The organism is Micrococcus sp. TA1 (assembly GCF_014199555.1).
Lineage (GTDB): Bacteria > Actinomycetota > Actinomycetes > Actinomycetales > Micrococcaceae > Citricoccus.
Genome location: NZ_JACHNW010000001.1, coordinates 1897462 through 1954162, shown reverse-complemented (window position 1 = coordinate 1954162; position 56701 = coordinate 1897462). Strand labels below are relative to the sequence as shown.

General features: G+C 71.9%; 52 protein-coding genes (2 of these 52 running past the window's edge). 29 read left to right on the top strand and 23 right to left on the bottom strand.

What is annotated here, in order from left to right; genetic code table 11:
- The 9 genes from GGQ69_RS08465 to GGQ69_RS08425 form a co-directional block, all read left to right on the top strand.
- Positions 1-1715: the 3' portion of an ABC transporter family substrate-binding protein gene (locus tag GGQ69_RS08465; protein WP_183527102.1), read on the top strand. 124 nt of this gene lie to the left of the window's left edge; only the last 1715 of its 1839 coding nucleotides appear in the window; its start codon lies off the left edge, out of view; the stop codon is at positions 1713-1715.
- Positions 1716-1901: 186 nt separating this feature from the next.
- Positions 1902-3419, top strand: coding sequence for an ABC transporter permease (locus GGQ69_RS08460; RefSeq protein WP_183527099.1), 1518 nt, complete (start codon positions 1902-1904; stop codon positions 3417-3419).
- 5 nt (positions 3420-3424) lie between these two features.
- Complete coding sequence (locus GGQ69_RS08455) at positions 3425-4813, top strand: ABC transporter permease (protein ID WP_221243370.1); 1389 nt, start codon at positions 3425-3427, stop codon at positions 4811-4813.
- A 14-nt stretch (positions 4814-4827) separates the two neighbouring features.
- Entirely contained in the window at positions 4828-6648 is a 1821-nt protein-coding gene (locus GGQ69_RS08450) for an ABC transporter ATP-binding protein (RefSeq protein WP_183527093.1), read from the top strand.
- 110 nt (positions 6649-6758) lie between these two features.
- Entirely contained in the window at positions 6759-8666 is a 1908-nt protein-coding gene (gene typA / locus GGQ69_RS08445) for a translational GTPase TypA (protein ID WP_183527090.1), read from the top strand.
- A complete protein-coding gene (locus GGQ69_RS08440; RefSeq protein ID WP_183527072.1) occupies positions 8653-9141 on the top strand; it encodes a hypothetical protein in 489 nt (162 codons plus the stop codon). Before typA ends, GGQ69_RS08440 begins: the two co-directional genes overlap by 14 nt.
- A gap of 84 nt (positions 9142-9225) precedes the next feature.
- Complete coding sequence (gene fdxA, locus GGQ69_RS08435; RefSeq protein ID WP_010144448.1) at positions 9226-9558, top strand: ferredoxin; 333 nt, start codon at positions 9226-9228, stop codon at positions 9556-9558.
- A complete protein-coding gene (gene dapC, locus GGQ69_RS08430; RefSeq protein WP_183527069.1) occupies positions 9558-10700 on the top strand; it encodes a succinyldiaminopimelate transaminase in 1143 nt (380 codons plus the stop codon). Before fdxA ends, dapC begins: the two co-directional genes overlap by 1 nt.
- 121 nt (positions 10701-10821) lie before the next feature.
- Entirely contained in the window at positions 10822-12105 is a 1284-nt protein-coding gene (locus tag GGQ69_RS08425) for a citrate synthase (protein WP_183527066.1), read from the top strand.
- 102 nt (positions 12106-12207) lie between these two features.
- On the opposite strand, the gene GGQ69_RS08420 is transcribed toward GGQ69_RS08425, so the two are convergent.
- Together GGQ69_RS08420 and dapD are read right to left on the bottom strand one after the other, a co-directional pair.
- Complete coding sequence (locus GGQ69_RS08420; RefSeq protein WP_183527054.1) at positions 12208-13062, bottom strand: hypothetical protein; 855 nt, start codon at positions 13060-13062, stop codon at positions 12208-12210.
- A 15-nt stretch (positions 13063-13077) separates the two neighbouring features.
- The gene (gene dapD, locus GGQ69_RS08415; RefSeq protein WP_183527051.1) at positions 13078-14055 is read right to left on the bottom strand and encodes a 2,3,4,5-tetrahydropyridine-2,6-dicarboxylate N-succinyltransferase; all 978 of its coding nucleotides are present in this window, start codon (positions 14053-14055) and stop codon (positions 13078-13080) included.
- Positions 14056-14072: 17 nt separating this feature from the next.
- Between dapD and dapE the strand changes: the two genes are divergently transcribed.
- Positions 14073-15269, top strand: coding sequence for a succinyl-diaminopimelate desuccinylase (gene dapE, locus GGQ69_RS08410; protein ID WP_183527047.1), 1197 nt, complete (start codon positions 14073-14075; stop codon positions 15267-15269).
- Between the two features lie 25 nt (positions 15270-15294).
- Here the strand turns inward: dapE and GGQ69_RS08405 are convergent, their stop codons facing one another.
- From GGQ69_RS08405 to GGQ69_RS08390, 4 genes are all read right to left on the bottom strand, one after another.
- Positions 15295-16182 (bottom strand): amino acid ABC transporter permease, encoded by an 888-nt coding sequence (locus GGQ69_RS08405; protein WP_183527045.1) that lies wholly within the window; start codon positions 16180-16182, stop codon positions 15295-15297.
- Positions 16179-16853 carry an amino acid ABC transporter permease gene (locus GGQ69_RS08400; RefSeq protein WP_183527042.1) on the bottom strand — a complete coding sequence of 225 codons (675 nt, stop codon included), beginning with the start codon at positions 16851-16853 and terminating at the stop codon, positions 16179-16181. The genes GGQ69_RS08405 and GGQ69_RS08400 overlap by 4 nt, the downstream gene beginning before the upstream one ends.
- A gap of 115 nt (positions 16854-16968) precedes the next feature.
- Positions 16969-17844: a glutamate ABC transporter substrate-binding protein gene (locus GGQ69_RS08395; RefSeq protein WP_183527039.1), complete on the bottom strand. Its 876-nt coding sequence runs from the start codon at positions 17842-17844 to the stop codon at positions 16969-16971.
- Between the two features lie 73 nt (positions 17845-17917).
- Positions 17918-18712, bottom strand: a complete 795-nt coding sequence (locus tag GGQ69_RS08390) for an amino acid ABC transporter ATP-binding protein (protein ID WP_324590023.1) — start codon at positions 18710-18712, stop codon at positions 17918-17920.
- 149 nt (positions 18713-18861) lie between these two features.
- On the opposite strand from GGQ69_RS08390, the gene GGQ69_RS08385 reads away from it, so the two are divergent.
- The 3 genes from GGQ69_RS08385 (at position 18862) to GGQ69_RS08375 (ending at position 20353) form a co-directional block, all read left to right on the top strand.
- Positions 18862-19725 carry a TIGR00730 family Rossman fold protein gene (locus GGQ69_RS08385; protein ID WP_183527036.1) on the top strand — a complete coding sequence of 288 codons (864 nt, stop codon included), beginning with the start codon at positions 18862-18864 and terminating at the stop codon, positions 19723-19725.
- On the top strand, positions 19722-20075 hold the full coding sequence (locus tag GGQ69_RS08380; RefSeq protein ID WP_183527017.1) for a DivIVA domain-containing protein: 354 nt from the start codon (positions 19722-19724) through the stop codon (positions 20073-20075). The genes GGQ69_RS08385 and GGQ69_RS08380 overlap by 4 nt, the downstream gene beginning before the upstream one ends.
- A 107-nt stretch (positions 20076-20182) precedes the next feature.
- Complete coding sequence (locus GGQ69_RS08375; RefSeq protein ID WP_083843390.1) at positions 20183-20353, top strand: DUF3117 domain-containing protein; 171 nt, start codon at positions 20183-20185, stop codon at positions 20351-20353.
- 128 nt (positions 20354-20481) lie between these two features.
- Here GGQ69_RS08375 and GGQ69_RS08370 read toward each other — a convergent pair whose 3' ends face one another.
- Positions 20482-21132, bottom strand: a complete 651-nt coding sequence (locus tag GGQ69_RS08370) for an O-methyltransferase (RefSeq protein ID WP_183527014.1) — start codon at positions 21130-21132, stop codon at positions 20482-20484.
- Positions 21133-21398: 266 nt separating this feature from the next.
- On the opposite strand from GGQ69_RS08370, the gene GGQ69_RS08365 reads away from it, so the two are divergent.
- The gene (locus GGQ69_RS08365; RefSeq protein ID WP_183527011.1) at positions 21399-22517 is read left to right on the top strand and encodes a zf-HC2 domain-containing protein; all 1119 of its coding nucleotides are present in this window, start codon (positions 21399-21401) and stop codon (positions 22515-22517) included.
- A 55-nt stretch (positions 22518-22572) separates the two neighbouring features.
- A complete protein-coding gene (locus GGQ69_RS08360) occupies positions 22573-23277 on the top strand; it encodes a twin-arginine translocase TatA/TatE family subunit (protein WP_183527007.1) in 705 nt (234 codons plus the stop codon).
- A 54-nt stretch (positions 23278-23331) separates the two neighbouring features.
- Here the strand turns inward: GGQ69_RS08360 and GGQ69_RS08355 are convergent, their stop codons facing one another.
- From GGQ69_RS08355 to GGQ69_RS08345, 3 genes are read right to left on the bottom strand one after another with little or no spacing between them, the layout of a single operon-like run.
- Positions 23332-24519 (bottom strand): Mrp/NBP35 family ATP-binding protein, encoded by a 1188-nt coding sequence (locus GGQ69_RS08355; protein WP_183527005.1) that lies wholly within the window; start codon positions 24517-24519, stop codon positions 23332-23334.
- Positions 24516-25274, bottom strand: a complete 759-nt coding sequence (locus GGQ69_RS08350; protein ID WP_183527001.1) for a DUF1003 domain-containing protein — start codon at positions 25272-25274, stop codon at positions 24516-24518. Before GGQ69_RS08350 ends, GGQ69_RS08355 begins: the two co-directional genes overlap by 4 nt.
- Positions 25274-26554, bottom strand: coding sequence for a magnesium transporter MgtE N-terminal domain-containing protein (locus GGQ69_RS08345; RefSeq protein ID WP_370577134.1), 1281 nt, complete (start codon positions 26552-26554; stop codon positions 25274-25276). The genes GGQ69_RS08350 and GGQ69_RS08345 overlap by 1 nt, the downstream gene beginning before the upstream one ends.
- Before the next feature lie 146 nt (positions 26555-26700).
- Here GGQ69_RS08345 and GGQ69_RS08340 point away from each other — a divergent pair, with 146 nt between their 5' ends.
- From GGQ69_RS08340 to GGQ69_RS08325, 4 genes are all read left to right on the top strand, one after another.
- Entirely contained in the window at positions 26701-27849 is a 1149-nt protein-coding gene (locus GGQ69_RS08340; RefSeq protein WP_183526998.1) for a hypothetical protein, read from the top strand.
- On the top strand, positions 27846-28799 hold the full coding sequence (locus GGQ69_RS08335) for an ABC transporter ATP-binding protein (protein WP_183526996.1): 954 nt from the start codon (positions 27846-27848) through the stop codon (positions 28797-28799). Before GGQ69_RS08340 ends, GGQ69_RS08335 begins: the two co-directional genes overlap by 4 nt.
- 22 nt (positions 28800-28821) lie before the next feature.
- Entirely contained in the window at positions 28822-29622 is an 801-nt protein-coding gene (locus GGQ69_RS08330) for an ABC transporter permease (RefSeq protein WP_183528465.1), read from the top strand.
- Between the two features lie 96 nt (positions 29623-29718).
- Positions 29719-30852 carry a general stress protein gene (locus tag GGQ69_RS08325; RefSeq protein ID WP_183526992.1) on the top strand — a complete coding sequence of 378 codons (1134 nt, stop codon included), beginning with the start codon at positions 29719-29721 and terminating at the stop codon, positions 30850-30852.
- A gap of 27 nt (positions 30853-30879) precedes the next feature.
- Here the strand turns inward: GGQ69_RS08325 and GGQ69_RS08320 are convergent, their stop codons facing one another.
- Positions 30880-32451, bottom strand: a complete 1572-nt coding sequence (locus tag GGQ69_RS08320; RefSeq protein WP_370577166.1) for an aminopeptidase P family protein — start codon at positions 32449-32451, stop codon at positions 30880-30882.
- A 34-nt stretch (positions 32452-32485) separates the two neighbouring features.
- Between GGQ69_RS08320 and GGQ69_RS08315 the strand changes: the two genes are divergently transcribed.
- The gene (locus GGQ69_RS08315; protein ID WP_183526989.1) at positions 32486-33334 is read left to right on the top strand and encodes a PHP domain-containing protein; all 849 of its coding nucleotides are present in this window, start codon (positions 32486-32488) and stop codon (positions 33332-33334) included.
- A 56-nt stretch (positions 33335-33390) separates the two neighbouring features.
- Here GGQ69_RS08315 and GGQ69_RS08310 read toward each other — a convergent pair whose 3' ends face one another.
- The 4 genes from GGQ69_RS08310 to GGQ69_RS08295 all read right to left on the bottom strand — a co-directional run bounded on the left by GGQ69_RS08310 (position 33391) and on the right by GGQ69_RS08295 (position 39854).
- Complete coding sequence (locus GGQ69_RS08310; RefSeq protein ID WP_183526986.1) at positions 33391-35076, bottom strand: ABC transporter ATP-binding protein; 1686 nt, start codon at positions 35074-35076, stop codon at positions 33391-33393.
- A 301-nt stretch (positions 35077-35377) separates the two neighbouring features.
- Positions 35378-36247, bottom strand: a complete 870-nt coding sequence (locus GGQ69_RS08305) for a site-specific DNA-methyltransferase (RefSeq protein WP_183526983.1) — start codon at positions 36245-36247, stop codon at positions 35378-35380.
- Positions 36248-36274: 27 nt separating this feature from the next.
- On the bottom strand, positions 36275-38011 hold the full coding sequence (locus GGQ69_RS08300; protein ID WP_183526980.1) for a DEAD/DEAH box helicase: 1737 nt from the start codon (positions 38009-38011) through the stop codon (positions 36275-36277).
- Between the two features lie 292 nt (positions 38012-38303).
- Positions 38304-39854, bottom strand: a complete 1551-nt coding sequence (locus GGQ69_RS08295) for an RNB domain-containing ribonuclease (protein WP_183526977.1) — start codon at positions 39852-39854, stop codon at positions 38304-38306.
- Positions 39855-39950: 96 nt separating this feature from the next.
- Between GGQ69_RS08295 and GGQ69_RS08290 the strand changes: the two genes are divergently transcribed.
- Positions 39951-40631, top strand: coding sequence for a 4a-hydroxytetrahydrobiopterin dehydratase (locus tag GGQ69_RS08290; protein WP_183526974.1), 681 nt, complete (start codon positions 39951-39953; stop codon positions 40629-40631).
- Between the two features lies 1 nt (position 40632).
- Here GGQ69_RS08290 and GGQ69_RS08285 read toward each other — a convergent pair whose 3' ends face one another.
- The 3 genes from GGQ69_RS08285 to GGQ69_RS08275 form a co-directional block, all read right to left on the bottom strand.
- Complete coding sequence (locus GGQ69_RS08285) at positions 40633-40866, bottom strand: DUF3107 domain-containing protein (RefSeq protein WP_183526972.1); 234 nt, start codon at positions 40864-40866, stop codon at positions 40633-40635.
- A 140-nt stretch (positions 40867-41006) separates the two neighbouring features.
- Complete coding sequence (locus GGQ69_RS08280) at positions 41007-41627, bottom strand: TetR/AcrR family transcriptional regulator (RefSeq protein WP_370577133.1); 621 nt, start codon at positions 41625-41627, stop codon at positions 41007-41009.
- A gap of 96 nt (positions 41628-41723) precedes the next feature.
- Positions 41724-43082: a glutamyl-tRNA reductase gene (locus tag GGQ69_RS08275; protein ID WP_370577132.1), complete on the bottom strand. Its 1359-nt coding sequence runs from the start codon at positions 43080-43082 to the stop codon at positions 41724-41726.
- Positions 43083-43167: 85 nt separating this feature from the next.
- Between GGQ69_RS08275 and hemE the strand changes: the two genes are divergently transcribed.
- The 6 genes from hemE (at position 43168) to GGQ69_RS08245 (ending at position 49806) form a co-directional block, all read left to right on the top strand.
- The gene (gene hemE / locus GGQ69_RS08270; protein WP_010145472.1) at positions 43168-44298 is read left to right on the top strand and encodes a uroporphyrinogen decarboxylase; all 1131 of its coding nucleotides are present in this window, start codon (positions 43168-43170) and stop codon (positions 44296-44298) included.
- On the top strand, positions 44295-45791 hold the full coding sequence (locus GGQ69_RS08265) for an FAD-dependent oxidoreductase (protein WP_183526969.1): 1497 nt from the start codon (positions 44295-44297) through the stop codon (positions 45789-45791). The genes hemE and GGQ69_RS08265 overlap by 4 nt, the downstream gene beginning before the upstream one ends.
- A gap of 119 nt (positions 45792-45910) precedes the next feature.
- A complete protein-coding gene (hemQ, locus tag GGQ69_RS08260; protein ID WP_183526966.1) occupies positions 45911-46636 on the top strand; it encodes a hydrogen peroxide-dependent heme synthase in 726 nt (241 codons plus the stop codon).
- Positions 46636-47904: a ferrochelatase gene (locus GGQ69_RS08255; protein ID WP_183526964.1), complete on the top strand. Its 1269-nt coding sequence runs from the start codon at positions 46636-46638 to the stop codon at positions 47902-47904. Before hemQ ends, GGQ69_RS08255 begins: the two co-directional genes overlap by 1 nt.
- Positions 47901-48938, top strand: coding sequence for a hydroxymethylbilane synthase (hemC, locus tag GGQ69_RS08250; RefSeq protein WP_183526961.1), 1038 nt, complete (start codon positions 47901-47903; stop codon positions 48936-48938). The genes GGQ69_RS08255 and hemC overlap by 4 nt, the downstream gene beginning before the upstream one ends.
- 40 nt (positions 48939-48978) lie before the next feature.
- Entirely contained in the window at positions 48979-49806 is an 828-nt protein-coding gene (locus GGQ69_RS08245) for a uroporphyrinogen-III synthase (protein WP_183526958.1), read from the top strand.
- An 85-nt stretch (positions 49807-49891) separates the two neighbouring features.
- Here the strand turns inward: GGQ69_RS08245 and GGQ69_RS08240 are convergent, their stop codons facing one another.
- Positions 49892-50809 carry an NYN domain-containing protein gene (locus tag GGQ69_RS08240; RefSeq protein ID WP_183526955.1) on the bottom strand — a complete coding sequence of 306 codons (918 nt, stop codon included), beginning with the start codon at positions 50807-50809 and terminating at the stop codon, positions 49892-49894.
- Positions 50810-50966: 157 nt separating this feature from the next.
- Between GGQ69_RS08240 and hemB the strand changes: the two genes are divergently transcribed.
- Together hemB and hemL are read left to right on the top strand one after the other, a co-directional pair.
- Positions 50967-51953, top strand: coding sequence for a porphobilinogen synthase (gene hemB / locus GGQ69_RS08235; RefSeq protein WP_183526952.1), 987 nt, complete (start codon positions 50967-50969; stop codon positions 51951-51953).
- Complete coding sequence (gene hemL, locus GGQ69_RS08230; protein ID WP_221243368.1) at positions 51953-53356, top strand: glutamate-1-semialdehyde 2,1-aminomutase; 1404 nt, start codon at positions 51953-51955, stop codon at positions 53354-53356. Before hemB ends, hemL begins: the two co-directional genes overlap by 1 nt.
- Before the next feature lie 107 nt (positions 53357-53463).
- Here the strand turns inward: hemL and GGQ69_RS08225 are convergent, their stop codons facing one another.
- The 4 genes from GGQ69_RS08225 to GGQ69_RS08210 all read right to left on the bottom strand — a co-directional run.
- Positions 53464-54333, bottom strand: coding sequence for a MetQ/NlpA family ABC transporter substrate-binding protein (locus GGQ69_RS08225; RefSeq protein WP_183526949.1), 870 nt, complete (start codon positions 54331-54333; stop codon positions 53464-53466).
- 40 nt (positions 54334-54373) lie between these two features.
- Positions 54374-55051: a methionine ABC transporter permease gene (locus tag GGQ69_RS08220; protein WP_183526946.1), complete on the bottom strand. Its 678-nt coding sequence runs from the start codon at positions 55049-55051 to the stop codon at positions 54374-54376.
- Positions 55048-56097: a methionine ABC transporter ATP-binding protein gene (locus GGQ69_RS08215; RefSeq protein WP_183526942.1), complete on the bottom strand. Its 1050-nt coding sequence runs from the start codon at positions 56095-56097 to the stop codon at positions 55048-55050. Before GGQ69_RS08215 ends, GGQ69_RS08220 begins: the two co-directional genes overlap by 4 nt.
- A gap of 242 nt (positions 56098-56339) precedes the next feature.
- On the bottom strand, positions 56340-56701 hold the 3' portion of the coding sequence (locus GGQ69_RS08210) for a 3'-5' exonuclease (protein WP_370577131.1). The gene runs 361 nt beyond the window's last position; the window shows 362 of its 723 coding nt (coding positions 362-723); the start codon falls outside the window, past its right edge; it ends in the stop codon at positions 56340-56342.

Below are 56701 nucleotides of genomic sequence, written 5' to 3'. Positions count from 1 at the left end.
ACGGCGAGGTCGCGACCGGCGACTTCGGGGAGAAGTACACCGTCGAACCCGCCGACACCGGACTGGCGGACCTCGGGGAGATCGAGACCCAGGACGGCTCCATCGCCTACTCGGTGGGCGAGGACGAGTTCATCTCCTACAACTCCATGACGCCGGAGACCTACTCGACCTACAACTCGGCGGTCACCGAGCGGCTCATCTCCACCTTCGCCTACTTCGGCACCGACGGGCAGATCTACCAGAACGAGGAGTACGGCACCTACGAGAAGGTCTCCGATGACCCGCTGACGGTGAAGTACACCATCAACGAGGAGGCCGTGTGGTCGGACGGGACCCCCGTCACCGCCGCCGACTACATCCTCAAGTGGGGCGTCGAGAACCCGCGCATCACCACCGGTTCGGGCGAGGAGGCGGCGCCGCTGTTCAACGCCATCTCGCAGTCCTTCGGCGAGTACGTCAGCGAGGCGCCGGAGGGTGATCCCGCCGGCAAGGAATTCACCATCACCTTCAAGGAGCCCTACGCCGACTGGCCGATCCTCGTGGACACCGCCCTGCCGGCCCACGTGGTCGCCGAGGAGTCCGGCATGGGCATGGACGCCATGCTCGAGGCCGTCCGGAACGAGGACGCGAAGGCCCTGGCCCCCGCCGCCGAGTTCTGGAACACCGGCTGGAACACCTCCCCGGGCACCCTTCCGGACGAGTCGATCGCCCCCTCCAACGGCCCCTACACGTTCAAGAGCTGGGAGCCGGGCCAGTCCATCACCCTGACGGCCAACGAGAACTACTGGGGCACCCCGCCGGCCACCAAGGAACTGGTCATCCGCTTCGCGGCCGCCGACACCCACGTCCAGGCCCTCGCCAACGGCGACCTGAACGTCATCGAGCCGCAGGCCACCGTGGACACCCTGTCCCAGCTGGAGGACCTGGGCGACCAGATCGTCATCCAGACCGGTGCCTCCCTGACCTGGGAGCACCTGGACTTCAACTTCATGGACGGCTCGCCGTTCGCGGACAACCTCGAACTGCGCAAGGCCTTCGCCATGTGCGTGCCGCGCCAGCAGATCGTGGACAACCTGATCAAGCCGGTCGACCCCGAGGCCGTGGTCATGAACGCCCGCGAGGTGTTCCCGTTCCAGGACACCTACCAGGAGGTCGTGGACGCCGCCTATGACGGCAGCTATGACGAGGTCGACGTCGAGGGCGCCAAGAAGATCGTCGAGGCCGAGGGCGCCGAGGGCACCACGGTGCGCATCGGCTACTCGGCCCCGAACCCGCGCCGCTCCGATACCGTGGCCGCCATCAAGTCCTCCTGCGACGAGGCCGGCTTCGTGATCGAGGACGTGGGCTCCGCCGACTTCTTCGACAAGACCATGCCGCAGGGTGACTACGAGGTCGCGCTGTTCGCCTGGGCCGGCTCCGGCCAGATCGCCTCGGGCCGCAACATCTACCACTCCACCGGTCAGCAGAACTACGGCAAGTTCTCCAACAAGGAGGTCGACGCCGCCTGGGACACCCTGGCCGGATCCGTCGACCCCGCCGTGCACGCCGAGCAGGTGAAGGTCATCGAGAAGGGCCTGTGGGACAACCTGTTCGGCATCCCGCTGTACGCCCACCCGGGCGTCGTGGCGCACTCGGCGGACGTGGCCAACGTCCGCGACACCCCCACCCAGTCCGGGGCCGTATGGAACGCCCAGCAGTGGGTCCGCGCCGAGTGACCCTCGGCTGACCCCCACGGGGATGATCCATGACCACCGCTGAGGCCCGGCCATCATCCGGCCGGGCCTCAGCCGTGCTCCCCACGACCGGCCGGACCCGGCGGGTCCGGCCGGTCGTGGGAGCGACCCGTGGTGTGATCATGACCACGTCCACGACACCCTTGGTACGGAAGGCAACGTTCAGTTGTGCTGAAATTCATCCTCAGGCGCTTCGGCAGCTCGTTCCTGGTGCTCCTCGGAGCCTCGGTGCTGCTCTACGTGCTCACCATCAACTCCGGCGATCCCCTGGCCGACCTGCGCGAGTCCAACGCGGAGAACCGCGACTACCTCATGCAGCAGCGCACCCAGTTCATGAACCTGGACATGCCCTGGTACCAGCGGTACTGGACCTGGCTCACCGGCGTGGGCCAGTGCTTCATCGGCCAGTGTGAGCTCGGCACCAACCGCCAGGGCCAGGAGGTCGTCGACCTGCTCGGGCTGGCCGCCGCCTCGACCCTGCGCCTGGTCGTGCTGGCCACGGTGATCGCCATGGTCTTCGGCATCGTCATCGGCATCCTGACCGCCATCCGCCAGTACTCCGGCATGGACTACGCGGTCACCTTCCTGACGTTCCTGTTCTTCTCGCTGCCGGTCTTCTGGGCGGCCGTGCTGCTCAAGGAGTACCTGGCCATCGGGTTCAACGACTGGATGGCGGACCCGGGCTTCACCTGGCCCGCGGCGATCGTCGCCGGACTGCTGCTCGGGGTGGTCCTGCAGGCCGTACTGGCCGGTCCGGCCAGGCGCCGCCTCTTCACCTTCCTGGGCGCCTTCCTCTTCACCGTCCTGGCCATCCCGTACCTGGACTGGCTGAACTTCGCCCAGTACCCGCAGCTGGGCCCGGTCGTCATCGCGCTCGTCGGGGCCGCGGCCGCCGTCGGGGCCACCGCGCTGGGCGCCGGCCTGCAGAACCGCCGCGTGCTGTACGCGGGGCTGGTGACCGCCGCCCTGGGCGTCGTGTCCTATTACGCCACCTACACCCTGCTGTGGGACCCGACCTGGACGACCCTGCTCGTCCTGGCGGTCGTGCTGGTCATCGTGGCGGTCGCCGTGGGTCGCCTGATGGGCGGGTTCTCCAAGGGCGCGGCCACCATCGTGTCCCTCTTCACGGCCGGGGTCATGGGCCTGCTGATCATCGTGGAGCACCTCTTCCGCGCCTGGCCGGGATACCTCGAGATCGTGGGGCGGCCGATCTCCACCATCGGCTCGCAGACCCCGAACTTCTCCGGCACCTTCTGGGAGGACTTCCTGGACAAGGGCACCCAGCTGTTGCTGCCCACCATCCTGCTGGCCCTGGTCTCCCTGGCGACCTACTCGCGCTACACCCGCGCGTCCATGCTCGAGGTCAGCCAGCAGGACTACATCCGCACCGCCCGTGCCAAGGGGCTCGGCGAGCGGCAGGTCATCCTCAAGCACGCCTTCCGCAACTCGCTGATCCCGATCACCACGATCATGGCCTTCGACTTCGCGGCCCTGATCGGCGGTGCCGTCATCACGGAACGGGTCTTCGGCTGGAAGGGCATGGGCGAGATGTTCGCCACCGGACTGGACCAGGTGGACCCCGCGCCGGTGATGGCCTTCTTCCTGGTCACCGGCACGGCCGCGGTGCTGTTCAACCTGCTGGCCGACATCCTGTACGCGGTCCTCGATCCCCGGATCCGGGTGTGAGCGGCATGCGCAACGACACCGACCCCCGCAACGAGCAGGACCCGAAGACCATGGACGATAACCCGTCACGAACCGCCACGACCCTGCGGGACGGCACCGGCCCCTCCCAGCAGGCCGTCGACATGGCCAACCTCGCCGAGGTCGAGGACGCGAAGCTGCGGCAGAAGACCGGCAAGTCCTACAGCCAGGGCCAGATGGTCCTGCGTAAGTTCCGGAACCACAGGGCCGCCATGCCCTCGGCCGTGTTCCTGGTCCTGATCTTCATCCTCGCGTTCAGCTCGATCGGCTGGGCCGGGATCCCCGGCTGGTGGGACAAGAGCTACCTGACCTCGTCCACGGTGGTCGACGGCGGCGCCCCCACCCTGTCCCTGGTCCCGCAGTGGCTGGGCGGGGAGGGCATCCGCTGGGGCGAGCACCCGTTCGGCCAGGACAACACAGGCAAGGACTACTTCGCCCTGGTCATGCGCGGCACCCAGCAGTCCCTGATCATCGCGCTGGTGGTCGGGCTGGTCTCCACCGTGATCGGTGCGACCATCGGTGCCATCGCCGGGTACTTCCGCGGGTGGATCGACTCCCTGCTGATGCGCCTGACCGACCTGATCATCGTGATCCCGCTGCTGGTGCTGGCCGCCGTGCTGGGCCGGATGACCTCCAGCCTCGATGCGGGCATCATCCCCCTGGCGGTCGTGCTGGGACTGGTCACCTGGACCTCCCTGGCCCGGCTGGTGCGCGGTGAGGTCCTGTCCCTGCGCGAGAAGGAGTTCGTGGCGGCCTCGGTGGCCATGGGAGCCCACCCGGCCCGCGTGATCGGCCGGCACCTGCTCCCGAACACCATCGGCGTGATCGTCGTCAACGCCACCTTCGCGATCGCCTCGGCCATCCTGCTGGAGACCTCGCTGTCCTTCCTGGGCTTCGGCGTCCAGGCCCCCGAGTCCTCGCTGGGCCTGCTGATCAGCCAGTACCAGAACGCCTTCACCACCCGTCCGTGGCTGTTCTGGTGGCCCGGCATGCTCATCCTGGCCATCGCCCTGTCCGTGAACTTCCTGGGCGACGGCCTGCGCGACGCGTTCGACCCCCGCCAGGGCGCGCGCACGGCGCGGAGGAACCGCCGCCTGGGCACCTTCGGCATCTCCGGTCGGGACAAGGCCCTCGACCGGGCCGCCACGGAGACCAGCGCCGGAGCCGGCGGCCGGGACGTGCCCGCCACCGGGGCGCTGAGGCCGACGACGACCTCCGCGGAACTGCGCGACGAGATCCACTCGGACGATGAGCCGCACGGGGGGCCCCGCCGGCACGGGGACCGCCGGAAGGGCAGGAACCGCTCGGACGGAGACCACCCGGACGGAGACCGCGCGGACGAGCACCGTCGTGACGACCAGGAACCGAGAGACTGAGGAGGGGAGAGGCCATGGGCATCTTCGGACGCAAGAACCGTGGAGGGACCGCCGACGTGGTGGACGAGGCTCCCGGGCCGGGCTCGCACGCGGCCCGGCCGACGTCGGGCTCATCCCCGGCCACCGGCTCGCTGGGGGTGGTCCAGCGCCACCCGGACCGCGACGGCAGGCCGATCCTGTCCTTCCAGGACGTCTCGGTGACCTTCGACACGGAGTTCGGCCAGGTCGAGGCGGTCAAGGGGGTCAGCTTCGACATCAAGCCGGGTGAGGTCGTCGCCCTGGTCGGTGAGTCGGGCTCGGGCAAGTCGGTCACCTCGGCCACCGCCATGGGCCTGCTGCCGAACAACGCGAACGTCTCCGGCACGGTGATGCTGGGCGACCGCGACGTCACCGCACTGGACGCCTCCGGACTGCGCCGGATCCGTGGCCGCCATGCCGCCATGGTCTTCCAGGAGCCGATGACCGCGCTGAACCCCGTGCTGACCGTGGGCGACCAGCTCACCGAGGCGCTGAACCTGCACGGGATCGCCTTCGGCACCGAGGCGGACCGCCGGGCCGCGGAGCTGCTGGAGATGGTCGGGATCCAGGACGCGAAGAACCGGCTGCGGCAGTACCCGCACCAGTTCTCCGGAGGCCAGCGCCAGCGCATCGTCATCGCCATGGCGATCAGCTGCTCACCCGAGGTGATCATCGCCGACGAGCCGACCACCGCACTCGACGTCACGGTCCAGGCCGAGATCCTCGAGCTGTTGCGCTCGCTCAAGGACCAGCTGAACACCGGCATCCTGCTCATCACGCACAACATGGGCGTGGTGGCGGACATGGCCGACCGCGTCTGCGTGATGCTGCGCGGCGAGCTGGTGGAGTCCGGCGAGGTCCACCAGGTCATGCAGAACCCCCAGCACCCGTACACGCAACGGCTGCTGGCGTCCGTGCCGCGGCTCGGTGCCGAGCTGGAGGTCGCCGAACCGGAGCCGGTCACCGAGACCCAGTCGAGGGTCAGCTATGCCATCGAGGCCGAGGGGATGTGCATCGAGTACGACCACCGCGGCAAGAAGAACCGCGTGGTGCACGACATCGACTTCACGGTGTCCCCGGGGGAGATCCTCGGACTGGTGGGGGAGTCCGGTTCGGGCAAGTCCACGATCGCCAAGGCCGTCCTGGGCCTGCTGCCCGTGGCCCAGGGCTCGTTGAGGATCCGCGGGGAGGACCTGACCCGGATGGCCGGTGGCGAGGCCCGCCGGATGCGCCAGCGCATCGGAGTCGTCTTCCAGGACCCCGCGGCCTCCCTGGACCCGCGCTTCCCGATCGGTGACGTCATCACCGAACCGATGGTCATCCACAAGGTGGGCAACCGGGCGTCGCAGATGCAGCGGGCCTACGAGCTGCTGGACGCCGTCAAGCTCCCGCGCTCGGTGGTCAACCGGTACCCGCACGAGCTCTCCGGTGGTCAGCGCCAGCGCATCTCCATCGCCCGGGCGCTCACCCTGGACCCCGAGGTGCTGATCGCGGACGAGCCGACCTCGGCCCTGGACGTGTCCGTACAGGCCGCCGTGCTCGACATGTTCGCCGAGCTGCAGTCCCGGTACGAGTTCGCCTGCCTGTTCGTCTCGCACGACCTGGCCGTGGTGGACATGCTCGCCCACCGGGTGCTGGTCCTCAAGGACGGCCGCCAGGTGGAACAGGGCCCCACCGCCGAGGTGCTGCACCACCCGGCCGAGGACTACACGAAGCGCCTGCTGGCGGCCGCCCCGGCCCCGGACCCGGACGAGCAGCTGGCCAAGCGGACCGAACGGCGCCAGCTGCTGCAGTCCCTGGGCGAGACCCCCTACTGAGGACGGCGGACGGGAGCGCTTGCCGGCGTCCCGTACAATCGGACGGGGCCTGTAGACGGCTTTGCCGGCAGCCCCGTACCTTCCGCCGTCCTCGATGAACAGGCACCTCTATGACTGAAACCCTCACCCAGCGCACCGATCTCCGCAACGTCGCCATCGTGGCCCACGTCGACCACGGCAAGACCACCCTGGTGGATGCGATGCTGCGCCAGGCCGGCGCCTTCTCCAGCCACGGTGAGGTGGAGGACCGGGTGATGGACTCCGGTGAGCTCGAACGCGAGAAGGGCATCACCATCCTGGCCAAGAACACCACCGTGTTCTACTCCGGTCCCGCGGCCAAGGGCGAGATGGTGACCTTCAACGTCATCGACACCCCCGGCCACGCCGACTTCGGCGGTGAGGTCGAGCGCGGGCTGTCCATGGTGGACGGCGTCGTGCTCCTGGTGGACTCCTCCGAGGGACCGCTGCCCCAGACCCGCTTCGTGCTCCGCAAGGCCCTGGCCGCCAAGCTGCCCGTCATCCTCGTGGTCAACAAGACCGACCGCCCGGACGCGCGCATCGACGGCGTCGTCTCCGACTCCATGGACCTGCTGCTGGGCCTGGCCTCGGACCTGGCCGATGAGGTCGAGGACCTGGACCTGGACTCCGTGCTGAACCTGCCGATCGTCTACGCCTCCGGCAAGGCCGGCAGGGCCTCCCTCGAGCAGCCGGCGGACGGCCAGCTGCCGGAGAGCGAGGACCTGGAGTCGCTGTTCGCGACCATCCTGGAGCACATCCCGGCCCCGACCTACACGCCCGGTGAGGTGCTGCAGGCCCACGTCACGAACCTGGACGCCTCTCCCTTCCTGGGCCGCCTGGCCCTGCTGCGCATCTTCAACGGCACCCTGAAGAAGGGCCAGCAGGTGGCCTGGGCGCGTCAGGACGGGCAGCTGAAGACCGTGAAGATCACCGAGCTGCTCGGCACCAAGGGGTTGTCCCGCGAGCCGATCGAGTCGGCGGGCCCGGGGGAGATCGTGGCCGTCGCCGGCATCGAGGACATCATGATCGGCGAGACCCTCACCGATCCGGAGAACCCGAAGCCGTTGCCGCTGATCACGGTGGACGACCCGGCGATCTCGATGACCGTCGGCATCAACACCTCCCCGCTGGCGGGCAGGGTGAAGAACGCCAAGGTCACCGCCCGCCAGGTCAAGGATCGCCTCGACGCCGAGCTGGTCGGCAACGTCTCGCTGAAGGTCCTGCCCACTGAGCGTCCCGACGCCTGGGAGGTCCAGGGCCGCGGTGAGCTGGCGCTGGCCATCCTGGTGGAGCAGATGCGCCGCGAGGGCTTCGAGCTGACCGTCGGCAAGCCCCAGGTGGTCACCAAGACCATCGACGGCAAGGTCCACGAGCCGATGGAACTGATGACCATCGACACCCCGGAGGAGTTCATGGGCGCCATCACCCAGCTGATGGCCGCCCGCAAGGGCCGGATGACCGAGATGTCCAACCACGGCACCGGCTGGATCCGGATGGAGTTCAACGTCCCCGCCCGCGGCCTGATCGGCTTCCGCACCCAGTTCCTCACGGACACCCGCGGTGCCGGCATCGCCTCCTCCATCGCCAACGGCTACGAGCCCTGGGCCGGCCCGATCGAGTACCGCACCAACGGCTCGCTGGTGGCCGACCGCTCGGGCACCGCCACCCCGTTCGCGATGATCAACCTGCAGGAGCGCGGCACCTTCTTCATCCAGCCCGGTTCCGAGGTGTACGAGGGCATGATCGTCGGCGAGAACTCGCGCGCCGATGACATGGACGTGAACATCACCAAGGAGAAGAAGCTCACGAACATGCGTGCGGCCTCCTCGGACTCCTTCGAGGGGCTGACCCCGCCGCGCAGGCTGACCCTCGAGGAGTCGCTCGAGTTCGCCCGCGAGGACGAGTGCGTGGAGATCACCCCCGAGGACATCCGCATCCGCAAGGTGATCCTGGACGCCAACGAGCGGAACAAGGCCAACCGCGCCCGTGCCCGCGCCTGAGGCGCCCCGGCGCAACACCCCGACACCGGACGGTCCCGGCCGGCACAACGACGCCCCGTCCGCGGTCATGGCCCCCTGGCGCGCCGCGCTGGGTGCGGTCCTGGTCGGGGCGGGCGTCGGGGTCCTGGGCACCGTGCTGCACACGCACTTCGCCTGGCTGGGTGAGACCGTCCTGCCGTGGGGAGCCGTCCTCGCGCTGGTGCTGGCCGCGTCCGCGCAGTTGTGGTGGACGCTGCGCTGCTCGGTCGCGTGGGCCGGGGGCGTGAGCGCCATCGTGGCCTTCACCACCGCGCTGGGGCTGTCCGCCTGGCCGGGACTGGACACCTTCGCGGTGGCCCTGACCGAATACACGCTGCGCGTGGTCCCGGGCCCGGCGATCTCCGGCGCGGTCTGGCTGTGGGGCCTGCCCGTGGTGGCCGTGCTCACGATGCTCGTGGCCCAGCCGCTCCTGCGGGTGCCCGCGTCACGGGACTAGACTGTCCGCAGAAACCTCTCGTCCGGCACGCCGCGTGGTGCCCGGACCCGAACCGACGAACCGCTGGAAGGTGGACGGTCTGAAGTGACGTACGTCATCGCCCTGCCGTGTGTGGACCTGAAGGACAAGGCCTGCATCGATGAATGCCCGGTGGACTGCATCTACGAGGGGGAGCGGATGCTGTACATCCACCCCGACGAGTGCGTGGACTGTGGTGCCTGCGAACCGGTGTGCCCCGTCGAGGCGATCTACTACGAGGACGACACGCCCGAGGAGTGGGCCGATTACTACAAGGCCAACGTGGAGTTCTTCGACGATCTCGGCTCCCCGGGCGGTGCGGCCAAGATGGGCCTGATCAACAAGGACCACCCGCTCGTCGCCGCGCTGCCCCCGCAGCCACAGCCGGCCGACCTGTAGTGCTCACACTGCCCGAGTACCCCTGGGAGTCCCTGGCGCCCTACCGGCGCACCGCAGCGGGCCATCCCGGGGGGATCAGCGACCTGTCCATCGGCACGCCCGTGGACGACACCCCGGAACTGATCCAGCGTGCGCTGGCCGCGGCGGCCAACGCCCACGGGTACCCGACCACGCACGGCACGGCCGAACTGCGCGAGGCCATCGCCGCCTGGTACGCCCGACGTCGCGGCGTGCCCGGGCTGGACCCGCAGGCCGTGATCCCCACCGTGGGCTCCAAGGAGTTCATCGCCTGGCTGCCGCTGCTGCTCGGCATCGGCCCCGGGGACGTGGTGGTCCGCCCGACCGTCGCCTATCCCACCTACGACATCGGCGCGCTGCTGGTGGGTGCCGAGGCCGTCGCCGCGGACTCCCTGGACGACCTCGACGCCGGGACCCGCGCCCGCGTGAGACTGGTCTGGACCAACTCCCCGGCCAACCCCACCGGGCAGGTGGCCTCCGCCGACCGGCTGCGCTCCGTCGTCGACCAGGCCCGGCGGCTCGGCGCGGTGGTGGCCGGGGACGAGTGCTATGCCGAGCTCGGCTGGGACCGGTGGGACGACTCCGCGGCCGGCACGCCCTGCATCCTCTCCGAGGAGGTCTCCGGCGGGGACCACACGGGCCTGCTCAGCGTGTACTCGCTCTCCAAGCAGTCCAACCTGGCCGGTTACCGGGCCGCGTTCGCGGCGGGGGACCCGGGCCTGGTGAACAACCTCGTCAACAGCCGCAAGCACGCCGGGATGATCGTCCCGGCGCCGGTGCAGGCCGCCATGACGGTCGCGCTGGGCGACGACGCCCACGTGGCCGCACAGAAGGACCGGTACCGCGCCCGGCGGTCGCTGCTGAAGGACGCCCTGACCTCGGCCGGCCTGGTCGTGGACCACTCCGAGGCGGGGCTCTACCTCTGGACCCGGGACGGCACCCGGGACGGTGCGCCCAGCGAGGCGGACAGCTGGGCGCTGGTCGGACAGCTCGCGGAACGGGGCATCCTGGTGGGCCCGGGCACGTTCTACGGCACGGCCGGCAACGGCTACGTCCGGGTCGCGATCACGGCCACCGACGACGCCGTCGCCCGGGCCGCGGAACGGCTTCGCGCCTGGCGTTAGGTCGTCACCGATTCCGTGCATCAGCCCGGTGCTTGGTAGCGTTGACGAGGATTGAATCATCGCGACCCCCACCCCTCGGTGCCGTGGTCCGCGTCACCGACGAACTCATGAGGGAGTACCCATGACCGAGAACACTTCGGCAGCGCTGTCCGTCGACGGCACGAGCGTCGACCTACCCCGCGAGCAGGCGACCGCCGGCAACGACGGTCTGAACATCGGGCCCCTGCTGAAGAACACCGGTCTGGTCACCTACGACCCGGGGTTCATGAACACGGCCAACACCAAGTCGGCCATCACCTTCATCGACGGCGACGAGGGCGTGCTGCGCTACCGCGGTTATCCCATCGAGCAGCTGGCCGAGAACTCCTCCTTCCTGGAGGTCGCCTACCTGCTGATCTACGGCGACCTGCCCACCGGTGACCAGCTGGGAGCCTGGGACGAGAACATCCGCCGCCACACCATGCTCCACGAGGACCTCAAGGGCTTCTTCGGCGGCTTCCCGCGGGACGCCCACCCGATGCCGGTCCTGTCCTCCGCGGTGTCCGCGCTGTCCACGTTCTACCCGGACTCCCTGGACCCGTTCGACGAGGAACAGGTCCACATCTCCACCATCCGGCTGATGGCCAAGCTGCCGGTCATCGCCTCCTACGCGTTCAAGAAGTCGCTGGGCCAGCCGATGCTGTACCCGGACAACTCGCTGAACCTGGTGGAGAACTTCCTGCGCCAGTGCTTCGGCGTCCCGGCCGAGCCCTACGAGCTGGACCCGGACATGGTCAAGGCCCTGGACATGCTGCTGATGCTGCACGCCGACCACGAGCAGAACTGCTCCACCTCCACCGTGCGCCTCGTGGGCTCCTCGCAGGCCAACATGTTCGCCTCCGTCTCGGCCGGCATCAACGCCCTCTACGGCCCGCTGCACGGTGGGGCCAACGAGGCGGTGCTGAACATGCTGCACCGCATCAAGGACGAGGGTGTCAGCCCCGAGGACTTCATGGAGAAGGTGAAGAACAAGGAGGCCGGCATCAAGCTGATGGGCTTCGGCCACCGGGTCTACAAGAACTACGACCCGCGCGCCAAGATCATCAAGAAGACCGCCGAGGACATCCTGGGCAAGCTCGGCGGCCACGACGAACTGCTCGAGATCGCCCAGCGCCTCGAGGAGAAGGCCCTGGCCGACGACTACTTCGTGGAGCGCCGCCTCTACCCGAACGTCGACTTCTACACCGGCGTGATCTACAAGGCCATGGGCTTCCCGGAGAAGATGTTCACCGTGCTGTTCGCCCTGGGCCGCCTGCCCGGCTGGATCGCCCAGTGGCGCGAGCTGATGCAGGATCCGTCCACCAAGATCGGCCGGCCGCGCCAGGTCTACACCGGCTACGACCTGCGGGACTACCCGGACCGCTGAGCCCGAGCACCCGTCCGCCTCTCCCGGTCATCCCGACGACACCCCGCCCGTCCCGGCGGGGGCGTGGTCGGGATGACCGGGATTCGTGCGTCTGGGGACCGCTCAACCCGCCAGGGTGATGGTGACCGCGCCCTCGGTCCCGGTGGCCGGCGACCAGCCATGGTCCGCGCGGACCCAGCCCTGGCCGCCGAAGGACACCGCCGTGACGCCGTACTGCCGGGCGTTGGCCACGGCCCACTGCACCAGGGCCCAGCCGCGCGCGCCCGTGGCCGGGATGGTCACGGTGTGCCCGTCCCCGGAGACCGCGGGATCCACGTCCGAGAGCTGGTCCGTCAGGGCGGCCACCAGGGCTCGGGCGTCCCCGGGGCCCTCGGGTGAGCGCAGCACGCAGTTCAGCCCGGCGGGGGAGTGCCCGGTCAGGGCGGAGGCGTAGGCCCGGCCCTCCGGTTCGTGGTCGGCATAGGCATCGGGGTACGCCGAGCGCTGGACGGTCTGGGCGGCCACGGTGATGTCCAGGTCCTCGAAGTCCGGGACCAGCAGCTCGAGCTCCTGGTAGAACCGGTTCGTGGCGTACACCGGGTCCATGACCTGCTCCTCGGACCCCCAGCCCTGCGAGGGCCGCTGCTGGAACAGCCCGCGGGAGTCGGGCCCGGCCTCGTCCCCGTAGTCGATGTTGCGCAGCTTGGACTCCTGCACGGCGGTGGCGATGCCGATTGAGGCCGCCCGGGCGGGCAGCCCGCGGTCCATGGCCACGGCCGCGATCAGGGCGGCGTTGGCCGCCTGGTCCGGGGCGAGACCGAAGGACTCCGTGCCGACCACGGCGGTGCACCGCTCCCGCACCAGGATCTCGGAGGAGTCGATGAACCGGGAGGCGGCCCAGAACCCGCCCGCCACGAGCACCGCGCAGACCACGAGCACCCCGAGTGCGCGCCGGCGCCGCGTCCGGCGGGGGCTCATCGGTACGCCCGGGCGTCAGTTGGCGTGCAGCGCGTCATTGAGCACGACGGTCTGCCCGGCCCGGGGCAGGGCCTGGACCTGGCCGGTGGAGGAGTCGCGGCGGAACAGCAGGTTCGGGACCCCGGACAGGTCCAGCGCCTTGACCACGGACTCGGTCCCCGAGTCCTGCTTCACGGTCACCCGGGTCCCGGCGGTCACGTACAGTCCGGCCTCCACCACGCAGTCGTCGCCCACGGAGATGCCCACGCCGGCGTTGGCGCCCAGCAGTACGCGCTCACCGATGACGATGCGCTGCGTGCCACCGCCGGAGAGGGTGCCCATGATGGAGGCCCCGCCGCCGACGTCGGAACCGTCACCGACCACCACACCGGCCGAGATCCGGCCCTCCACCATGGAGGCGCCGAGCGTGCCGGCGTTGAAGTTCACGAAGCCCTCGTGCATCACGGTCGTGCCCGCGGCCAGGTGGGCTCCGAGCCGCACCCGGTCGGCGTCGGCGATCCGGACCCCGGAGGGGAGCACGTAGTCCGTCATCCGCGGGAACTTGTCCACGCCGTACACCGCCACGGGGCCGCGGGCGCGCAGCTTCAGCCGGGTCGCCTCGAAGCCGTCGGTCGAGCAGGGACCGGCGCTGGTCCAGACCACGTTGGCCAGGGTGCCGAAGATCCCGTCCAGGTTGAGGGTGTTGGGGGCCGCCAGGCGGTGGGACAGCAGGTGCAGCCGCAGCCAGGAGTCCAGGGTGTCGACGGGCGCGGAGTCCAGGTCCGACTCCACGGTCACGACCCGCTGGGTGGTGCCCCGGTCTGCGTCGGCGCGGGCGACGGACTCCAGGGCCCCGGTCATCGAGCTGTCCACGTCGGCCGCCGGGCCCAGCGCCGGTGCCGGGAACCAGGCGTCCAGGACGGTGCCGTCCGCGGCGAAGGTCGCCAGTCCGAGGCCGGAGGCCGTCCGTGGGGTGGTCAGGGTGGCGCCGGGCTGGGAGGGGTTGGAGTCCATGGGAATATCCTACTGGCATGGATTCTTCCCTCCCGGTCACCACCGCGCCCGTCCTGCCCCCTCTCGACCTCGACGTGGCCCTGCTGACCGCCGAGCTGCTGGACATCCATTCCGTGTCCGACCACGAGACCCTGCTGGCGGACGCCGTCGAGGAGGCGCTGCGGGCCCTGCCGGCCCTGAGCGTGCAGCGCATCGGTGACGCGGTGGTGGCCCGCACCGAGTTCGGGCTGGACTCCCGGGTGGTGCTGGCCGGTCACCTGGACACCGTCCCGCTGCCCACCGTCCCCGGTGCCCGGGGCACGGTGCCCTCGCGCTGGGAGCCGGCGACCGGCGTCGGGACCGTGGCGGCCGTGCCGGCCGACGGGGACGTGCTCTACGGACGCGGCGCCACGGACATGAAGGGCGGAGTGGCCGTCCAGCTGGCACTGGCCGGGCTCCTGGGGCGCGACGCCGGCCCCCGTCCCGCGCGGGACGTCACCTGGGTGTTCTACGACCACGAGGAGGTCGAGGCGGCGCGGTCCGGCCTGGGCCGCATCGCCCGGCAGGCGCCCGCGTTGCTGGAGGCCGACTTCGCGGTGCTGCTGGAACCCACCGACGGCGTGGTGGAGGGAGGGTGCAACGGCACCAGCCGGTACCTCGTGACGGTGCCGGGCGTCGCCGCCCACACGGGCCGGTCCTGGCGCGGGGTCAACGCGATCCACGCTTCCGCCCCCCTGCTGACGGTGCTGGCCGCCTACGAGCCGGCCACGGTCATGGTCGAGGGCCTGGACTACCGGGAGGGGCTGAACGCGGTGCGGATCCACGGCGGGACCGCGGGCAACGTCGTGCCCGACTCCTGCGCCGTGGAGGTCAACTACCGGTTCGCCCCGGACAAGACCGTCGAGCAGGCGCACGAGCACGTGTACGCGGTCCTGGCCCGCGCCGGCATCTCCCCGGAGGCCGTCGAGGTCACGGACGCCTCGCCCGCGGCCCGCCCCGGCCTGGACCACCCCGCGGCGGCGGCCTTCGTCGCCGCCGTCGGCGGGGTACCGATGCCCAAGTACGGCTGGACGGACGTGGCCCGCTTCTCCGAGCTGGGGGTGCCGGCCGTGAACTTCGGGCCGGGGGACGCCCTGCTGGCCCACGCGGACGACGAGCACGTCACCGCCGGCGCGGTGCGGGCGTGCCTGGGGGCGCTGCGTCGCTGGCTCGTGCCGGAGTCCGACGGCCGCTGACACCCAGGACCGCCACCCGCCCGGACTACCTGACCGAGAGTGCTGGGCCCATGGTGGTGGAGGTGACCGGTGCGGTGTCCCCGCCGGTGCGGGAGGAGAGCCGTCCGGCGAGCTTGGAGGCCAGCCAGGTGAGGATGAAGTTGATGACGATGAAGATCAGTGCGGCCACCACGAGGGTCTGCAGGATGTTGGAGTAGCCCGAGCCGAGCTGGCGGGAGTACTGCAGCAGTTCGTAGAAGCCGATCAGGTAGCCCAGGGCGGAGTCCTTGATGATGACCACGAACTGGCTCAGCAGTGAGGGCAGCATCGCGGTCAGGGCCTGGGGGACCTCGACCAGGCGCAGGGACTGGTTGTTGGTCATCCCCACGGCGGCGGCGGCCTCGCGCTGTCCCTTGGGCAGGGACTTCACCCCGGAGCGGACCAGTTCGGCGATCACGGCCCCGTTGTAGACGGTGAGCCCGACGATCACCCCGTAGTACGCGGCGTCCGCGGAGGCGATCAGTCCCGAGGGGGCGACGATGCGGGAGAAGAAGAAGTACAGGAAGAACATCATCACCAGCACCGGCACGGCGCGGAAGAACTCGACCACCACGCCGGCGATCCAGCGGATCGGGCCGAACGGGGCCAGGCGCATGAAGCCGAAGATCAGCCCGAAGACCATGGCGGTGACCACGGCGATCCCGGAGGCCTGCAGGGTGAACTTCAGCCCGGGCAGGTAGTAGTTGGCCCAGGCGTTGGCGTTCAGGGCGTTGGCCCACTTCTCCGGGGCCAGCTGGTCCTGTTCGTTGAGCTGGATCAGCACGAGCACCACGATGACCAGCACGAGCACCAGGGCCGCGGCGTTGGAGAGCAGGATGTTGCGCCGGGCCCTGGGGCCCGGGGCGTCGAAGAGGACGGTGGCCTGGGTTCTCATCGGGCCACCGCCAGCTTGTCGGAGAGCCAGGTGGTCAGCAGGCCCATCGGGATCACGATGATGCAGAAACCGATCGCGATGGTCAGGAAGATGGAGACCATCAGGTTGGGGTTGAACTCGATCATGGTCTTCATCAGTCCGGAGGCCTCCGCCACGGAGGCGGCCGCGGCCACCGTGGTGTTCTTGGTCAGGGCGATCAGGGTGTTGCCCAGGGGGGTGATGGCCCCGCGCAGGGCCTGGGGGAGCACGACCACCCGGGCGGCGGGCAGGAAGCTCAGGCCGATGGCGCGGGCGGCCTCGGCCTGGCCCTGGGGGACCGTGTTGACCCCCGAGCGGATGGCCTCGCACACGAAGGCCGCGTGGTAGATCGACAGCGCGATGACGGCGTAGATGAAGAAGTTGAGCTCGAAGTCCGAGGAGAACGTGATCTTCAGCTGGCCCCACACGGCCAGCACGCCGAGCACCATGATGATCGTCAGCGGGGTGTTGCGCACCACGTTCACGTAGGAGGTGCCGATGGCCCGCAGCGAGCCCACGGGGGAGATCCGGAACACGGCCAGCACGGTGCCCAGCGCGAACGAGCCGATGGCCGCGAGGATGGTCAGCCGGATGTTCATCCAGAAGGCGCCGATGATGTCGTACTCGGCGAAGAGTTCAAGAAAGCCGTTCATGGGGTTCCTGTCCCTGGAGCGGACGGAGGGGTGGGGCCGACGACGGCGGCGGAGCGGCCCGAGGGCCGTGCCGCCGCCGTCTCAGTGCCGCGGTTCAGTCGCGCGGCGCGGCGGCTCAGGCCTCGCAGGACACCAGCTCGGCGTCGGGGCCGTTGTTCAGCGTCTCGTCGGGGGTGTAGCCCGTCCCCTCGGTGTTCGTGGTCAGGGCCTCCTCCCAGGCGCCCTCGTCCTTCATCTTGGTGATGGCGTCGTTGATGGCCTGGCACTGGTCCGAGCCCTTGGGGATGCCCACGCCGTAGCGTTCGGTGGTGAAGGCGTTGCCGACCACCTTGAACTTGCCGGAGTTCTCGGGGGTGGCGGCCAGGCCGGCGAGGATGATGTCGTCCGTGGTGACGGCGTCCACCTGGCCGGACTCCAGGTAGGTCACGCACTCGGCGTACCCGCCCTGCTCGACCAGGTTCACGCCCTCGGCGTACTCGTCCTTGATCCGCTGGGCCGAGGTGGACCCGGTGACGGAGCACAGGTTCTTGCCGTTCAGCGCCTCCGGACCGGTAATCTCGGTGTCGTCCTGGCGCACCAGCAGGTCCTGGCCGGCCACGAAGTACGGGCCAGCGAAGTCCACGCGTTCGGCGCGCTCGTCGGTGATGGAGTAGGTGGCGAAGATCATGTCGACCTCGCCGCCCTCCAGGGCGTTCTCCCGGTTGGCCGAGGGGGTCTGGATCCACTCGATGTCCCCCTCGGCGTAGCCCAGCTCCCCGGCCACGTACTTGGCGACGTCCACGTCGAAGCCGGTCGGGTCGCCGGAGCCTTCGCGGAAGCCGAGGCCGGGCTGGTCGAACTTGATGCCGATGCGGACCGTCTCGCCACCGCCCTGGGTCTCACCGCCGCCGGTCTCACCGCCGCCGTTGTCCGTGGAGGAGGGCGAGCAGGCGGACAGGGCGAGGGCGGCCGACGCGGCCAGGGCGGCGACGGAGATGTACTTCTTGCGCATGGTTCCTCCAGGGACGGTGATGATGTCGGTGCGACGGGTGGTCTGGGTGGGCGAGCGGTGCGTTCGCCCGGGTTCAGTGGGTGAGGATCTTGCCGAGGAAGTCCTTGGCGCGGGGGTGCTGGGGGCGGGTGAAGAAGGACTCGGGATCGGTGTCCTCCAGGACCTTGCCCTCGTCCATGAACAGCACCCGGTCCCCGGCCTTGCGCGCGAAGCCCATCTCGTGGGTCACCACCACCATGGTCATGCCCTCGCGGGCCAGCTGGACCATGACGTCGAGCACCTCCTGGACCATCTCCGGGTCCAGGGCCGAGGTCGGCTCGTCGAAGAGCAGGACCTTGGGCTTCATGGCCAGGGCGCGGGCGATGGCCACGCGCTGCTGCTGGCCGCCGGAGAGCTGGGCCGGCATCTTCCGGGCCTGCTGGGCCACCCCGACGCGTTCGAGCAGCCCCATGGCGTCCTTCTCCGCCTGGGCCTTCTTCACGCCCTTGACCTTGATCGGGCCCAGGGTGACGTTCTCCAGGATCGACTTGTGGGCGAAGAGGTTGAAGGACTGGAACACCATCCCGACGTCGGCGCGCAGCCGCGCCAGCGCCTTGCCCTCCTCGGGCAGGGGCTTGCCGTCGATGCGGATCGTCCCGCCCGGGTCGATGGTCTCCAGGCGGTTGATGGTGCGGCACAGGGTGGACTTGCCCGACCCGGACGGGCCCAGCACGATCGCCACCTGCCGTTCCGGGATGGTCAGGTTGATGTCCGTGAGCGCCTGGAACGACCCGAAGTGCTTGTTGACGTTCTCCAGTTCGACCAGGATCCGGGTGCCGGTGCTGTCCGCCGCGGGGGGATCCGCTGGGGGCGGTGTGGTCTGCGTCATGGCGACGAGACTAGCGGAGAACGACGCCGCCCGTCAGGTGACGTGGGTGGTTCATGGTGGTTTAACACCATCGTTGCGGAACTGAAACAACACTTTCCCGTCCGGGGGGGGCTACCGGGTCCGGAGGCCCCGCCGACTAGTGTGGTCCCATGTCACAGAACTCCGACGACCGGCGGCCGCGACCGGAGGTCCGGCGCGGTCCCCAGACGCTGCGCGGCGCCGACGCCTCGGCGCCGACGTTCGACCAGATGCTGCTGGACTCCCGCCAGCGTCAGGCGGGTTCCTCCGGACGGCGGAGCACCGAGTCGATCGCCCGGGACACCTGGCGGGTGATGCGCATGCAGGGCGAGCTCGTGGAGGGTTTCGGCTCGCTGGCGACCCTGGGCCCGGCCATCTCCGTGTTCGGCTCGGCCAGGGCCCGGCCCGGCGAGGCGGACTACGAGCAGTCCCGGGAGGTCGGCCGACGGCTGGCCGAGGCCGGCTTCACGGTCATCACCGGTGGCGGGCCCGGGGTGATGGAGGCCGCCAACCGGGGGGCCAAGGAGGGCGGCGGGCATTCCGTGGGGCTGGGCATCGAGCTGCCCCACGAGCAGGGGTTGAACGACTGGGTGGACCTGGGCATCGACTTCCGCTACTTCTTCGTCCGCAAGGTCATGTTCGTGAAGTTCTCCCAGGGTTTCGTGGTGGCCCCCGGTGGCATGGGCACCCTGGACGAGCTCTTCGAGGCGCTGACCCTGGTCCAGACCGGCAAGGTCACCGCCTTCCCCGTGGTCCTGCTGGACCGGGAGTACTGGACGCCGCTCGTGGCGTGGATCCGGGACACCCTGGTCGCCCGCGGGATGATCGCGGAGGACGACGTGGACCTGCTGCGCGTGGCGGACACCCCTGAGGAGGCCGTGGAGCTGGTGCTGACCACGGTGCCCGTGTCCCGCTGGCCGGACCGCCTGGCCGGGCGCGACGTGACCGACGACGGCCTGGGCGAGGGCGGCCCGGCCGACGGTGACCCGCAGTGACCGTGCCCGTGGTGCTGGTCCTGGTGGCGGCCGTCGTCGTGGTGGGCCTGATCGCCCTCGCCCTCGCCGGGCGCACCGGTTTCGCCCGGCCGCTGGCCGAGCCGGTCCGGACCCTGCCCCCGGTGCTGCTGCCGGCGGACCCGGAGGCGGCCGACGTCGACCGCCTGCGCTTCTCACCGGCGCTGCGGGGCTACCGGATGGACCAGGTGGACGAGACCCTGCAGCGGCTCGCGTCAGCGCTGGCGGATCGGGACGCCGAGATCACCGCGCTGCGGCGGCAGGCGCAGGACGGGCCTGACATCGGCGGTCCTGCCGGTGTGATTAGCGGCACCGCGCCGAATCCGGAATAATAGGGGATGTCAAGCGCTCTGCGACCGGCTCCCCTCGGGTGCCGGTCGCACGAACTATCGTGCGGCCCCAGCGCGACACGGGACCCGCAGTTGAGAAGGGAACACAGATGGCAGCCATGAAGCCTCGTACCGGGGATGGTCCCATGGAAGTGACCAAGGAGGGACGAAGCCTGATCATGCGCGTGCCGATCGACGGCGGCGGACGACTGGTCCTCGAGCTCAACAACGAGGAGGCCAATTCGCTCAAGGAGTGCCTCGTCGGGGTCACCGAGGGCTGACGTCCCGCCTCGTGACACCGGTATCGCACGAGACCCCCGGATCCCCGCCGCACGGCGGGTCCGGGGGTCTCGTGCATGATGGCGAGCGCCGGGAGCGCCGGTGTACCGGGGCAGTGCCGCTCCGGCGGTCAGCGCCGGACGGCCGCCAGCACGCCGGTACCGGTCGGGACGAGGGCGGAGAACCACTGCTCCTCGTCGCGCAGGAGCTTGCCGGCCTCCCGGGCGGCCACGGTGGAGGCCTCCCGCACCGCGGGCTTGGGGACCCGGTCCTGGTCCAGCGCGTCGTTGACCACCAGCAGCCCGCCCGGACGCAGCAGCCGCGCGGACTGCTCCACGTGGAAGACGAGGGACGCCTTGTCCGCGTCGAGGAACACCATGTCGTAGGACCGGCTGGTCAGCCGCGGCACCACGGTGCGCGCCCGGCCGGTGATCATCCGGGTCCGGTTGGCCGGGAACCCGCCGTCGGCGAAGGCCTCGCGGGCGGCCCGCAGCGCCTCGGCATCCGGGTCGATCGTGGTCAGCATGGAGGTGCGGACGAGCCCGCGCATCAGGGCGAGACCGGACACCCCGGCCCCGGTGCCGATCTCCACCAGGGTGGCGGGGGACCGGGTGGCCGCCAGCACGGTCAACAGGGCGGCGGTGCCCTCGCTCACCGGGACGATGCCCAGGTCTGCCGAGCGCTCGCGGGCCCGCAGCATGACCTCGTCCTCGTCCGGACGCGACTCGGCGAAGGCCCAGCTGGCATGCTTGTCCGTCTGATGGGGGCTCAGGGCCTTCATGGGGCGGGCTCGATTCTGTCGTCGGTTCCGGCGTCCTGTCGTCAGTCGCGGCACCCCAGTCTACGGCGACCTGGGCCTGTGCTCAGGCTCCTCCCAGAAAGACGGGGCACACTGGTCGGGTACGGAAAGGAGTCGTCGGCCGTGATCCCCACCGACTGCACCACCCCTCCCACCACACATGACAGCCGTTCCGGCCCCCGCGTTTCCGGCCCCAGTGCCTCCATCTCCTCCCCGGGAATGCCCGCCGGAGGGACGGACGAGGGCTGATGGCCGTCCTGCATCCCCGGAGCCGTCTGGACTCCTTCATCGAGGGCGCCCTGACCCCGTATTCCCGCGCGCGCGTCTCCGCCCATCTGGCGGACTGCTCGGACTGCCGCCGCGAGGTCGGTCAGCGCGAACGCATCCTGCGCGCCGCGTCATCCCTCGGACCGGTTCGCGGGCCGTCGTCTGACCCGTCCGGCCCGGAGGGTGCCGGGCAGCGGTGCGTCCCCGTGCTGGAGCGCCGCGACGGAGTGGCCGGCTGGAAGGTCGTGCTCGGTCTCGGAGCGGTGGGGCTGCTCACCTCCGGTGTCCTGATGTCGGCGTGGGTCGCCGGTGACCCGGAGGCCCGGGACCCGCAGGCCGGCCAGTTCCAGTTCCTGTCCTTCGCCGGGGACTCCTCCCCGGTCCCCGAGGCCGACGTGGGCCGCTCGGCCGCCGCGTCGATGTCCGGTGCGTCCTCGGGTGCCGCGTCCGTGTCACCGGTGCCGGACCGCGCACCTGCCGGTTCGATCCTGTCCTCGGCGGCCGGCATCACCCCGGACACGGCGGGTACGCTGACGCCCTCGATGGTGACCGACCTGCGCCAGGCGGGCTGGAACGTACCGACGTTCCACGGGCTCGGGATGCCCGCCACGTCGACCGGCTGGCAGCGCGGGGAGGGCTTCACCGAGGTGGTGATGACCCTGACCGGTGCCGGACACACCCTCGAGTTCCACGAGTGCCGCACCCTGCCGGACGCAGAACCGGTACCGTCCTGCCCGGTCGGCTGGGACCTGCGCAGCGGTCCCGCGGCGGAACGGGCGGCGGCGCCGGTCACCGGGCCGCTGTCCTGGACGGGCGCAGACGTCGTCCGGCTGCCGGTCGGCCTGGACATGCAATTGCGCGAGCACGCCGACGGTTCCTGGACCGCCGCACTGGCCACCTCCCAGGCGGGGTACACCGTGAACTCGGACCTGCCGGTCGAGAGTGCCCCGCGGGTGATGTCCATGGTGGTCATCTCGGAGCGCTCGCGCGTGCAGGGCGGCGCCGCACCGGAATCCCCGGGCGACCGGCTGGCGCGGGGCTTCGAGCGAATCCTCCCGTGGACGGACGGGACGGACGGGACGGAGCCGCAACGCCGGTGACGCCGGGCCGAGGCAGTCGCGGGCGGCCCCCGGTGCTCGGGTAGTCTGGGGTCCCGTGACCTTCGGAATCAACGGTGCAGAACTGATCATCCTGATCATCCTGGCCGTCCTGGTGCTCGGCCCGGAGAAACTGCCCGAGTACACGCGCAAGCTCACCGAGTGGATCCGCACCCTGCGGCGCATGGCCGAAGGGGCCAAGGTCCAGTTCAAGGACGAGACCGGGACCGACTTCGACGAGATCGACTGGCGGCGCTACGACCCCCGCCAGTACGACCCGCGGCGCATCATCCGCGAGGCCCTCGCCGACCCGGTCGACGATCCCGGGACGGACCGCCGGGCCTCCGGGACGGGCACCGGATCGACCGCGGCGAGGACCCCGCCGGACACCCGCGAGACCCTGCGGAACGACCTGGACGCCGTCCGTTCCGAACGCGATGCCCTCCGCGAGGACCTGAAGGAGATGGATCCCCGGGCACTGTTCTTCGGCTCCTCCGCCGCACGTCGCACCACCTCGTCGCCGAGCGGCGCCGGGTCATCGGCCCCGGACGACCGGGACGCCGCGGCGATCGAGGCCCCCACTCCGGCCGGCACCCCCGCGGTGCCGGCTGCCCCCGGCGCCGCGGCGAGGGAGGGGGCTGCTCCGGCCCCGGCTGCGGACGGCGCCGTGGCGGTCGAGGCCGGGGCGGACGCGGTCGGCGCCGAGCCGGCCGGCCCGCCCGCGGCGGCCCGCCCGGCACCCTTCGACGCCGAGGCGACCTGATCGGGCGCCCGGGCACCGGGACCGCGCGCCGGGGCCTCCGGGTGCGGTCCCGGATCAGTCCCGCGGGCTGACCGGCAGCCGCACCCCCGAGAGTCCACGCGGGCGGACGGCCAGTGCGTCGGCGATGCGCCGCAGCTCGGTGCCGGCCGCCGAGCCGGGATGGGCCAGGACCACGGGGGTGCCGCCGTCGCCGTCCCGGCGCAGGACGGGGTCCAGCGGGACCGAGCCCAGCAACGGGACCGGCTGGCCCAGCGCGGCCGAGAGCCGGTCGGCCACGAGCCGGCCGCCGCCGCTGCCGAAGAGGTCGAGCACCGTGCCGTCCGGCAGGGTCATCGCGGCCATGTTCTCCACCACTCCGGCCACCTGCTGGCCGGTCTGCTCGGACAGCTCCCCCGAGCGCGCCGCCACCTGGGCCGCCGCCTGCTGCGGGGTGGTCACCACGAGCAGCTCGGAGGTGGGCATCAGCTGAGCGGCGGAGATGGCGATGTCACCGGTGCCCGGGGGCAGGTCCACGAGCAGGATGTCGAGGTCCCCCCAGTACACGTCCGTCACGAACTGCTCCAGGGCCCGGTGCAGCATGGGTCCGCGCCAGGCGACCGGGCGGTCGGTGTCCAGGAACATCCCGATGGAGATGACCTTCACGCCGTGCGCGACGGGGGGCAGGATCATCTCGTCCACGCGCGTGGGGCGCTCCGCGGTCCCCAGCAACCCGGGGATGGAGAAGCCGTGGATGTCCGCGTCCACGAGTCCCACCGCCAGGCCGCGGGCGGCCAGCGCGGTGGCCAGGTTGGCGGTGACGGTGGACTTGCCCACCCCGCCCTTGCCGGAGGCCACCGCGTAGACGCGGGTCAGGGTGGACTGGCCGAAGGGGTTGGCCGGTCGCCCGGCGGTGAGCCGGTCCTTGAGGGCGGCTCGCTGCTCGGGCGTCATCACCGTCATGACGACCTCGGAGCCCGAGCATCCCGGCAGCCCGTCCAGGGCCCGCTCGACGTCCCCGGTGATGGTGTCCCGCAACGGACAGCCCGCGATGGTCAGGCGGATGCCGATCGTCAGGTGCCCGGGGGAGTCGGCCTGCGGGCTGGTGGCGAGTGCCTCGACCGGACGCCCGGTACCGCCCTCGGTGACGGAGGCGACCATGCCCAGTTCGGTGACGGGGCGCCGCAGCTCGGGATCCAGGACGGAGCCCAGTCGCTCCCAGGCGGCCCGTTCCAGTGGCGTGGTGAGTTCGGGGGTGTCTGTCATGCGGTGGTGTCGTCCTTGCTGGTCTCGGTGTCCACGGCGGCCTCCTCCGCGGCGATGATCGCCAGCGTCGTGGTCTGTGCGCCGTCCTCGTCGCCCTCGATCCGCTCACGGGCCTCCCGGCTCGGCCGGTTCTTCTTCTTTTTCTTCTTCCGCGCCACGGTGCCGGACCCCCGGTACGGGGCGCCGTCGTCGGGACCCTGCCGCAACTCCTCGAGCAGCTCGGCGCGCACCTGCTCGCGCATCTGGTCCTTGAGCTCCTCGGTGATCTCGGCGACCGCATCGCGCATCTCGGAGCGCACGAAGTCCCGGGTGGCCACGTCCTGCAGGGCGATCCGCAAGCCGGCGAGCTCACGGGTGAGGTACTCGGTGTCCGCGAGGTTGCGCTCGGCCCGCGCACGGTCCTCGCGCAGGGACACCTTGTCCCGGTCGTCCTGCCGGTTCTGGGCCAGCAGCAGCAGCGGGGCGGCATAGGAGGCCTGCAGGGACAGCACCAGCGTCAGCGCGGTGAAGCCCAGGGCGGCGGAGTCGAACCGCCACGCCTCCGGGGAGAACGTGTTCCAGACCAGCCAGATGGCACAGAAGATCGTCATGGCCAGCAGGAACTGCGGGGTGCCCATGAACCGGGCGAACCCCTCGGTGGCCTCGCCGAACGCGTCCGGGTTCGGGCTCAGCCGCGGCCAACGCCGCTCCCGGGCACCCATCGGGGTCTCCAGGCCGGTCCGGCGCTGGACCTGGTCGGTCGACTTCTCTGCCATCAGCTGGCCTCCTCTCTCGCCGCCGGTGCGTCCTCGGTCTCGGAGTCGTCCATGCTGCGCCAGTCCTCGGGCAGGATGTGGTCCAGCACGTCGTCCACGGTGACGGCCCCCACCACGCGGTGGTGCTCGTTGACCACCGGGATGCAGGTCAGGTTGTAGGTGGCCAGCTCGCGCGTCACGGCCGGCAGCGGCAGCAGGTCGGACACCGGTTCCAGGTCCTTGTCCAGCAGGTTGCCCAGGGGCTCCGGCGGCGGGTAGCGCAGCAGGCGCTGGAAGTGCACCACGCCGAGGTAGCGGCCGGTGGGGGTCTCCAGCGGGGGACGGGCCACGATCACCAGGGAGGCCATCGCGGGGGTGAACTCCTGCTGGCGGATGTTGGCCAGCGCATCGGCGACGGTCGCCTCCGGGGGCATGATCACCGGCACCGGCGTCATCACCGAACCGGCCGTGTTCTCCTCGTACTCCATGAGGCGGCGGACGTCGTCGGCCTCCTCGGGTTCCATCAGCTCCAGCAGCAGCTCCTGCTGGGAGTCGGAGAGCTCGTGCAGCAGGTCGGCGGCATCGTCCGGGTCCATCTCCTCCAGCACGTCGGCCGCGCGCTCGATGTCCAGGTGGGAGATGATCTCGACCTGGTCGTCGTCCGGCAGCTCCTGGAGCACGTCCGCCAGCCGGTCGTCCTGCAGCTCGGTGGCAACCTCCACGCGGCGCTTGGCCGTCATCTCGTGCAGGACGTCCGCCAGGTCGGCGGCCTTGAGGTCCTCGTGGGCGGCCACGAAGCTGGTGGCACCCTGGGGCTCGGCCTGATCGGCCCACCGGGCCTGTCCCCATTCCACGAGCAGGTGCTCGCCGCGGGCCCGGCCGAAGGCCGTGCGGCCGGCGTCGCGGCGGACGTAGAGGTCGCTGACCACCCAGTCGCCGTTGCGCTGCCGCTCCAGGCCCAGGTCCTCCAGGATGGCGTTCCCGGACCCGTCCGCCAGGGTGACCTTGCGGTCGAAGAGGTCCCCGGCGACCATCAGCTCGGCCCCGCGGCGTTCGAAGCGGCGCAGGTTGATCAGCCCCGTGGTGATGATCTGACCGGAGCCCATGGAGGTCACCCGGGTCATCGGCACGAAGACCCGTTTCTTGCCCGGCACCTCGATGACCAGGCCGACCGCGACCGGCGGCAGGCCGGGCCCGCGATCGGTCACGACGGCGTCGCGCATCCGTCCCAGCCGGTCGCCCAGCGGGTCGAACACGTCCAGGCCCAGCATCCGGGCGACGAAGATCTTGGGGGCACTCACCCCTCCAGCCTAGTCGGCCCGGGCCGGCCTGCCCGGGGGCGGCCGGGCCCGGCGAGGGCGGGGACACGCCCACCCGGGCCATGGTCAGGGCGGCCGGGGCGGCGTACCGTAGGAGCACGGATATCCGCCCCAGGGAACGAGTGGCTATGGACCGTGGCCCATGGAAGAAGTGGACTCCCGCCGTGGCGGTGAGCGCGACGATCGCGGCGCTCGCGGCGGGTGGCTCCATCGCGGCAGGCGCGCGGACGGACCTGCCGGACAGGACACCCCAGGACGTGCTCGAGATGGTCGCCTCGCACGAGGTCGAGGGTTTCTCCGGCCGCCTGGCGGCCAGCGTCGAGCTGGGCCTGCCGCAGTTGCCCGTGGAGGCCGTCCGGGACGCCGAGGCCCAGGACACCGGCGCCGTGGACGCACGACTGGCCGAACTGCTCGCGCTGGTGCCGGGCACGCACGAGGCCCGGGTCTTCGCCGACGGGCACGACCGGTCGCGCCTGCAGATCCTGGACGGGGCCGAGGAGAAGAACCTCATCCGCAACGACGACGAGCTCTGGTACTACGACTCCGTCGAGGACCGGGCCGTCCACGCCACCGTGCCCCGGGACGGTGCGGGGCACGGTGGGGCCATGGACCCGTGGCGGCGTGACGGGGCCCTGCCCACCCCGGAGCGGGTCGCCGAGCGCGTGCTGGACCGGGCCGAGGTGCACAGCACGGTCACGGTCGAGGAGGGCACCGCCGACTCCGGGCGGGACGCCTACACCCTGCGCCTGGACCCGCGCACCGATCAGACCCTCGTGGACAGTGTCCTGGTCGACGTCGATGCCCAGACCGGCATGCCGCTCGGCGTCGAGGTGCGCGCGGTGGGCCAGGACGAGCCGGCCGTCAGCATCGTCTTCACGGAGTTCACCCCCGGTGCGCCCGACGCCGGCCTGTTCGACTTCGAGCCGCCCGCCGGGGCCACGGTGGAGGAGCAGGCCCTGCCGGACTGCGAGCCGCGGTCCGGTGCCGCCGGTGCCCGGGAGGACGGGAACCGGGGGCCGGTCTCCGGGGACCGGGCGCGGGGCGAGGTCGTCGGCGACGGCTGGGAGGCCGTCGTGGTGATGCCCGCCGGGTCCGGCCCCGGTGAACCGGCCGGCTCGGTGCTGCTGGACGACCTGGCCGTGGAGGTCGAGGGCGGACGCGTGCTGGGCACGCCGTTGCTGAACGTCCTGCTGACGGACGACGGGCGGGTGCTCGCGGGGCCGGTGCCGCAGCACCGGCTGCTGGAGGTCGCCGCCGCCGGAACCGGCGAGGAGTGAACGGCCCCCTCCCGGACGCGGACCCGGTCATCCGCACGCGCCGGTTGAGCAAGCGGTTCGGGAGGCGTCATGCCGTCCGCGAGGTGGACCTGACCGTCCCGCGCGGCGCGGTGTTCGGGTTCCTGGGGCCCAACGGCTCCGGCAAGACCACGACGATCCGGATGCTGCTGGGCCTGGCCGCGCCGACCTCCGGCACCATCAGCCTGCTCGGGGAGCCGATGCCGCAGGCAGCCCTGCGGGTCCTGCCGCGCGTCGGGGCGCTCGTGGAGGGACCGGCGTTCTACCCCTACCTCTCCGGGTGGGCCAACCTGGTCCGCCTCGACGCCGCGGACCGCACCTCCGATCCCCGCACGCGGGCGCGGCGGGTGGAGGAGGCGCTGGAGCGCGTGGGGCTCTCGCGCGCCGCCCGGCTGGCCGTGCACGCCTACTCCCTGGGCATGAAGCAGCGCCTCGGCATCGCCGGCGCCCTGGTCGCCGAGCGCGAACTGCTGGTGCTGGACGAGCCCACCAACGGACTGGACCCGCAGGGGACACGGGAGGTGCGGCACCTGGTGGCCTCACTGGCCGGGGCCGGGCTGACGGTGTTCGTCTCCAGCCACCTGCTCAGCGAGGTCGAGCAGGTCTGCACGCACGCGGCGGTCATGAGCAACGGGAGGCTCGTGGCGCAGGGGACGCTGGACGAACTGCGCGGGACCGCCGCCGGACGGGTGGTGGTGCACACCCGGGACACCGAGGCCGCCGGGCGGGTGCTCGCCCGCCTGGGGCTGTCCCCGCTGCCCGACGGGGCCGGGACCGTGCGCGCCACCACGGGCCCGCACACGCCGCCTCCCGAGGACATCGTCTCCGCACTGGTCACCTCCGGGGTGGGCGTGCGCGGGTTCAGCGTGGAGGGAACGAGCCTGGAGGAGCGGTTCGTGCAGCTGACGGGAGAGGGGTTCGACATTGCCTGAGCGCACCGCGCGGGCCGGTGGGATGCTCGCCTCGGAGCTGCACCTGCTGTTCCGGCGCCGGCGTACCTGGGCCCTGTTCGCCGCGCTGGCCGCGGTGCCGGTCCTCATCGGGCTGGCCGTGCGGGTCTCCGCCGGCCCGCCGCGGGGCCGCGGGCCGGCGTTCCTGGACCAGGTCGCCGGCAACGGGCTCTTCCTGGCCGTGGTCGGGCTGCTCGTCAGCGTGCCGCTGTTCCTGCCGCTGACCGTCGCGGTGGTCGCCGGGGACTCGATCGCCGGCGAGGCCTCCCAGGGCACCCTGCGCTACCTCCTGACGGCCCCCGTGTCGCGGGCCGGCCTGCTACTCGTCAAGTACGCGGTCATCGTGGTGTTCTGCGCCGCTGCGGTGCTGGTGCTCGCGGGGGCCGGGGTGCTGGTCGGCCTGGTCCTGTTCGGGGTGCAGCCGGCCGTGCTGCTCTCCGGGGACACCCTCGGCCTGGGGGCGTCGTACGCGCGGATCGCCCTCATCGCCGCCTACGTGGCCGTGTCCCTGCTGGGGCTGGGGGCGATCGGGCTGTTCCTCTCGACGCTCTCGGACGTACCGGTGGGCGTGATGGCGGCCATCGCCGTGCTCGCGGTGGCGGCCCAGATCGCCGGTTCCCTGCCGCAGCTGGACTGGCTGCACCCCTGGCTGTTCACCGAGCACTGGACCGGTTTCGTGGACCTGCTGCGCCAACCGGTGCTCTGGGACTCCTTCGTCGACAACTCGGTGCTGCAGGCCGGTTACGTGCTGGTGTTCGGCGCGCTGGCCTACGGCAGGTTCGCCACGAAGGACGTGCTGAGCTGACCGGGGGCCGGGGGCCGGCATCGCGTTGCTTACGCCGGTGGCTGAGAACCGGCGCCCCGTGGTGACCGCCCAGGTCGTCAGCGGCAGAATGGACCCATGTCGATGCTCTTCGGTCCCGCGTCCTCCGACCCGGCAGCCAGCGGCCTGCCCCGTGGCGAGGTGCTGGGCACCTACGACTCCTACGCGGACGCCCGGAAAGTCGTGGACCGGCTGGCCGAGCAGGACTTCGACGTCCGGACCGTCTCGATCGTCGGTGTCGACCTGCGCACGGTCGAGCGGATCCGCCACCGGCAGACCTATGCCTCCGTGGCCCTGCGCTCGGCCCTGCAGGGCGCGTTCTTCGGTCTGATGCTCGGCATCCTGATGAGCCTGATCGACCCCGCCGGCACGGGTCCGCAGATGCTCTACACCGTGGGCCTCGGCGTCGGGATCTGGGTGCTGTTCGGGGTCATCGGCCACGCGATCCGCAAGGGCAAGGGCTTCGACTCCGTCCAGCAGCTCGTGCCCGCCCGCTTCGACGTGGTCTGCGAGTTCGCCTCGGCGGCCACGGCCCGCCAGATCCTCGGGGGCGCCCCGGTGCCGTCACCGGCGCCCACCCCCGCACCGGCGCCCGCGCAGCAGCCGCCGGGCCCCGCTCCGTCCGGCCCGACGGCGCCGGTCGGCCCGGCGACCCCGCCCACCGGGACGGGCGGCACCGGCCGGGAACCGGCCTCCGCACCGCCGGCCCCGACGGCGGACTCCGCGCCGGCCCCGGCTCCGGCCTCCGCGGCGACGCCCGCCTCCGCTCCGGCCCGCACCCATCACTTCCCCGACCTGCCCGACGGCCGGCCCCAGTACGGCGTCCGGCTGCCGGAGGACCAGGCCCAGGCGCTGCGGGAGCAGATGCTGAAGGACCATTCCGGCGCTGGCCGGTCCGGCAGCACCCCCGGGGCCTTCGCCGCCCCCGACTACGGCCGGCGCGGCAGCGGCCGGCGGCGGGACCCGGACCGCCCGCTCGACGGCGGCCCCGCCCCCGATGCCGGGTCCGGCACCGCGTCCGCGCCGCCCTCCGTTCCTGCAGCGGGGGAGGACACCGCGGCGGGCACCGGGCCGGCGTCGGGCACCACGGAGGGACGCTTCGCCCGGCCGCGCTACGGCCGCCACGCCGAGCGCCCTGCCGGCGAGACCGGCACGGAACCCGGCGCCGGACCGGACACCGAGCCTCCGTCGCGCGACGACGACCCGGCCTGACACCGGCCGGGCCGTCACGGGCGGGGCTCAGCGCTGGAGGTCGGCCATCCAGGACTCGATCGCCTCGGGGGTGCGCGGCAGGGCGGCGGAGAGGTTCTCGGCGCCCTCGTCGGTGACACGGATGTCGTCCTCGATGCGGATGCCGATGCCGCGGTACTCCTCGGGCACGGCCAGGTCCTCGGCCTTGAAGTACAGGCCCGGCTCGATGGTGAAGACCATGCCCGGCTGCAGCTCGCCGTCGAGGTAGAGCTCCCGCTTGGCCTGGGCACAGTCGTGGACGTCGAGGCCGAGGTGGTGGCTGGTGCCGTGCGGCATCCACCGACGGTGCTGCTGGCCCTCCGGGGACAGCGCCTCCTCCACCGTGACCGGCAGCAGGCCCCACTCGTGCAGGCGCTCGGCGAGCACCCGCATGGCGGTCTCGTGGATCTGGCGGAACCGGATGCCCGGCCTGACGACCTCGAAGGCGGCGTCGGCGGCGTCCAGCACCGCCTGGTAGACCTTCCGCTGCACGTCCGTGAACGTCCCGTTGACCGGCAGCGTGCGGGTGATGTCCGCCGTGTAGAGGGAGTCGGCCTCCACGCCGGCGTCCACGAGGATCAGGTCCCCGTCCCGCACCGCGCCGTTGTTGCGGATCCAGTGCAGCACGGTGGCGTTGTTCCCGGAGGCCGCGATCGTGTCGTACCCCAGGTCGTTGCCCTCCAGGCGGGCCCGGGAGAAGAACGCGCCCTCGACGATGCGCTCACCGCGCTCGTGGCCGGCCGCCGCGGGAAGCACCTTCACGATGTCCTCGAACCCGAAGATGGTGGCCGCGACCGAGCCGCGCAGTTCCTCGATCTCCCAGCCGTCCTTGACCAGGCGCAGCTCGGAGAGGAACTCGGCCAGCTCGGCGTCGAGGCCGTCCGAGACCTCCAGGTCCACGCCGGTGTTGATCCGCGAGGTGTCGACCAGGGCCTCGACGTCCAGGTCCGAGCCGCGCAGCAGGCGGATCCGGATCCCGCCGATCTCCACCGCACCGGCGTTCTTGGTGACCGCGACCTCCAGCCCGGACAGGTCGGAGGTGCGGATGCCGGTGCGGGACTGCATCTGGCCGAGGGTGGGGCGGGCACCGATCCAGAACTCGCCGGTGCGGGCGTTGGAGTAGAACTCCTCGGAGTCACGGCCGGCCAGCGGCCGGAAGTACAGGGTGGCCTCGTGGTCCGAACCGTGGTCGCCGGTCCCCGGGTCCACCGGTTCCAGCACGAGCACGGCGTCCGGTTCGTGGTCCACCCCGAGCCCGGTCAGGTGGGCGAACGCGGAGTGGGCGCGGAACCGGTAGTCGGTGTCGTTGGAGCGGACCTTCAGCGGACCGGCCGGGACGACGATGCGCTCGCCCCGGTACTTCTCCGACAGGGCCGCCCGGCGCTTGGCAGCGAAGGGCGCAGAGGTGTCCGGCATGACCAGGGGGGTCTCGGCCGGGGCCCAGTTCGAGCCCATGAACTCCTTGAAGGCCTCGGAGGTCGGCTTCTGGGACCGGTTGTTCACGCGGTCCTCGATGGGCTGGGTGTCGTGGGCCGGGGTCTCCGGGGTCTGGGACTGTGCATCACTCATGGCGTCCATCATCGCACTGCGCCCGGCGTTGGCTAGGCTGGTGGTCATGCCGTTCGACCTGCACACGCACTCCAACATCTCGGATGGCACCGAACCGCCCGCCACCGTGGTGCGCGCCGCGGCCAGGGCCGGGCTGAGCGGCCTGGCGCTGACCGACCACGACTCCACGGCCGGCTGGGCCGAGGCCGCGGACCAGGCGGTGGCCTCGGGGATCGTGCTCATCCCGGGCATGGAGGTCTCCTGCGTCTCGGACACCGGCATCAGCGTGCACCTGCTGTCCTACCTGCACGACCCCCACGATCCGGACCTGTCCGCGGAGATCGAGCGGTCCCGCAGTTCCCGCCTCACCCGGGCCCAGCGGATGGTGGGCCGGCTGGCCGAGGACTTCCCGATCACGTGGGACCACGTGCTGCGCCACTCCACGCCGGACGCCACGATCGGCCGGCCGCACATCGCCGACGCGCTCGTCTCCCTCGGCGTGGTGGATGACCGCTCGGCGGCGTTCACCTCGATCCTGACGCCGCGCTCCAAGTACTACGTGGGCCACTACGCCCCGGACCCGGTGGACGCGGTCCGGCTGGTCCTGGCGGCCGGGGGAGTGCCCGTGTTCGCCCACCCCATGGCCTCCATGCGGGGGCGCGTGGTCGGTACGGAGCTGTTCCGCGAGATGATCGACGCCGGGCTGGCCGGGGTGGAGGCCGACCACCGGGACAACCCGGACGACGCCCGCCGCTGGCTGCGCGTGCTCGCCCGCCAGCACGGGATGTTCGTCACCGGTTCCTCCGACTACCACGGGGCCGGCAAGCCCAACCGGATCGGGGAGCACACCACCGACGCGGCCGTGGTGCAGCAGATCATCGAGCGCGGCACGGGCACCGAGGTCATCTACCCCTGACCCCTGCGGTGGGCGGCGGAGGACGCCGGGGGCTCACGGGCAGATCGGCGCCTGTCTCAGCGCCAGGGGTTCCGGGTCACGGACACGTGCACCGTCCAGGCCGCCAGGCCGAGGAAGGCCAGGGCCTGGACCCCGAGCAGGCCCAGGTCCATGAGCCATTGTCCGGCCGTGGGGTCGAATAGCGGGTCGATTCCGGGCGCGGGGGGTTGCTGCAGGCCCACCGTCGCGGCCGTCGCCGCATAGCCGAAGCGAGCGGGCAGCAACCAGGACACCTGCTCGAGGCCATCGCGTCCCGCCAGTGGGAACAGCCCGCCGCACAGGATCAGCTGGGACATCACCATGGCGACGAGTGCGGGCATGGTCTGTTCCGTTGACGTCACGGCTCCGGACACGGCCAGTGCGGCCACGGCCATGGCCACGCCGACCGCCGCTATCGCCACGGCGACCTCCACGCGTCCGTCGCCCAGGAGCAGGGCGTCGTCCGGTCCCGGCAGGCCGAGGAGGGCGAGCACGGTGAACACCACGCACTGGCAGGCCACCAGCACGCCGAGCACCACGGCCTTGCTGAGCAGGTATGCCGCCGGAGAGAGTCCGACGGCGCGCTCTCGTCGGTAGATCGGCCGCTCTCCGACGAGCTCGCGGATGGACAGCGCCGTTCCCATCAGGGCGGCGCCCACGACGAGGACCACCAGGCGCTGCTGGACCTGATTGACGTCACCCTGTGCCTCACTCAGGGACAGCCCGGCCCTGCCGGGGAAGGCCTGTGCCATCAGCGCGAGCAGCATGGGCATGCCGATCAGGAGCATGACGAAGAGCCGGTCCGCGGCGACCACCGCGATGTTCCGCCGGATGAGCGTCCACAGCTGGCGAGCCGGCGCCGCCCGCTGGGGTGGCGGGGCAGCCGCCGCCGGGACCGGCACCTGGACCGAGGTGGTCCTGCCCGCGTAGGCGTCATGGGCGGATGCCCGTGCGTTGCGGTCCACCCAGGTCTCGTCCTCCAGGGCCGCGAATGCCGACGGGTAGTCGTCCACGCCGAAGAAGGGCAGCACCTCTGCCGGCGGCCCGAAGAACGCGACGCGTCCGCCCCGGGCCAGGACGAGCACGCGATCACACTCGTCCAGGGCCAGGACGCTGTGGGTGACCACCAGCACCACTCGGTCGCAGTCGGCCAGCGACCGCAGGCTCTCCATGACCTGCCTGTCCAGGCCGGGATCGAGTCCGGACGTGGGCTCGTCCAGGAACAGCAGTCGCGGTGCCGTGAGCAGCTCCAGGGCGATCGAGGTCCGTTTGCGCTGGCCCCCCGAGAGGGAATCGATCCTCTGGTCTGCCTGGCTCGTCAGGTCGACCTCGGCGAGGACCTCATCGACCCGCTGGTCCCGCTCCGCCGAGCGCATGTCGGGAGGCAGGCGCAACCGGGCGGCGAACTGGAGCGCCCTGCGGACGGTGAGCTGGCGGTGGAGGATATCCTCCTGCGGCACCAGTCCCACCAGGAACCGGAGCTGGGCGTACTCGGTGTAGAGGTCCCGCCCGTTCCAGGTGACCTGTCCACGCGTCGCCGGCTGCAGCCCGGTGAGCGCGCCCAGCAGCGTCGACTTTCCCGCACCCGACGGGCCGATGACGCCCACGAGTGTGCCGGACGGGACGGTGATCGAGACATCGTCCAGCAGCTGGACGCCGGCCTTCGTGGTGACCTTCAGGTTCCTGGCGCTGAAGACGGGAGGTCCAGACGGCGGTGTGACCACATCCTCGTCATTCCATATCACCATGGTCGAACCAACTCCGATTGAGGCACCCTTGCTCGGCTGGCCCTCGCCGTGGACACGTCCGGCCTTGAGGGAGGTGCCGCTGAAGCTATCAGCGTCGCGCTGGACGGCGCCATGGCCGTCCGTCCCGATGGGCGCGGGATGGCGCAAAGCAAGTGGAAGACGAGTGGAGGACCATCAGACCGTCGCGCACCACGGCGGACGGGTGCGGTGCCCGTGCCGCACACGGCCCGGACACGAGGCAGGGCCCTCCGGTCGAGGGCGGAGGGCCCTGGCCGTCTCACGGTTCGGTGCGGACCTCCAGATGGGCGGTGGCCGGCGCCAGCCGACGGCGCATCACCTCGATCGCCTCGGGGTTCTGGTCCACCAGGACGAACCGGCGCCCGAGTTCCGCCGCCGCGGCCCCCAGCGTCCCGGAGCCGGCGAAGAAGTCCAGCACCCAGTCACCGCGCCGGGACGAGGCGGCGACCATCCGGCGCAGCAGGCCCAGGGGCTTCTGCGTCGGATAACCGGTCTTCTCCCTGCCGGTGGGGGAGACGATGGTGTGCCACCACACGTCGGTGGGCAGCTTGCCCCGCGCGGCCTTCTCCGCGGTGACCAGACCCGGTGCCATGTACGGTTCCCGGTCCACCTCGGCGGAGTCGAACCAGTACCCGTCCGGGTCCTTGACGTAGACCAGGATCGTGTCGTGCTTGGACGGCCAGCGCCGCTTGGACCGGCCGCCGTAGTCGTAGGCCCAGATGATCTCGTTCAGGAAGCACTCCCGGCCGAAGATCGCGTCCAGCATGACCTTGGCGTAGTGCACCTCCCGGTAGTCCAGGTGCAGGTACAGCGTCCCGTCCTCGGCCAGCAGCCGCCAGGCCTCGCGCAACCGCGGCTCCAGGAACTCCCAGTAGTCGGCAAAGGCGTCGTCATAGGAGGCCAGCGCCCCCTTGATGGTCCGGTACCCGCGGCCGCCGAAGCCGATCCGGTCCGCCTCCTCCTCGGGGGCGCGCACGGTGGTCAGCTGCTGCCGTCGCTGGGTCCGTCCGGTGTTGAACGGCGGGTCGAGGTACACCACCGTGAAGGCCCCGCCCGGCAGCGACGGCAGGAACTCGAGGTTCTCCGCCGCCACCACGAGGTCGGGGCCCTCGGGGTCGAAATGCGTCACGTCAGGGCATCATCCGCAACCGGCACCTCAGCGGTCCTCGGGCTGCGCACCGGACTGGCCGGCCTCGCCCCCGGCGACCACGTTGCCGTTGCGCCGGCGCGTGCGGGTCCGGCTGCGGCCGCGGCTGCGGGTCGCGCGCTGCTCGCCTCCCTCGGCACCGGCCCCAGCCGCCGCGCCGTCACGACGCCGGCCCCCGGTCTCCGTGCCCTGCTCGCCCTCGCGCGGCGCGCGCTCGGTGCGCTCACCCCGTCCGCCGCGGTCGGTGTCGCGGCCACCGGAGCGTCCACGCCCACGGCCCCGGCCGTCGTCGGACCCGTCCCGTCCGCCGCGTCCGCGGCCGCCCTCACGGCCGCCACGGGGTGCGCCCGGGCCGCCGAGGTCCTCGAGCTGTTCCGCGTCCAGGCCTGCCTTGGTGCGCTGCGACCGGGGCAGCCGGCCCTTGGTGCCCTTCGGGATGCCGAGGTCCGCGAAGAGGTGCTTCGAGGAGGAGTAGGTCTCCGGCGGTTCGGGGACGTCGAGCCCCAGGGCCTTGTTGATCAGGGTCCACCGGGGCATGTCCTCCCAGTCCACCAGGGTCACGGCGATGCCCTTGTTGCCGGCACGGCCGGTGCGGCCGACCCGGTGCAGGTAGGTCTTCTCGTCCTCGGGGCACTGGAAGTTGATCACGTGGGTGACGTCGTCCACGTCGATGCCGCGGGCGGCGACGTCCGTGGCGACGAGCACGTCGATCTTGTCCCCGCGGAAGGCGCGCAGGGCCTGCTCGCGCGCGCCCTGGCCGAGGTCGCCGTGGATGGACCCGGCGGCGAAGCCACGCTTCTCCAGTTCATCGGAGAGCCTGGCCGCCGTGCGCTTGGTGCGGGTGAAGATGATGGTCTTGCCGCGGCCCTCCGCCTGCAGGGTGCGGGCCACCAGCTCGTCCTTGTCCATGTGGTGAGCGCGGTAGACCAGCTGGCGGATGTCCTTCTTGGTGATGCCCTCGTCCTCGGGGTCCGCGGCGCGGATATGGGTCGGCTGGGTCATGTACCGGCGGGCCATGGCGACCACGGGCCCGGGCATGGTCGCGGAGAACAGCATGGTCTGGCGGACCTCGGGCACCGCGGACAGCAGGGTCTCGACGTCCGGCAGGAAGCCCAGGTCCAGCATCTCGTCGGCCTCGTCGAGGACGACGATCTTCACCAGCTTCAGGTTCAGGTGCCGCTGGCGCATCAGGTCGATCAGACGGCCGGGGGTGCCGACCACGACCTCCACGCCGCGCTGCAGCTCCTCGATCTGCGGCTCGTAGGCCCGGCCGCCGTAGATGGTGGCGATGCGCACGGACCGCTTCGAGGCGGCGGCGGTGATGTCCGCTGCCACCTGGTTGGCGAGCTCGCGGGTGGGGGCGACCACGAGGGCCTGCGGGGCACCGGGGGCCGCCAGCCTGTCGAAGCCCTCCTCGTCCGGGCCGATGACACGCTGCAGCAGCGGCAGGCCGAAACCGAGGGTCTTGCCGGTACCGGTCTTGGCCTGGCCGATGATGTCATGCCCGCCCAGGGCGACCGGCAGCGTCATGGCCTGGATGGGGAAGGGGTGGGTGATGCCCTTCTCGGCGAGGGCCTCGACCATGTCGGCGCGCACGTTGAAGTCGGCGAAGGACTTCTCGGGCTGCGGCGCGTTGGGCTCGGTGATGTCGATGGAGTCCTCGACGTCGATGGTCTCCAGGGAGGACGTGGCCAGGTCCTCGGTGTCGATGTCGTTGTCGGCGGCGATCTTGTGTTCAGGGGTCATGGGGGAGTTCGGTCCCGTCGTTCAGGCACGTCGGCCCGGTGCGATGGCACTGTCTGCGAGTGCACTCCGGCGGCTCGCCCACACGTGGGGGCGGCGCGGATCGGCCGGACGCCGTGCGTCCTTGTGGTGGAGCCGATCGCTGGGAGTTGCCGGGACGTCCTCCGCGAGGGGGAGTCCCGGGACCCGGGCTGGGCCACACCGCTGACGGGGCGGGGCCGCGTGCCGGATCCGGTAAGTCAGATCACGAGGGTGAACACAGATGAACAGTGCGACCGGTCATCCTTGGTAGGCATCAGTCTACCGGTCCGGGCGCGTCCTGGTGTGCGCCGTCCCCGGCCGGGGCCTGGCCGGCCACCCGGAACAACACCGTCCGGGTGGCCATGTCCGCGCGAACCAGGACGACCCGGATGCGGCTGCCGGCCTCGGCGAAGCCCTCGTAGCGGGCCAGCACGGGCGGGTGCTCCACCTGGACCTCGCCCCACGGCAGCCGTCCCTGCGCACGGGCCTTCTCCTCCTGCTCGGGGCCCGGTCCGGAGACCACCACGGCGGTGAACTCCTGCCCCTCCAGGCCGTGCAGCGAGGCCGCCTCCACCAGTTCCAGGGCGGCGTTGGAGGTCCGGGAGGCCAGCAGGTTGGACTCCCTCATGGCCTCGGGCAGGGCCGGCAGGATGGCGCGGATCCCCTCCGGGACGCGCTCGCCGTGCCGCAGGGCCAGGCAGGTCACCAGGACGAAGCGGTCCACGAGGCGGCGCAGCGGTGCCGTGGCGTGGGCGTAGGGCGCAGCGATGGCGGACTGCACGGCGATCTCGGGAGCGTCACCGTCGAAGGCGGTGTACCCGGCGCCGCGGAACAGGGAGGTGGCGGCGTGCATGATGGCCAGTTGCTGCGGGTCCCTGATGTCCAGCCCGCGCAGGTACTCGCCATAGGACTGCCGCTCGGACCACGGGTGGCCCAGCGCGCGGGTGCGTGCCCGGAACCGGTCGATGGAGTCCGCGTCCGCCGGCGGCATGGTGCGCAGGAGGCCGGTCCCGCCCTCGAGCATGATCCGCGCGGCGGCCATCCCGGTGAGCAGGGACACCTGCGCGTTCCAGTCCTCGACCTCCAGCGGGGGAGCGGTCAGCACCTCGTAACCGTGGTCGGTGACCGTGATCTCCTGTTCGGGAAGTCTCAGGCTGGCCCCGCCCCGCGCCGCCTCCTGACGGGTACGCAGGATCCCGACCTGCTTCAGCAGGGCCAGGGACGTGGCGGTCTCGTCGTCCGCGGCGCCCGGGCCGGCGTCGATCCTGGCCTGGGCCCGTTCATAGGTGAGCTGCTCGCGGCTGCGCACGGTGGCCCGTTCCAGGGCGGTGTCCACCACGGCGCCGTCGGCGTCCAGCGCGAAGGTCCACAGGTACGCCCCGCGGTCCACGTGCGGCAGCAGCGAACCGGCGTCCTCGCTGATCACCTCCGGGTGGAGGGGCACGCGTCCGTCCGGGAGGTAGATCGTCTGGCCGCGCCGCAGGGTCTCTGCGTCCAGGGCACCACCCGGGGCGATGAACGCCGGGACGTCCGCGATGGCGTAGTGCACGGTGAACCCGTCCGGATGTCCCTCGGCCCCGCGCTCGATGTACAGGGCCTGGTCGAGATCGGTGGACCCGGGCGGATCGATGGTCACCAGCGGCAGGTCCGTCCGGTCGTTCCCCGGCAGCGACCGCACGACGGCGGCGGCGGCCCGCTCGGCCTCGTCCAGCACCTCGGGCGAGAACGCGGTGGGCAGGTCGAACTCCTCGCGCAGGGCGGCCAGGCTGCGCGCCAGTTCGGTCTGCGCGGCGGAGCGGGCGAGGTCCAGATGGTAGTAGGCCACGGATCACACCCTACCGGCGGGTCGGGGGATTCCGGCGGGCCCTCGTGGCCTGCAGGTCGTTGACCGATCGCGGGGGTGGACGGCACGGTGGGGTGCATGACTGGCAAGGGAATCCTCACCACCGCCGAACTCGACGACGCCCTGTCCGGGCTGCCGGACTGGCGGCGCCGGAACACCGGGATCTACACCGCCTACCGATGCGCGGACAGCGCCGCCGCGGTGGATCTGATGGGCCGCATCGCCGCCGTGTGCCAGGAGCTCGACCACCACCCGGACCTGGACTGGCGGTACGATCACCTGTTCATCGACTCGTCCAGCCATGACGCCGGCGGTGCCGTGACGAAGCGGGACGTGCGGCTGGCCCGGAGGATCTCCGAACTGGCCGCCGACGCCGGGGCCACCCCGGTACCGGTCGAGAACCGTTCCTACGACCTCGCCCTGGACACCCGGGACCCGTCAGCGCTGGAGGACTTCTGGACCACGGCCCTGGGGTACCGGAGGAACGAGCGGACCGGAGACCTGCGGGATCCCTGGGGGCGCGGGCCGGGGTTCTGGTTCCAGCGGACCGACACCCCGGACCCCCGCCCGATGCACGTGGACGTCAACGGCCCGCGGGACGGCTGGGACCCGGTGCGCGCCGCACTCACCGAACGCGCGGGCGACCAGCGCGAGGACGCCACCTTCGCCCCGCGCTGGTGGATCTACACCGACGCGGACGGCAACCGGGTGTGCCTGTGCAGCGGGGAGGACGACACCGGCGACGACGCCGACGGCTAGGTCAGGCGCTCGGGGCGGCGACGAAGCCCACGGGACGGGCGGCCTCGGTGCCGATCTCCACGTAGCCGATGATGCCGGCGGGGATCATGACCAGGCGGCCCTTGGTGTCCTTCAGCCGCAGCAGGCCGCCGTCGGAGATGGCGTCGGAGACCAGGCGGGCGACGTCCTCGTTGCTGGCGTCCGATTCGATGACGACTTCGCGGGCCACGTTCTGCACGCCGATGCGGATCTCCATGGCGGTCTCCTTCAGTAGGTCACGGGCCGTCCAGGGGGAACGGCCGGGCTGCTCTTACGTCGCCAGACTAGGCGAAAACCGGCGCTCGACGGGCGGATGCGCCGGTTCTTCGGCTGGCGGCGTAACGTGCCGCCGGCCGGTCAGCCCTCCTTGGGGAACCGGCTGATGCCACGCCAGGCCAGCCGGAAGGCGAGGTCCGCGGCGCTCTCCAGGTCCGGGCGTCCCTCCTGGCCGGCCTGCCCGGCCCAGTGGCGGGACGCGGACTGCGCGAGACCGGCCAGGCCGTGGCCCAGCAGCAGCGCCTCCTCCCGCGAGAGCCGGGTGTCCGCGGCGATGATCTCGGCGATGTCCGTGGCGAAGCGGTGGTCCATCTCCTCGACCCGGCCCGCGACCTCGGGGTCGTTGTTCAGCCCGGAGTCGAAGATCAGGCGGTAGGCACGGTCCGGCCGGTCCACGAACTGGAAGCAGGCCCTGATCGTGGCCAGGACCCGCTCCTTGTTGTCCGTGGTCGAACCCAGCGCGTCGGCGAGGGCGCCCTGCAGGAGCGTCAGCTGGGTGTCCATCAGGTCCAGGAAGAGCTCGTGCTTGCCGGGGAAGTGCTGGTAGAGCACCGGCTTGGAGACGGCGGCCGCCACGGCGATGTCGTCCATGGAGGTGTCGTGGTAGCCGTGCTCCACGAAGACCTGCTGCGCGGCCTCCAGGAGCTGGCGCCGCCGTTCATCGCGGGGCAGCCGGGACTGGCGCATGGGGCTGGAGGTCACGGTGGGGCCTTTCTGCACGGGGACGCCCGGTCAGGACGGTGTCGAGGAGTCTACCGGCCGGTAGGACGGTGGGGGAACGCCGGTCGTCGGGGCCGGTCAGGCGATCCGGGGCGAGACGGCGAGCGCGTCCTCGCGCGGGTCGCCGACCGGGCAGGACCCCGGGGCGCCGTTCGCCGCCGCGGGCGAGACGTCCAGGCCGAAGAGGACGTTCAGCGCGTTCTCGTACTCGTCGAGGCGACCCTCGGCCGCGAGTTCCTTGGCGCGGACAGTCGGCTCGTGGAGCATCTGCCGGACCATGCGACGCAGGGCGAACTCGACCTCCTCGGCGGCCGCGGTGCACCCGTGCCGGCTGCGCACCCGCTGCATCTCGGAGTCCAGCACCCGCTGCGTGTGCCGGCGCAGGGCCACGATGGCCTCATTGGCGCTGCGGGACTTGCGCTCCTGCAGGAAACCGTCCACTGCGCCGTCCACGAGCTGCGCGGCGGCGGTCAGGGCGGCCTGCTGTCCCTCGGGCGCAGCCATCTTCACCGATTCCAGGGTGATGAGGTCCACGCCGGGCAGGTCGGCGATGGCGGGGTCGAAGTCATGGGTCAGGGCCAGGTCCAGGACGGTCAACCGGGCGGTGACACCCTCGCGCAGGCGCCGCAGGGTCTCGGCCTCGAGCCGCCGGTCACCACCGGAGCAGCCGATGATCACGTCGGCCTCCGCGATGGCCCCGTGGATCTTCTCGCCCCCCAGGGCCAGGGCCCAGCCACCACGGTCGGCGACGAAGGCCTCCGCGCGGCCGGAGGACGAGTGCACGCCCACGTTGGCGGCGCCGCGATCGGCCAGCTGGGCCAGCGTGGTCCCCGCGTAGGCCCCGGTGCCGATCAGCAGGATGTTGGCGTCCTGCCAGAAACGCTGGGCGCCGACCACCGAGGTGCCGGCCCGCATGCTGGTGGCCAGGTCCAGGGCCACGGAGACGATCGAGCGGCCCGCCGTGCCCAGGGCGGTGTGCGTGCCCACGTCCTTGGCGGTGCGGGTGGCGGACTCGAAGAGCTTGGTCAGGGTCCCGGTGGCGGTGCCGGATTCCCGGGCGGTGCCGAGCGCGCGCCGGACCTGGCCGGCGATCTCGCGCTCTCCCACGACGGCCGACTTCAGCCCGGCGCCGACCTCGAACAGGTGCCGGACCGCCGCGTCACCGGCGAGGGTCCGGAACGAGGAGGCGACGGCGTCCGTGGACAGGCCCGATCCCCGGGCGATGGCCTCGACGAGCTCCTGGCGGGCCCGGTCCACGGATCCCTCGTCCGGGGCCTCGGCATAGATCTCCACCCGGTTGCAGGTGGCCAGCACGACCGCCCCCTGGGCGGTCGAGGTGGGGATGGCTGAGGCGACCTCGTCGGTGCCGTTGCTCAGCTGCGCCACCGTGTCGAGGTCAAGGTCGGTGTGCGAGGCAACCAGGGAAAACAAAGTCACAATGCGAGCGATTCTACCGCCTGTAGAGCATGGGGGGCCACCGGACCTGCCGGTCAGCGGAAACACGGGCGGGTTCGATGGAAGAATGGGCGCCATGCCTTCCTCCACCGCCCTGCCCGCCGACCACCCGCTGATCACCACGGACCCCGCCCGCTCGACGGCGTCGTCACCGCTGATCACCGCCTACCGCGGCGGTACCCCGTCCCGGAAGCCGGTGTGGTTCATGCGCCAGGCAGGGCGTTCCCTGCCGGAGTACCGGGCCCTGCGTGAGGGCACCGACATGCTGGAGTCCTGCCTGAGGCCCGCGATGGCCTCGGAGATCACGCTGCAGCCCGTGCGCCGGCATGACGTGGACGCCGCCATCTTCTTCTCCGACATCGTCATCCCGCTGAAGCTGGCCGGCGTCGACGTCGACATCGTGCCCGGCACCGGCCCCGTCCTAGGTGCCGCCGTGCGCACCGCCGAGGACGTCGCCGCCCTGCCCGAGCTGACGGACGAGGCCCTGGAACCCATCCGCGAGGCCGTCCGGCTGACCGTGGCCGAACTCGGCTCCACCCCCCTGATCGGCTTCGCCGGGGCGCCGTTCACCGTGGCCGCCTACATGGTCGAGGGACGCCCCTCGCGCGATCACCTGGGCCCGCGGACCATGATGCACGCCGACCCGGAGACCTGGAACGCGCTGGCCGAGTGGGCCGCGGACGCCTCGGGCCGGTTCCTGCGCGCCCAGATCGAGGCCGGGGCCTCGGCCGGCCAGCTCTTCGACTCCTGGGCCGGGTCGCTCTCCCTGGCCGACTACCTGGAGTACGTCCAGCCCCATTCCGCCCGGGCCCTGTCCCACGTCCAGGACCTGGCCGGTGAGACCGGGGTGCCCCTCGTGCACTTCGGCACCGGCACGGGGGAGATCCTGCCCGCCATGCGCGACGCCGGCGCCTCCGTGGTGGGCGTCGACTACCGGCTCCCCCTGGACGAGGCCCATCGTCGCCTGCAGGCCAGCCCGGGAGCGGACGGCCGCGGCGCGGTGCCCCTGCAGGGCAACATCGACCCCGCACTGCTCTCCGCTCCCTGGGAGGTGCTCGAGGCACACGTCCGCGAGGTCGTCGAGACCGGCCGGGTTGCCCCCGGGCACGTCGTGAACCTCGGCCACGGCGTGCCGCCGACCACGGACCCCGAGGTCCTGACCCGGGTCGTCGGGCTCATCCACTCCCTGCAGCCGTGAGCTCCGGCACCGAGGCGCACGACGGCCACCGCGGTCCGCGCCCGGCCGTCGTCGTCGGCGGCGGGATCTCCGGGCTGCTGTCCGCCCGGGAGCTGGCCCGCTCCGGACACGAGGTGACCCTGCTGGAGGCCACGGCCACTCTCGGGGGCTGCGTCGCGCCCGTCCGCGCCCCGTTGCCGGACGGCACGGAACTGGTCCTCGACGCCGGCGCCGAGTCGTTCGCGGTCCGCACCCCCGCCGTGCACGGACTGATCGAGGAGCTCGGGCTCTCCGACGCCGTCGTGAGCCCGAACCCCGTGGGCTCGTGGATGTACCTGCCGGACCCGGCCGGAGGCGGCGGTCGGGCCGTACGCTCGCCGCGCGTCGGGATCCTGGGCATCCCCGGGGACCTCGACGCCCCCGAGGTCGCCGAGGCCCTGGGGGCCGACGCGCTGGAGCGGGCGCGCCGGGACCTCGCCCTGCCGGTGGGGCGGTGGGAGCAGGCCCTGCGCGACGGCGGCCCGGTCACCGTCGGGGCGGTGGTGCGGGACCGGATGGGCGAGGGCGTGCTGCAGGTCCTCGTGGCGCCGGTCGTCGCCGGAGTGCACTCGGCAGACCCGGACACCCTCGACCTGCGGACCGTCGCCCCGGGCCTGCTGGAGGCGCTCGTGGCCGAGGGGTCACTGGCCCGGGCGGTGGCCGCCCGGCGCGCCGCCGCCCCGCCCGGTGCCCTCGTGGCCTCCCTGCGCGGGGGGATGAACACCCTGACCGCGGCCCTGGTCCAGGCCCTGCGGGACGCCGGGGTCTCGATCCGGACCGGGGTCCGCGCGACCGGGCTGGACCGTGCCGCGGACGGGTGGACCGTCTCGGCGCACACGCAGGACGGCACGGACGAGACCCTGTCCGCCGGCCGCGTCGTCCTCGCCACCGACGGGCCGGCCGCCTGGGACCTGCTCGCCCCCGTGGCCGGCGGTGCCCTGACCACGGCGGACCGCCCGGCCGAGGGGGCCGGGGTCGCCCTGGTGACCCTGGTGGCCGACGCCGCCGGGCTCGACGCCGCCCCGCGGGGGACCGGCCTGCTGGTCTCCCCGCAGGTGCCGGCCGACGTCGTGGGCGCCAAGGCGATGACCCACGTGACCGCCAAGTGGGACTGGATCCGGACGGAACCGCACCGGCACGTGCTGCGCCTGTCCTACGGGCGCGTCACGGACGCCCCGGACGTCTCCACCCCGGGATACGGCACCGACGACCGGGAGCTGCTGGCCCGGGCCGTGACCGACGCGGCCACGCTGACCGGCGTGGACCTGGCCGGCGCGGTGGTGCACTCCTTCGTCGTGCGCTGGCGATCCGCCCTGCCCGCGGCGACCACCGCCCACCGGGCGGCGGTGCGCAGCGTCCGGGACTGGCTGGACGGGCAGGACGGCCTGGACGCCGTCGGCGCCTGGCTGGCCGGGACCGGACTGGCCGCCGTCGTGGGGGACGTCCGGCGCCGGATCGGTGTGGGCGAGACCTGAGGGGTAGGCTGGACACGCCGTTCTACCGGCTGTAGAAGCCGGTGCGCGGCAACGACCACGGCAGCGCGGTGCACCGCACGTGCCCGACGCCACACGGTGACAACACAGGAGTTGTGACGATGACCGAGAACCAGGCAGCAGCGGACCCCGAGGCCGGGAGCGCCGAGCACGTCGAGTGGTTCACCACCTACACCGTCTTCGCCCGGAACGGGTCCGGCCAGGGCGGGGCACACACCGAGGCCGAGCGCCAGCGGGCGGTGAAGCAGTTCGACGCCGCGGTCGCTGGGCTCGCCGAGCGCGGCGTGACGGTCCGGGGCACCTACGACGTCTCCGGCATGCGCGCCGACGCGGACGTCATGGTGTGGATGTACGGTCACGTCCCCGAGGACCTGCAGGCGGCCATCAGGACCCTGCGCCGGACCGAGCTGCTGGCCGGGACGCGGATCGTGCTGTCCGCGATGGGCTCGGACCGGATGGCCGAGTTCAACAAGGACCACGTGCCCGCGTTCGCCATGGGCCGCGAGCCGCTGAAGTGGCTGTGCTTCTACCCCTTCGTCCGCTCCTACGACTGGTACACCCTGGAGCCGGCCGAGCGCGGCCGGATGCTGAAGGACCACGGGCTGCTGGGCCGGGACTTCCCCATGGTCTGGGCCAACACCACGAGCGCCTTCGCCCTGAACGACTGGGAGTGGCTGCTCGGGCTCGAGGCGCCGAGGCTGAACCACCTGGTGGACATGATGCGCCACCTGCGCAACAACGAGACCCGTCACTACGTGCGCGAGGAGGTCCCGTTCTACACCGGACGCCTGATCTCCTCGGCCGAGATCGCAGAGGTGCTGGCCTGATGAGCGAGAACACCACCGGAACCGCCGGGCAGTCCTTCGACCCGCGCACCGGGTACGACGAGAACGGGGTCATGGCGCCCAAGGCCTACGACGCCGTGCTGCTGGCCTCCTTCGGCGGGCCCGAGGGCCAGGACGACGTGATCCCCTTCCTGCGCAACGTCACCCGGGGCCGGGGCATCCCGGACGAGCGGCTCGAGGAGGTGGCCACCCACTACCGGGCCAACGGCGGGGTCAGCCCCATCAACGCGCAGAACCGCGAGCTGAAGGCCGCGATCGAGGCGGAGCTGGCCGCCCGCGGCATCGACCTGCCGGTCTACTGGGGCAACCGCAACTGGGACCCCTACGTCCCCGAGACGCTGGAGCGCATCTACGCCGACGGCCACCGCCGGCTGCTGACCGTGGCCACCTCGGCCTACTCCTGCTACTCCTCCTGCCGCCAGTACCGCGAGGACCTGGGGATGGCCCTGCGCTCCACCGGCCTGGAGGGCAAGCTCGAGGCCGACAAGGTCCGCCAGTACTTCAACCACCCCGGCTTCGTGGAGCCCTTCGCCGAGGGACTGCGCACCGGGCTGGCCGAGATCCGTGCCGATCTCGCCGAGGCGGGCCGGGCCGGGGGCCGGTTGCACCTGTTCTTCGCCACCCACTCCATCCCCACTGCCGACGCCGAGGCCGCCGGCCCGCGTCCGCTGGCCGCGGAGCTGCAGGAGAGGACCGGGCTGAATCCCGGAGAGGGCAACGGCGCGGACGTCTACTCCGCCCAGCACCTGGACGTGGCCGAGGAGGTCCTCAGGCTCGTGCCGGAGGCCGAGGGCATCGACTGGTCGCTGGTCTACCAGTCCCGCTCCGGCGCCCCGCACGTCCCGTGGCTGGAACCGGACATCAACGACGCCATCGAGGAGCTGGCTGCGCGGTCCGGCGAGGACGGCACGGAGCCGCTGGCCGGCGTCGTGGTCATCCCGCTGGGCTTCGTCTCGGACCACATGGAGGTCGTCTGGGACCTGGACACCGAGGCCCGGGAGACCTGTGAGGAGCTCGGGCTGGCCTTCCGCCGGACCCCGACGCCGGGCACCCACCCCTCGTTCGTGTCCGGCCTGGTAGACATCGTCGAGGAGCGGCTGGGCACCCGCGAGGGCCGCGCCGCCGTCGGCTGCTTCGGCCCGTGGTACGACGTCTGCCGGCCCAACTGCTGCGTCAAGGTCATGCGGGACGGGACCGTGCGGCCCACCGTGGCCGCCGTCGACTCCGAGGTGGGGGTGCCGTCCGCGTGAGTGGTGCAGACACCGGCTTCACCGTCGGCACCCGCGGGTCGAACCTGGCCCGGACCCAGACCACCACGGTGGCCGAGGCGCTGGCCGTCGGGTCCGGGCTGGAGTACGAGCTGCGGATCATCCGCACCGAGGGGGACGTGACCACCGGGTCCCTGGCCTCTCTCGGTGGCACCGGTGTCTTCGCCTCCGCGCTGCGCGCCGCCGTGCTCGACGGCGACGTGCAGCTGGCCGTGCACTCGCTCAAGGACCTGCCCTCCGCCCAGCCCGCCGGGCTGCGGATCGCCGCCGTTCCGCCACGCGTGGACGTCCGTGACGCCCTGTGCGCCCGGGACGGGCTGACACTGGCCGAGCTGCCCGAGGGGGCCACGGTGGGCACCGGCTCCCCGCGCCGGGTGGCCCAGCTGCTGGCCGTCCGCCCCGACCTGAGGGTCGTGGACATCCGCGGCAACGTCCAGACGCGACTGGCCCGGGTGCCGGGACTGGAACAGCACGACGACCATGCACCCGCCGCGGCCGGTTCCCCCCGGGGCGACCTGGACGCGGTGATCCTGGCCTGCGCCGGCCTGGACCGGATCGGGATGCAGTGGGCGATCACCGAGCGGCTCGCGCCGACCGTGATGCTGCCGGCGCCCGGCCAGGGTGCCCTGGCGGTGGAGTGCCGGCCGGAGACCGCCGATGCCGGTGACGCCCTGGCCCAGGCGCTGGCCGGGTACGACGACCCCGTCACGCGGTTGCAGGTCACCGCCGAGCGCGGGTTGCTCGAACGCCTCGAGGCTGGCTGTGCCGCACCCATCGGCGCCCTGGCCCGCGTGGAGAAGGACCCGGCCCGGTTGGTGCTGGACGCCGTGGTGGCCGCCACCGACGGCAGCCGGGTGCTGCGCAAGCACGCCTCCGTGGAGCTGCCCGCCGTGCGGATCCGGTTCGAGGACGGGGCACCGGACGAGGAAACCCTCGCGGCGGCCCGGGCCCTGGGCATCGAGGTGGCCGAGGCGCTGCTGGCCGACGGCGCGGACCTGCTCCCGGCCGACCGCTGACACGGATGCCGGGACGGTGCTCGTGACCGGACGGGTCGTCATGACGCGCCAGCCCGCCCAGGCCGGGGACGTGGAGGCCGGGCTGCGCGAGGCCGGGTGGACGGTCCGGTTCCTGCCGCTGACCGACTTCGAACTGCCGGCCGACCTCACGGACCTGCACGCGGCCGTGGACCGGCTGCGTGCCGGGGGCTACGCCTGGCTGGTCGCGACCAGTCCCAACACCGTGCGCTCGCTGGTCCGGGCCGGTTGGGACGGATCCGTGCCGGCGGGCACGCGGGTGGCCGTGACCGGACCGGGGACGGCCCGCGTGCTGGCCGGGGCCGGATGCCCCGCGACCCCCTGGATGCCCGACGGCGACGCGTCCGCCGCGGGGATCATCGCCGGGTTCCCGGCCGCACCGGGGGCGGCCTCCGCCCGCGGGGCCGGGGGCTCCCGGGAGACGGCGCGGGTGTTCCTGCCCCAGTCGGCCCTGGCCACGGACGAGGTGGCCACGGCGCTCCGGTCCCGCGGCTGGGACGTGCAGCGGGTGGAGGCCTACCGTACGGTGCCGTACCCGGCGGCGCCGGAGCGCCGCCTGCTGGCCGGGACGGGACGCGCCCCCGCGGCGGACGGTCCGGGGGGAGCGGTGGTGGGCCTGCCGGACCTGTCCGGCGCCGTCGTCGTGCTGACCAGCCCGAGCGCCGTCCGGGAACTGTCCCGCCACCCGGACGGACCAGGACCCGCCGGTGTCCGGTTCGTGGCCATCGGCCAGCCCACCCGGCGGGCCGCCGAGAGGGCCGGGATCGAGCTGATCGGCACCGCCGCCAGCCCGGACGCCGCCGGGCTGCTGGCGGTGCTCGGCCGTCAGCCGGCCCCGCGCTCACCCTGACCCAGGACCCCCGCCCACGGAACCTCCGCCCGGTCCGGGGTCCGCGGACCGGTCCCGTCAGCCGGTGACCCGCGGCGCCGGGCCGTCACCTGCGGCCGGCCCGCCGTTTCAGGGCGACCTGCATGTGACCGCCCTCGGTGCGGTGCTCGAGGTAGGGCTGTTCGGCCACCAGGGTGCTGAGCTTCTGGTGGCCGAAGTCGCGCGGGTCGAAGTCCACGTGGGCGCGGCTCAGGTGCTGGCCGACCCGGCTCAGTCCGGCCCAGCCGTCGTCGTTGCTCGTGGCGTTGACCGCCTTGACCAGCGCGCTCTCCAGGTTGATCCGCGGCGCCTCGGCCTCGCCGGCGCCGTTCGTCTCCTCGGTCCCGGGGGCCTCACCGGTGCCGGTCGTCTCTCCGGTCCCGCGGATCCCGCCGTCCGGCGCCGCCGCCGCGGGGACACCCGATACCGCGGGCACATCGGCCACGGAGCCGGTGCCGGCCGCCGCCTGGGCCCTGCGGCTCCGGCTCCGGCCGGTCGAACCGCCGGTCGAGGGTTCGGCGGCACCGGTGGACTCACCGTCACCGAGCAGCTCGAGGTAGATGAACTGGTCCACGGCATTGCGCAGCGACGCCGGGGTCTTGCGCTCACCCAGGCCGATCACGCGCTTGCCGGACTCGCGCAACCGGGTGGCCAACCGGGTGAAGTCCGAGTCGGAGGACACCAGCGCGAACGCCTCCACGTTGCCCATCCACAGCAGGTCCATCGCGTCGATGATCAGCGCCGAGTCCGTGGAGTTCTTTCCCGTGGTGTAGGAGAACTGCTGGACCGGCTGGACGGCCAGCCGGTTCAGCTCGTTCTTCCAGCCGCCCAGCTGGTTGGTGGTCCAGTCACCGTAGGCGCGCTTGATGGTGGGCGTTCCGTAGGTGGCCAGTTCCTCCAGGACGGCGCCGGCGTGGGTGGCGGAGACGTTGTCGCAGTCGATGAGCACGGCGATGCGGGTGGTCGCACTGGAGGAGATGGTCATGCCCCTCACCCTACTGGCCGCGGGTCCGCCGGACCCGTCAGTGGCGAGGCCTCCAGACCCGTCCGTGGCGATGCCTCCGGATCGGGGCGGCACGGGAGAGGAAAACCCGGTGGCTCACTAGACTGGTCTGGCACCACCGTCGAGCCCAGAGGAATCCATGTCCTTCCCCACCCACCGTCCGCGCCGCCTGCGCCAGTCCGCCGCCATGCGCCGGCTGGTCGCCGAGGTCCGGATCCACCCGGCCGACCTCATCCTGCCGGTCTTCGTCCGGGAGGGTGCCACCGAGCCGATCCCGCTGCAGTCCATGCCGGGGGTCGTCCAGCACACCCAGGACTCCCTGCGCTCCGTCGCCGCCGAGGCCGCGGAGCTGGGCCTGGGGGGCATCATGCTCTTCGGCGTCCCCGAGACCCGGGACGCCACCGGTTCGGCCTCCCTCGACCCGGCCGGCGTGCTGAACGCCGGCGTCCGGGCGGTCAAGCAGGAGGTCGGGGACTCCCTCGTGGTGATGTCGGACCTGTGCCTGGACGAATTCACCGACCACGGCCACTGCGGCGTGCTCACCGCGGACGGCGTGGTGGACAACGACGCGACCCTGGAGATCTACGGCCGGATGGGCGTGGCCCAGGCCGAGGCCGGGGCCGACATGGTCGGCCCCTCCGGCATGATGGACGGCCAGGTGGCCGTCATCCGCCAGGCCCTGGACGACGCCGGCCACCAGGACACCGCGATCCTCGCCTACGCCGCGAAGTACTCCTCGGCGTTCTACGGCCCCTTCCGTGAGGCGGTGGACTCCCAGCTGACCGGCGACCGCAAGACCTACCAGATGGATCCCGCCAACCGGCGCGAGGCCATGCTGGAGGTCTCCCTCGACCTGGACGAGGGTGCCGACCTCGTCATGGTCAAGCCGGCCATGAGCTACCTGGACATCCTGCGGGACGTGGCCGAGGTCTCCGACGTGCCGGTGTCCGCCTACCAGATCTCGGGGGAGTACGCGATGATCGAGGCCGCCGCCGCCAACGGTTGGATCAACCGCGACCAGGCGATCATCGAGTCCGTGCTGTCCATCCGGCGTGCCGGGGCGGGCAGCGTGCTGACGTACTGGGCCAGCGAACTGGCCCGCTGGATCAAGGAGGGAAGGCTCTGATGTCGGAGACCACGGAGACCACGGAGACCACGGAGACCACGGAGACCACCGGGACCACCGGGCAGGCACGCGCCGGCGCCCCGTCGCCGTCCACCAACGCGGGGATCTACGAGGCGGCCCGTACCGTCATCCCCGGCGGGGTGAACTCCCCGGTCCGGGCCTTCGGCTCCGTGGGGGGCACCCCGCGGGCCATGGTGAGGGCCCAGGGTGCCTACCTGACGGACGTCGAGGGCAACGAGTACGTGGACCTGGTGTGCTCCTGGGGGCCCATGCTGCTGGGACACAACCACCCCGCCGTGGTGGACGCCGTGCACCGTGCCGTGGACGCCGGGCTGTCCTTCGGCGCCTCCACGCCGGACGAGGCGCGGCTGGCGGCCCTGATCGCGTCGCGCGTCCCCGTGGACCGGGTCCGCATGGTCTCCACCGGCACCGAGGCGACCATGACCGCCGTGCGGCTGGCACGCGGGGCCACGAACCGGAACCTCATCGTGAAGTTCGCCGGCTGCTACCACGGGCACTCGGACGGCCTGCTGGCCGCCGCCGGTTCCGGCGTTGCCACCCAGGCCCTGCCCGGATCCGCCGGCGTCACCGGGGCCCAGGCCGCCGAGACCCTGGTCCTGCCCTACAACGACCGTGCCGCCCTGGAGGAGGCCTTCGCCGCACGCGGTGACCAGATCGCCGGGATCATCACGGAGGCCGCCCCGTGCAACATGGGCGTGGTCACCCCCGCCGAGGGATTCAACCGGTTCCTGCGCGAGATCACCGAACGCCACGGTGCGCTGCTGGTCTGGGACGAGGTCCTCACTGGGTTCCGCGCCTCGGACACCGGCTACTGGGGACTGTCCGGCAAGCCGGAGGGATGGACCCCGGACCTGTGGACCTTCGGGAAGGTGATCGGGGGTGGGATGCCCACGGCCGCCGTCGCCGGCCGCGCCGAGGTCATGGACCTGCTGGCACCGCTCGGACCCGTCTACCAGGCCGGGACGCTCTCGGGGAACCCGGTGGCCATGGCCGCCGGCCTGGCCACCCTGCAGAACGCGACGGAGGACGTCTACGCGACGATCGCCCTGCGCTCGCGGCAGCTCGAGGACCTGCTCGTGGGCGCGCTCGACGAGGCGGGGGTGGACCACTCGATCCAGCGGGCGGGGACGCTGTTCTCGGTCGCCTTCGGCACGTCGGAGCGCGGTGTGCACGACTACGCCGACGCCCAGGCCCAGGACGTCCACCGGTACGCCCCGTTCTTCCACGCGATGCTCGACCACGGGGTCTACCTGCCGCCGAGCGTATTCGAGGCCTGGTTCGTCTCGGCCGCGCACGACGACGCCGCCATGGAGCGGATCGCCGCGGCCCTGCCGCACGCGGCGCGGGCCGCGGCGCAGGCCCAGCCCGCCACGGGATCCTGAGGCCGCCCCCGCGGGTGGGGCCGGCGTCGGGATCCCCGACGCCGGCCCGGTCCCGGGGATGACGAAGGGCCGGTACCCCGCGGGGTACCGGCCCTTCGTGCCTGCGGTCAGAAGGCCGGGGTGACGTCCCCGCCGGGCCAGGTCTGCTCGATGTAGGACTTGACCTCCTGGGAGTGCAGGAGCTCCTCCAGCTTCTCGATGGCGGCGGTCTTCTCACCGGCGCGCCAGGCCAGGAAGTTCGCGTACGGGTTCTCCCCGGAGATGTCCTCCACCACCAGGGCGTCGTCAAGGGTCATGCCGGCCTGGATGAAGTAGTTGCCGTTGATGATGGCCAGGTCGATCGCCGGGTCCTTCACGATCTGGACCAGGATCTCCGGCTGGTTCTCCTCGAACGTCAGCCCCTTCGGGTTCTGCTCCTCGGACAGGGTGAGGGCGGCGGAGTCGTCCTCGATGCCCGAGAGCAGCCCGGCGGACTCGAGCATCTTCAGGGCCCGCGGCTGATTGCCGGGGTCGTTGGTGATCGCGACGGTGGCGCCGTCCGGGATGGACTCGACCGAGTCGTGCTTCTCGGAGAACGCCGCGTAGGGCTCGATGTGGATGCCCTCGCCGTGCTCGAACTCGTACCCCTTCTCCTCGACCTGGGAGTCGAAGAACGGCTCGTGCATGTAGTAGTTGGCATCCGAGGAGCCCTCGTCCAGGGAGACGTTGGGCAACTGGTAGTCATCGAACTCCTGGATCTCCAGGTCGATTCCCGTGCCCTCGGTGAGGTTCTCGTCCACGTACTCCAGGATCTGGGCGTGCGGGACAGGGTTGGCGCCGACCTTCAGGACCACCGGGTTGGCCGGGTCCAGGGTGGCGTCCGCGGACGGGGAGGCGTCGCCGCCACCGGCACCGCAGCCGGCCAGCGCGCCGACCAGCAGCAGGCCACCGGCACCGAGCAGCGAACGACGGCGCAGCGGGGAGGTGTTCTTGGTCATCGGGTTTCCTTCGGATTGATGCGGGGATGGGGGAGGGAGGTCAGCGATGGTCCACGGCGCGGACGATCCGGTCGCCGACCCACTGGATGAGCTGGACGAGGATCACCATGATGACGATGGTCGCGATCATCACCGCGGTGTCGAAGCGCTGGTAGCCGTAGTTGTAGGCCAGGCGTCCCAGGCCGCCACCGCCGATCAGGCCGGCCATGGCGGAGTAGCCCACGAGCATGACGAGCGTGGTGGTGATGGAGGCGACCAGCCCGGGCATCGCCTCGGGCAGCAACACCTTGCGCACGATCTGGCCGCGGGTGGAACCCATCACCCGGGCCGCGTCCACCGTCCCGGAGGGCACCTCGCGCAGCGAGGTCTCCACCAGCCGCGCGAAGAACGGGGCCGTGCCGATCGTCAGCGAGACGCACGCGGCGATCGGGCCGATCGAGGTCCCCACGAGCCAGGCCGTGAAGGGGATGAGCGCCACCATCAGGATCGCGTACGGGATCGAGCGCGTGACGTTGATGACCGCGGACAGCAGCACGTGCAGCCAGGACACCGGCCGCAGGCCACCGGGCGCCGTGACGTGCAGGATGACGCCGAGGGCCAGGCCGATCACCAGCGTGAAGACGCCGGCGATGCCGACCATCACGAGGGTCTCGACGAGCGCCTCGGGCAGGGCCTCGGTCAGGGCGGGGTTGGCCAGGAGTTCCTGGAACCAGTTCACTGTGCACCTCCAAGGTCCTGGGCGGTGCCCTGGGCGGTCTCCACCTGGGTCCGGGTCCGCTGGGCGGCCCGGTAGCCGTTCTGCTCGAGGAAGGCCACGACGGCTTCCGTTCCGTCCGTCCGGTCGTCCGCACCGTCCGGCAGGGCCAGCAGGTGGTGGGCGAAGCGCACGCCGGCGAGGTCCTCGACCGAACCGGCGAGGACACGCACGCCGTGGCCGAAGCGGTCCTTGATGACCGCGCTGACCGGGACGTCGGCGGCCGGTCCGTGACCGAGGACCTCCACGAGGGACCCGGCGGTGTCGAGGGCGGCCTCGGGGAGTGGGAGCAGGGCGGCGGACAGCCGTGAACCCAGGTCGGACGCCACCTCGGTCAGCGCACCGCCTTCCACGATCCGGCCCCGGTCCAGCAGGGACACCGAGGTGCAGATCTTCTTGACCACGTGCATCTCGTGAGTGATGACCACCACGGTCAGCCCGAGCCGGTCGGACAGGTCGCGGATCAGCTCCAGGATGCCGTCCGTGGTCGCGGGGTCCAGTGCCGAGGTCGGCTCGTCGCAGAGCAGCACGCGGGGGTCGGAGGCCAGGGCGCGGGCGATGCCCACCCGCTGGCGCTGGCCGCCGGAGAGCTGGGAGGGATAGGAGGACTCGTAGTCCTCGAGTCCGACGAGACCCAACAGCTCGCGGGCGCGGGCGGTGCGGGCGGCCTTGTCCTGACCGGTGACCTCCAGGGGGTAGGCCACGTTGCCCAGGACCGTGCGCGAGTCCAGCAGGTTCGCGTGCTGGAACACCATGCCGATCCGGCGCCGGGCCTGCAGCAGGTCACGGTCGGCGGCGGTGGACAGGTCGGACCCGTCGATCGACACGGAACCGGAGGTGGGGCGGTCCAGCAGGGTCAGGCAGCGCACGAGCGTGGACTTGCCGGCACCGGAATGGCCGATGATGCCGTGCACGGCACCGGTGGGCACGGTGAGGTCGATCCCGTCCAGGGCCACCACCTCACGCTCACCCTGCCGGTAGACCTTGCGCAGGTCACGGATCGAGATCATGCAGTTCCTTCGGGTTGGCATCGTTGCTGTCGGCACGGTCGGCGCCCGCAACACGGGGTCGCCGTCGGTGGACGGCGACTCACCATTCAATCAAGCATGCACGCCGGGCGCAGGCGTGATGGGCCGGTTGTCCGTCTCACGGTGACATACCCGGTTCCCGGGGCGTCCAGACCACGACGACCGGGCCCAGAATGACGTTTCGTGACGACGCGGGACCGTGAAGAGGATTCTACCCGGGTGCCTCAGCGGGCGATGACCGGCCAGTCGCCGTTCACCACGGCGGCCGGGTCCTTGCGGCGCAGGTAGTCCTGGAAGCTCGCGGACTGCTCCGTCTTCCACACCGCCTGCTGGGCGTGCAGGGTCTCCAGCGGCACCTGCAGCTGCGGGTACTTCCGGGCCAGGCAGTCCGCCACCCCGACGGCGGCCAGGGAGTCCGCCGCGGAGGTGTGCGCGTCCAGCAACTGCACCTCGTAGAGGGAGCAGACGTCCGTGAGGGTGCGCTTGCCGCGGCGGTACCGGTCCACCTGCTTGTCGATCACGTAGGGGTCGATGATCCAGCGGTTCGGCAGCGGTTCCAGCCCCCGGCGCGCCAGCTCCCGGTCCA

Bases quoted from the DNA above. Each gene is read 5' to 3' on its own strand.
- GGQ69_RS08375 (WP_083843390.1), top strand. From the start codon at position 20,183: ATGGCAGCCATGAAGCCTCGTACCGGGGATGGTCCCATGGAAGTGACC.
- GGQ69_RS08320 (WP_370577166.1), bottom strand. From the start codon at position 32,451: ATGATGGACGCCATGAGTGATGCACAGTCCCAGACCCCGGAGACCCCG.
- hemQ (WP_183526966.1), top strand. From the start codon at position 45,911: ATGACCGAGAACCAGGCAGCAGCGGACCCCGAGGCCGGGAGCGCCGAG.
- hemB (WP_183526952.1), top strand. From the start codon at position 50,967: ATGTCCTTCCCCACCCACCGTCCGCGCCGCCTGCGCCAGTCCGCCGCC.
- GGQ69_RS08350 (WP_183527001.1), bottom strand. From the start codon at position 25,274: ATGGCAGAGAAGTCGACCGACCAGGTCCAGCGCCGGACCGGCCTGGAG.
- dapD (WP_183527051.1), bottom strand. From the start codon at position 14,055: ATGGACTCCAACCCCTCCCAGCCCGGCGCCACCCTGACCACCCCACGG.
- GGQ69_RS08215 (WP_183526942.1), bottom strand. From the start codon at position 56,097: ATGATCTCGATCCGTGACCTGCGCAAGGTCTACCGGCAGGGTGAGCGT.
- GGQ69_RS08240 (WP_183526955.1), bottom strand. From the start codon at position 50,809: ATGACCATCTCCTCCAGTGCGACCACCCGCATCGCCGTGCTCATCGAC.
- GGQ69_RS08395 (WP_183527039.1), bottom strand. From the start codon at position 17,844: ATGCGCAAGAAGTACATCTCCGTCGCCGCCCTGGCCGCGTCGGCCGCC.
- GGQ69_RS08300 (WP_183526980.1), bottom strand. From the start codon at position 38,011: ATGACCCCTGAACACAAGATCGCCGCCGACAACGACATCGACACCGAG.
- GGQ69_RS08355 (WP_183527005.1), bottom strand. From the start codon at position 24,519: ATGACAGACACCCCCGAACTCACCACGCCACTGGAACGGGCCGCCTGG.
- GGQ69_RS08285 (WP_183526972.1), bottom strand. From the start codon at position 40,866: ATGGAGATCCGCATCGGCGTGCAGAACGTGGCCCGCGAAGTCGTCATC.
- GGQ69_RS08450 (WP_183527093.1), top strand. From the start codon at position 4,828: ATGGGCATCTTCGGACGCAAGAACCGTGGAGGGACCGCCGACGTGGTG.
- GGQ69_RS08370 (WP_183527014.1), bottom strand. From the start codon at position 21,132: ATGAAGGCCCTGAGCCCCCATCAGACGGACAAGCATGCCAGCTGGGCC.
- dapE (WP_183527047.1), top strand. From the start codon at position 14,073: ATGGATTCTTCCCTCCCGGTCACCACCGCGCCCGTCCTGCCCCCTCTC.
- GGQ69_RS08400 (WP_183527042.1), bottom strand. From the start codon at position 16,853: ATGAACGGCTTTCTTGAACTCTTCGCCGAGTACGACATCATCGGCGCC.
- GGQ69_RS08330 (WP_183528465.1), top strand. From the start codon at position 28,822: ATGCTCGCCTCGGAGCTGCACCTGCTGTTCCGGCGCCGGCGTACCTGG.
- GGQ69_RS08420 (WP_183527054.1), bottom strand. From the start codon at position 13,062: ATGAGCCCCCGCCGGACGCGGCGCCGGCGCGCACTCGGGGTGCTCGTG.
- GGQ69_RS08255 (WP_183526964.1), top strand. From the start codon at position 46,636: ATGAGCGAGAACACCACCGGAACCGCCGGGCAGTCCTTCGACCCGCGC.
- hemE (WP_010145472.1), top strand. From the start codon at position 43,168: ATGGGCGCCATGCCTTCCTCCACCGCCCTGCCCGCCGACCACCCGCTG.
- GGQ69_RS08365 (WP_183527011.1), top strand. From the start codon at position 21,399: ATGGCCGTCCTGCATCCCCGGAGCCGTCTGGACTCCTTCATCGAGGGC.
- GGQ69_RS08245 (WP_183526958.1), top strand. From the start codon at position 48,979: ATGACGCGCCAGCCCGCCCAGGCCGGGGACGTGGAGGCCGGGCTGCGC.
- GGQ69_RS08340 (WP_183526998.1), top strand. From the start codon at position 26,701: ATGGACCGTGGCCCATGGAAGAAGTGGACTCCCGCCGTGGCGGTGAGC.
- hemL (WP_221243368.1), top strand. From the start codon at position 51,953: ATGTCGGAGACCACGGAGACCACGGAGACCACGGAGACCACGGAGACC.
- GGQ69_RS08385 (WP_183527036.1), top strand. From the start codon at position 18,862: ATGTCACAGAACTCCGACGACCGGCGGCCGCGACCGGAGGTCCGGCGC.
- GGQ69_RS08290 (WP_183526974.1), top strand. From the start codon at position 39,951: ATGACTGGCAAGGGAATCCTCACCACCGCCGAACTCGACGACGCCCTG.
- GGQ69_RS08405 (WP_183527045.1), bottom strand. From the start codon at position 16,182: ATGAGAACCCAGGCCACCGTCCTCTTCGACGCCCCGGGCCCCAGGGCC.
- typA (WP_183527090.1), top strand. From the start codon at position 6,759: ATGACTGAAACCCTCACCCAGCGCACCGATCTCCGCAACGTCGCCATC.
- GGQ69_RS08425 (WP_183527066.1), top strand. From the start codon at position 10,822: ATGACCGAGAACACTTCGGCAGCGCTGTCCGTCGACGGCACGAGCGTC.
- GGQ69_RS08325 (WP_183526992.1), top strand. From the start codon at position 29,719: ATGTCGATGCTCTTCGGTCCCGCGTCCTCCGACCCGGCAGCCAGCGGC.
- GGQ69_RS08455 (WP_221243370.1), top strand. From the start codon at position 3,425: ATGCGCAACGACACCGACCCCCGCAACGAGCAGGACCCGAAGACCATG.
- GGQ69_RS08315 (WP_183526989.1), top strand. From the start codon at position 32,486: ATGCCGTTCGACCTGCACACGCACTCCAACATCTCGGATGGCACCGAA.
- GGQ69_RS08225 (WP_183526949.1), bottom strand. From the start codon at position 54,333: ATGACCAAGAACACCTCCCCGCTGCGCCGTCGTTCGCTGCTCGGTGCC.
- GGQ69_RS08390 (WP_324590023.1), bottom strand. From the start codon at position 18,712: ATGACGCAGACCACACCGCCCCCAGCGGATCCCCCCGCGGCGGACAGC.